This is a genomic window from Pseudohalioglobus lutimaris (assembly GCF_002866825.1).
Lineage (GTDB): Bacteria > Pseudomonadota > Gammaproteobacteria > Pseudomonadales > Halieaceae > Halioglobus > Halioglobus lutimaris.
The window spans coordinates 1-57,671 of the sequence record NZ_PKUS01000018.1; the positions used below are offsets into that span (position 1 = coordinate 1).

A 57,671-nucleotide genomic window follows, 5' to 3' on the forward strand; every position below is an offset into this window, starting at 1 on the left:
TGGCATCAAGGTCTCTACTGCCACGCTGAGCGCCATCACAGACAAGATCATAGCCGAGGTCAGGGAGTGGCAGCAGCGGCCCCTGGAGAGCCTGTATCCCTTCGTCTGGCTCGATGCCATCCACTACAAGGTCAAGGACAACGGGCGCTACAAAAGCAAGGCTGTTTACACGGTTCTGGCCGTCAACCTGGAGGGCAAGAAGGAAATTCTCGGCCTTTACCTGTCCGAGAGCGAAGGCGCCAACTTCTGGCTCTCTGTCCTGACTGATCTAAATAATCGCGGTGTGGAAGATATCTTGATCGCCAGCGTGGATGGTCTGACTGGCTTCCCGGATGCCATCGCCACAATTTATCCAGATACCGAGGTACAGCTTTGCATCGTCCACCAGGTCCGCAATTCGCTGAAGTACGTAGCGTCAAAGAACCAGAAGGAATTCATGGTCGATTTGAAACGCGTCTACCGGGCCACGTCCAAAGGTGCTGCAGAGCAGGCTCTGGATGAATTGGAAGCCCGCTGGGGTGACCTCTACCCCATCGTGATCAAATCCTGGCGAGCAAAATGGGACAACCTGTCAGCCTACTTCAAGTACCCGCCAGACATTCGCCGGGTGATTTACACGACTAATTCCATAGAGGCAGTCCACCGCCAGTTCCGGAAACTGACTAAGACCAAGGGCGGTTTCCCAAACGAGGATAGCTTGATGAAACTGCTTTATCTTGGGGTTCAAAACGCCAGCAAGAAATGGACGATGCCGATCCAGGGGTGGAACATTGCGCTGTCCCAGTTGGCCATCTTCTTCGAAGGCCGGCTTGATGGCGTACTGGATCTGTGATCAGATGATTAACGAGGAATTACTGTGACACAGAATTCTGAACACTCCCAATCCGAATCCAGAAGCGGCTCATCTACAAGATCAGTAATGACCCCATGGACCTCCACCTCGCACCAGGCCTTGAACATCTTCAGATTCCTGTCTTGGGGCCACAGTGACTCATCGACATACCACTGATACAGGACCTCCTCGAAAACCTCGGCGTAGCAATGCTTCAGCCAGCCTTCCAAGTCTTCACATGCGAATTGATGAATGAGGAAGACTGGGCAATCTTCGTTCGCATTGGCAAGGGACGTGGGTATTCGATCGGGATAGGGATCAGCTTCATTGATCCAGTCGACAAAGGGCTGTTTCAGTCTGACAATGAGTAGATCGCGGTTCAGCATGGTGAATGACAGCTTGTAGCCACTTGGCGGTGGGGAGACGATACTACAGTGCAACCGGCTATGTGAAACACCCACCGACTCCGGTCTATGGTTCAGCATCCATAGTCGGAAGGTGTGATTTATAGAAAACCTATAAAAAACAATAAGATGGTGGGCCCAGAAGGACTTGAACCTTCGACCTGCCGATTATGAGTCGCTTAGAGGGGGCCGAGCCCGCTCAGTAAGGCGAAGAAAGATAAGCAGTTTTCCTGCGGGAGTTTCTATCACTACCGAAACCGATCCTATCCCGAACTCAGGGTGGGTCGGTTGATGTGTCTTCCTTCAGTAGGTTGAAGAAAAGTAAGCGTTTTCACGCACCGAACTTTGAACCTATGCCGAAATCTCGCACTTCGCTTACTGCTTGCCTACTAACAGTATCGAATTGCAGTTAAAGCTGCCCCAGGTTTGCAGTGACTCCCAGCGACTGAAACAATTTCTTGGTCCTTGAAACTGGTTTATCGCAAGCAGTGCACGGCCACATTTCCCAAACAAAACTAACCAATTTCAGCATCAATAGAGGTTTATCCATTCCTCTATCGCGCCTGTAGAGCAGCCTTTCTTGATATGTCCTCGGCCCAAATTAAGAGCAACTATAATCTGTTCGCAGGAGCAGCCCTTCGTAGCCGTGGTAGTAAATAGTCCGGCACGCCCTTGCTTCGGAGGAGCTTGAGTAAATTCTCCGGTCGCATCAAGTAGAGCCCAGCGGTTCTTGCCCAACCCCGATGTTTGTGTAGGCACTGTTTCCGGAGCAACGGTATTTGGGCAGACGTCAATGTCGTCTAGCACAAAGTCATTGTCATCGTCTGGGTCGCAAACGTCTCCCGAGGAGTCAAGGTCGAAATCTTGTTGCTCGCTATTTGATATCTCTGGGCAGTTATCCGAATCGTTGAGCACGCCGTCATCATCCCAGTCGTTATCAATGTTTGTGTTGAGAAACTTGATGTTCTTGATCTTAAATTCGGCATTCTTGTCGTTTGTGCCCTTAAGGCTAATATATATTTTTACGTCACCAGAGAGGCCTGTAAGCGGTATTGGGCCGGACTTTCGCCAAACTCCAAGCATTTCGTCGTTCAGGAGCTGTTTCCAGATGTTAGTGCTATTTACGAAAATAGCCGCATAATCTCCATCACCAGCGCTTGAGGTCATGTACTCGAACTCAATCCACTCAGCCTCCAAAGGTATGTGTGTATCGATAACTCCAAACGGGGAAGATTGTTCAGTGCAGGTGATAATTCCGGGGTCGGTAGACGAATCTTTTAAGAGGTCACATCCATAACTACTGAAATACTCAATATCAATCGTATAGTTGGTAGTTTCTACGGATCTGTTTTCCGTTTCTAGCCTTCCTGTTCCACCTATGATCGACTTTGACCAACCCTCATAGCAAGGATCAAGAGAGACATGGTAAAGCAGGGGTTTAACCCAAAAGCCTCCCGGGTAACAAATAGGATATTGGCCGATCTCGGGACTAAGTGTTCCCTGAATAGTTGATCTGTACCATTGATGAACACCAGAATGATTGTTTGCCCTTTTTTCAGGCTCATAGAGATCATTGAGATCATTCGGATTAATTAATGGTACGTGGTTGTAGACATTCATCCCGTTGGTGACATCTCCCACACCGGCACCGTTGTAAGCGGGCGAATAGTAGTTATCTATCAAGACCTCTAGTTTACGGTCAGGGTCTTTCTGGAGTTCATCAAACATTATTGCGTGAAAATCTTCTGGATAATTAATACATCTGAGAAGGCCGCATAAAGGAATGGTGTCCAAATCGTCAGGCCTGTCTAATATTGTAATCTGAGCCTTAGTAACCCTTTGAGCAAATGTTAGGAACTCGCGGGCGGCGTATGCATTAACCGCCGTTCCTAGTGAATGGCCGATAAAGTGAACTTTTCTATCGTAGTCAGAGCCTAGAATTTGAAGAAGAAATGTCGCGAGGCTTGATCCGGCGCTATTTACATTCTGTTGCGCGTCGTTGTATTCGTGTCCTTGCGGTAATCCATCGGCCTTAAATGCCCCCTCCCAGACATACTGGAGTACGTTGAAGGATGCACCATGAATTCGAGAGATCAATTCGGTGCCTTGATTCGTACTGGGGCCGGTCCATATCGAGTCGGGGAGTTCGCCAAGATCACTCTCTTGCGAAAGTCCATGAGTTAGTATCACTGTGTCTAAACTAGGATCGATCAACTCTCTGAATTCTAAATAAGACGGTTCTGGCGGCGAGGTAGGCGGGCTGGTTACCGATGTTGGTGATGACGGGTCACTGCCCCATGCGATTTCGTTATCGTTGCTTATCCCATCGTTGTCACAGTCATTTACATTGATACAATCGCCGTCACATGCATCACCCACGCCGTCATTATCGACATCTGATTGATCGAAATTGTAATCGATCGGACAATTGTCAAAAGTGTCTGCTATCCCATCGTTATCGTGGTCGAGTTCACTATCATCCACAACGTTGATATATCGGTAGGAGGTTGGCCTTGAACAGTCTCCAAATGCATTACAAGCACTCACTCTCCATTCATGCTCGTTAACTGTCAGTGCGAAAAACGGATTAGGCAGCGTATATGATGTATCACGAGGCTGTGTACTGTAGCTCTGCCCTCCGACGACTCCCCCTTCAAGCTTGTAATAGTCTGCACCGGAGACACTATTCCATTTCAATATCATAGAATCCGAAGCGAGGTGCGCTGGCCCAGGCTGAGAAGTGCTGCCCGGTTCAAGTCCTGTTGGCGTCGATGGCGCTCCGGGTGTATGGAAGTACTCATAGGCGGAATAACCAGAGCAACCATGAAAGTTACATGCTTTCACTCTCCAGCGATAAATCGTGTCAGATTCAAATCCATCGACTGAAGTTTGTGAAGATCCCCCCCCCCCTTGCTCGCGAAACAAGGTCCCAGTGTCGTAATTCCAAACCTGAACATGGTAATAGTCCGCACCAGATACTGATCTCCAGTCGAGCTCCACGTCGAAGGGCTGATCAACTTCGGGTCCGGGGCGACTAGTCGACCCTGGTGTTAAACCAGTCGGCCGGTCTGGTGCATCTCCGTTTTCAGCAGTTCGAAAGTACAGGTCGTCTGAGTAGTTTGAGCAACCCGAACTATCACAAGCCCTCACATCCCATTTATATCGAGTTCCTGGTTCCAAGTTGGCCTGATACGAGAAGGAGCCTCTCACAGTTACGTCTAGGTCGAATCGACCAGTGTCACGATTTCGAACCGCTAATTCATACCATTCAGCATTATAGGAGACAAACGTGAAGAGCACTTCCGAACTGATGGTTGGGCCCGGAGACGAGGATGATCCTGGTAGCCGAGAAGTGGGTACAACGGGTACGGCGTTTGCCTGGGACACATAAATCGACGAAAAGAGCGTACTGAGAATTATAATCGGTAGAGCGGGCAAACGTCTTTTAAGAGAGCGTACAGATCGGTTCACGTCCATGTCTCCGGGTCTTGTAAGAAACCTGTTTTTATCCGACTTCGGGGGAGGTCGACCAATTAGAACAATATAATCACCTTAGCATAAGTATGGTCATGAAGAGCATGTCTGCAAGTTTTTGAAAAAGAATAGCTATGGCTACTTCTGTGCTCGTCACCACACGGTTCATACACGCCTGACTAGTAGTCGCGAAAATGAGAGTTGTTGTGTCCCGTGTCTCGGGTATCGTCTCTTCGGTGATTATCCTTGGCTCACAAGCACGTGATCTCATTCCTACTCTTAGCTAATTGAGATATACCATCTCCATGGGTAGTCCGGCTTCATCTAGCTCCGGTGCGGCAGGCAGAGTGGCCCAGCGGTCTGGATAGGACGCCGTGATTGCAGCAACCACTGCGTCGAGTATGTCGTCTTTGGCGACATTTGATCGAGGATAGTGGTCTATGGCGCCGAGGACGGCTCTGCGGGCATTGGGGAGATACTCCTGGATATGCTCTAGTCTTTCGTTGAAGCCTTCCTCAGACTTTTTGCTGTGTTCCATTGCAATACCGCCTGCAAGAGACCAAAAACACACCTCAGGATGTACTTCGCGTAACAGCGCCCTGGCCTTAGCACTGCCTTGCAATAGATCATCCACCTCCCGGATTTTGTCCATGATATTGAAGGACTGCTTGCTGATCCCTTTGTTGATGAGACGTTTGCTGAGCGCGTTGGCCGAGGCGTAATCCTCAGTCGAAAGGAGTTCGCGAATGGGGGCATTGAAGACGCTGGAGTTTCGGCGGGGCTTCAGAATCTGGCGGGCTTCCCGGTCACATAGCCGTGCGTCGGCTGACTTGGATCTGAGGCCGATTGGGATATCGATAAAGATGCGAGATCCTTCAGCTGCTTTTTCAACCAGTACCCCAATGCTTGGGACAGTCCCAAATGAAAGCTCTCCGTCCAGAATTTTTGCGAACAACCAGCCACCCTTGCAGCCATCTACGCCATAGCAAGCCGCTTCGGGATAGGCGGTCAACGGTGTTGACTTTGTAGCGCCAGCTACTTGGCCGAGAAATGTGTGCAGTTCCTGCTCGCTGGAAATCACCTGGGCATTGTCGTAGAGGTGGGGGTGTTCCTGGGCCTTGGTGTACTTGGTTGGTTTGTGTGTATTCTGGTTGACGATCCAGGATGCATGGGGGCGTCTTTCACCTAGCGCGGAAAACAGTTGGGGAAGGCTGATTCCTAAAAAGGATGCCATTGCATTATAGGTACAACGGCGGTGTTTGGACTCCAGGGCCGCGAGGATGGCATTTACGTCACCTTGTAGGGTCATATCAAGGACGCTTCCTGCATCTGAGTGAAATGGAAAGTCTCCTCTCACCAGATTGTAGCGGTCGGAAGTAAGATCGACCATCTGGAAGTATGTGTAGCTGACAGGAGGACACCGCATGGACAAACTGATCAAACGGAAGGAACTCTACGACTTGGTATGGAGTAAGCCGATCACCAAGATTGCAAAGGACTACAAGGTCTCAGACTCGGCGATAATCAAAATCTGCAAGAAGATGGAGATTCCCCGTCCTGGCAAAGGCCACTGGACACGGGTGGAGTGCGGGAAGAATGTCAAGAAGACACCGCTGCCGAAACTGAGAAAGAAGGGCGTCGAGCATCACTACCTGTGGCGCCAGGGTTATTCGGAGGGGCGAACGGATGATGAGGGCATCCTGCATCCGCAGATTGCGAGGGAGGCCAAGGTCGAGCACCAGATACTGGTGGATGACAAGCTCGACGATCCACATGCCTTGGTAGCCACCAATATCAAACGATTCCGCAATGCCAAGGTTGACGACAGGGGTGTAGTACAACCCCGGGCAGCCCAGCATTTTGATCTAGCGATAACCGAGGGTGCGGTAGACAGAACGCTCCGTATCATGGATGCCCTTCTCAAGGGATTCGATAAGCGGGGATGGGTATTCAGAATCCACAAGGGCCCCAAGCCAGGGATGGGTGTAGAGGTTCTCGGTGAGGAGATCGGGTTCTCAATCGAAGAGACGGTAAAGGCAGTGGAGCATGTGCTCACGGAAAAGGAGATAAAGGCGAGGAATAGAGGTAATTGGGTCTGGCCACCGAGGTATGACTACAGTCCGACAGGACAACTGAAGCTGAAGATCCATGCCAATTATTCCTATTCGGGGCGCTGTAGTTGGGGAGACGCCAAGATCCAGCGTGTTGATCAATGTTTGAACAGATTCTGCTCTGGCTCGGTTCAGTATGCCCAGGCGTCTAAGCAAAACGATACAATGACGAAATGGACCGCCGAAAGCGGCGCAGAGAGGCTCTAGCCTGAGAAAGAAACAAGGCTCGGCAAGAGCATGAATTGGGGCTGCGAGCAGCATTGCGCAAAGAGCTGACCTCGTGGCGCTATTCTGAGGAGATTCGCGCATACGTGCCCGCCAGTTCGGAACGGTTCGATATGAGTGATGGCTTAGGTGAGAGCCATGCAGTTTGGCATCAAATGCTCACAGCGCAGAGTTCTGGTAACGATGCGGCCTTTTTTTTTGCGTTTCTACTCGGACCGGACGGGCCTTTAAGGAGGTTCCCTATTTTCTGCGGTCAGACTTTTTGTGATTGTGGTGCACAAAGGGGCCTATGGGGGGTAAGCAACTCCCAACATGTCTCACCTGTCGTACCCGTCGACTGGTCAGCAATCCCGATGCCATGACGGGCAGTCACGTAGTCGAGTTCGTCGAGTGTGTCGAGTTCTGATGGTGAAAGGTGAAAGCAGGCCCCGTTGCAGAGCCCGTTAGTGTGGAGTCAATCGCCCGCTACCTCCAAAGCTTTTTCAACATAGGCATCAACGCTGTTGGCGGCTTCCTGGAGAGTATCTGGGGTGAGGTGAGAATATCGCTGGGTAACGGCTGGGTCGCTGTGCCCCAGCACCTGCTGGACGACATACAAGCTGTGGCCGCTGTTGATTAGCATGCTAGCATTCATGTGGCGGAGATCGTGAAGCCGAATGTGTTCTAGATCGGCCTCTTTCCTCAATACATACCAGACCTTGTTGATGTTTTTCAGCCTGGCCTTTTCCTTGGAGCCGTCCTTGGCATTCCGGGAACTCGTAAACAGCCACTTTGACTTACCTCTGGTGCCAATCTCGTCGAGAATCGCCAGGGCCTTGGCGTTGAGCGGTATAGATCGACGGCGCTTACTCTTTGAGTTCGTGGCCTGGACCATCCAGGTTCTCGACTTTCGGTCGATGTCCTTCCACTCGGCGGTTAGCGCTTCGTTGACCCTGGCGCCAGTAAATAATAAAAGCTTTACTGCAAGAGCGGCAGTTCGTTGCCGATTTGTCGCGTTATCGAGGACAGATAGCAGTCGTTGCAGCTCCTCATCGGTCAAGAGCCGCTCCTGGCGATTATCCACGTTGAACTGTTTGATACCCAGGGCAGGATTTTTGTCCAATAGGCTCCAGTCAACTGCAAGATTGAGTGCATGACGGATCAGCTTGAGATAGTGATCTGCCGTTGCTGGGGAGAGACCCTCATCGGGGAGGCCGTCGTGGAACTGCTGGATTGCTGATTTCTTTATACGGTTGAGCGGACAGTCACCGAACTCATCGTTAATTCTCAATCGGTGCATGTCCTCGTCGTACTTCCAGGACCGTTTGTTTGCTTTGGCATGAGGCAGGTAATGGTCATTGAAAAAGGTGCTCCACGTGATTGATTGGCGCTTTTTTCTGGCCTCCTCTTGCGGATCAGCACCCAGCTGGATTTCAGCCTTCAAATTTTTCGCGGCCTCCCTGGCTTCTTTAAGGGTAATCTCATTCGAGCGGCCTAACTTTTTGTGGGTGGTTTTGCCGGCCTCATTCTTGTAGCGCAGAAAAAACGTCCCCCATTCTGTGCAGGTGGCTCGTACCTCGAAGTACAGGCCAGGGAAGGCGGTATCACAGCATTCGATACGAGTCTTGTTGGCAGGGCATTGCAGGGGGTTATCGATAAGTTTTTGTGTCAGTCTGATTCTCATATTTGTCTCTCATTCAAGTTGTTGATGTCGTTGGGCTTGGTGTCTATCTGGGAAGGCGGCTTTTGCGAGGAGGTGATGGAGGAGGCGGTGGTGAAAGTCGATAACGGCGGTGATTTCTGGAATCTTTACCTGCCGGTTCAAGGGCTGACATGACCAACGCGCGGTTTTTGACCATGCTGGCGAAAAAACAGCTGGCTACGTACCTCTCGGCTGGATTGAAATTCGACCAGGTCGGTTCTCCGACTATTTGCCGGACGGTATACGTCTTTCCGGGCTTCAATTTCTTTCGGCCCTTCTGTGTGGCCTTGTACGTGGTCCTTGCTACCCGCTTGGCCTCCTTCATCGTCAATTTCATGGCAGTTCTCCTGCATTTCCGGGTTTTGTTTTCGGTTAATTACGTGCAGGGATGTGCCTGCTTATATAGTAATTATCACTAGTTAAATATTTTTCCGCTCAATAACTTACCGAACTTTTGTGTTCTGATCGGTAGGTGGTAGAAAAGCGATACACCGCCGAGATGACGGTGTACTGGTGAGCTAGGGGATTCAGAGCAGTTGGTACTGCTGGCAGTGCGTGGGTGTCTCACTCACCCATTGCACTGGTGAGCCGTGCTTTTTGACATACGTCTTGAACTGGATGCCCAGGCCCTTCCGCTGGCCACTGCTTAACGAACCCCAGTACTGGTCACCTGTCAGCTGCTCCAGCGTGTAGGGTGTACCCGGTTTTAAATTGGGCCTGTTATTGGCAATGGCTATCAGCGCCTTTTTGAGCAGATCGTGCGCTCTCTTGCTCATGACGACCTCCCAGTGTGGTGGACAGCGATTTCTCGCTCTTTTCCGCGCTTCCCGACAGTTACTTCTACGCCAGCGCCGCTGAGTTTTGGACGTAGTTTCTTCAGCCGTAGCGACAGGGATATAGCGTTTCTGGGCCAATTTGCCGTATTCAGGACATCTGCGGGTACGGTCCTGGTTAGCCCGTTGAACAGGTCTTGGGGTGTACCACGCCAAATGATTGAGCTATTGCCTTTTGCAAACTGCAGTATGGCCTCTGCGAGCGGATCATCCTCGAGGGAGTCGTGCATGGCTTGGACCAGGTTGTCCCTGTATGCCTTCTGTAGCTCCCCTGCCGGAAGATTTAACACCTCCTCCATCGCAGCCAGCCATTGTGAAAACTCCAGCATGCGCTCCGGGTACTTGACGTTTACCGTTGGCAACCGGGTGAAGATCTCAGCGATCAGGTCGAGCGCACCTCGAAAAATGACAGGCAAATCCCGCTCGAACCGCTCTTGCAGCCGTTGTTCGGTCTCACGGCCCTCCGAATCAAGTGGTTGCAACTTGATCGTGAGGCAGCGCTGAGCGAGGTCATCTTGGTCGATAAAAGGATGGATTCCATTGAGGACTGGGGCAAAGTGCAGCGATTGGGTGAACGCCTCGCCATCTGTATACAGCTTTCTGGTCGAAACCGTCGCCCTCGTGGCAGCCCGGCACAGCTGGTCCTGCTGGCTTGGCGTGAAACTACGGATATTGTCGAACATCCCAACGTGCTGGGTCTGAGCGACAATAGCCAGGGTATGCTCATTGCCGGGAAAGGCCTGGACACCAAGGGTGGTAGGTCCGACCAGTGAGCCGAGTATGACGTTGCACATAGTGCTCTTACCTGAACCCCGGTCACCTCGCAGGACCAGTACCACGTAGTTGGTAGAAGAGACCTTCGAGTGCGCGAGCGTATACGTGACCCAGGCGACGAGAAGCCTTTTTTGTGATTCCTCCACGTTTAAGTAGGGGAGCAACTTTCCAATATCGCCCTTTTCGGCTGGATATGGAAAGGGCAGGTGGCTGGGCTCGCGGTGGAAGAGTGTCTCTGAACCCTGCGTAATCACCTCGACCTCTCCGGCAGTAATGCGGAAACGCGTCAAGTCGGTATCACCGCGGTCAATTTCAATGCCGTTTTCAAGCTGCGCTACCCGTAACCAGACTTGGCTTTCCTGCCCGATGAGTTCAGCCAAGGCCGACAGTTGGCCTTGAATTTCTCGCACGATGTCTGCTGTGAGTATCAAAGCCGGATTTTTCAGATAGACCAGCTTACGGATTGCCGATGCGAATCTCGCGCTATCGACCCGATACACTCGGGGGTGCCCTGAGGAATTGTCCACCGCGTAGGCCGTACCGTCCGCAGTGAAGGTCAGTTCGAACTGTTCCCTGATATAGGCCAACGCTATAGCTGCTATAGAAGGTGGTCCCGAGGTCTTCACCTGGGGAGGAGAAGTGGCTACCGCAGGGGTAGCCTCCTCTGGTTCCTGAGAATTAGCCGGGGAATTGGCGTCCACATTCGGATCATGAATTTCGGTGTCAACCAGGTCCGTCGATGCGGCCCTGTCCATTACAGGCGCGATGGCTGATTCATTGGGATTTTCGACAGTGGATGCCTCCTCCCGCTCATCAGCGGGGTCGGCTGCCGGAGTGGCAGCCTTCCCTCTACTATTGCTGTCGATGGTGGGTGATGCGGGCGTGTATGCTCCAGGAGCCTCATCGGGATCAGGTGTTGACCCCATTTCAGGCTCCGTTGTTTGCCCGGACTCAACGGCAAACGGGTGGTCATCTGAAGCTTCAGTCGACAGCAGCTTCTCCTCGTCCATGTTGGCTACTTCTTCCAGGTGGGGATTAATAGACATCTTCATCCTCCTCTGATGCATTGTCGATGACCTGGGGCTGCTGCACGGCGTCTGACACCGAGTCGCCCAGTAGCTGTCGTAGGATCGGGTGATCAGGCCTATCGATAACGAAATCTGCCAGCAGCCGGTCGACTTCTTCACTCACATCTGGGAAGCTGGGAAGCGGTCGGCCCTCCAGCTTCAGCTGCTCAAACACATAAGTCTGATTTGCATGATCTGATGTGACTCGGCCCCACTTACCCACGAGCCTGTTCATCGCGGCTTCCGCAGAGATCAACCAGGAATTGGAAGAGCGGTTGGGAAAAGGGCAGGTTCGGTAAGCAAGGCCCTTACTTCCGTCCACGGTGGTAGCACAACGAAACTCCATGGTACGCAGGTGCGCACCGATACCTGGGAGATATTGGAGGCTACTAACTATGGGGTATGGGAATTGGCCCGCGAAGCCCCCGTAACTATCCAGCTGCCTATCTAGAAGGCAGGTCATTATGACCGACTGTCCACTGACTGTTCCTGCTCCCATCTGGGCCAAGGACCACACTCGGGATTGATCTTGGCTGGAATTGCTTGTTGTGCGTAATACGGGCGCGCAGGCTTCTGCCAGGCCCCTATTTTTTTCTTCATGTTTCATAGGTTTTCTCCAGTAATCCGTTGTATTCACGACACCAGGTATGTGTACGCTGGGCCGTATGTATGAACATCTACACGCCACTGCATGGTGAAAAAGCCGTTCGTGGTGTGCTCCTGGGAGCTGGAGCAGGAGATCGATGCTGGTGCCGTTGTGCCGGCCATCTCTCCTTGAGATCGTGATCATCGTGTCGCCTACTCTGTGTTCCCATACATATGGCGTTACTGGTAACCGAAAGATGTGATGAAGAGGGGTTGAGAGGGCGGTTTTTTATAGTAAATACAGTGGGTTATGGCAATGCGAAAATTCTAGGCACTTGAGGTTTCTGCTGCGTTACCGGTAATGCATGTGCCAAAATCACCCATGCTCACGGATATATCTTCCTGCTTCATCCTCCTCTTCTTCGAAGGTGTATTCATCGGAAGTGGTCTGGCCGTGAAATCTATCGTCGTAAGAGGTGTGAACAGCCTTCTCCTTGGCCCGTTCATCGGCGGTACGCCGGCGGTCAGATACCGTGAATTTGGGCTTCCAGCCGTCAGCCTGGTTGTACTTGTAAAAGGGGTCGGAGTCGATGCCGGTGATCTCCCGTAACGCCTTGCGCAGATCGCTCGCGACCTTCTTGCTGATCCCTCCTTCTATGCAATTACCCTCCTGTTGGATGCACGTATGTTGGGCGAGCCCAAGCAGCGCTGTGCCTGCCATATTCAGGCGATTGAATCGCCTATCATTGAGCCCTGTGCCGATGAGATCCAGTTTTCGAGGTTTATCCCATACTCCTGACACCAGAATTTTATCGTGGGCGCAGAAAGTGATTTCCACGCTGCCCCAGGTTGCCGACTGGGTAGGGCTGGGGTAGGGTGATGGTGTTGTGGTTCCTGCGCGATCTTGACCAGGACTGTGATCCCAAGGTGAAGCCCACTCAGGGATTTCAAGACCATGGTCAATTTCTGCCCACCGATGGAGGCTCTCGATCGTAAACCGGGGCAATTTGTCGTGGTAGGCGATGGAGCAAAGCACCAGGCTGGGGTGGGAAAGGCCTTGGGCGATGTCGTCAGCGGCCGTGTTGAGTTCATTATTCCAGGCCATGGCCTTGGCACGAGTCTGTTTCAGCTGATTGAGCCTTTCTCGGGCGTCCTGCTGTTCTTCCGGTGAAGCCTGATCATCCACTGCCGCCTGGTATCTTGATTCGGCTTGTTCGATCGCGCAATCTAGTACCTCATCGTAAGTCAGTTCCTGCTGCTTGTAGCCGATCATACGGCCGACAGCCTCGTGGATGGCGAGACCGTGGGTATAGCCGTATGCGGGTTCCTGTTCGGTCATATTTTATGCCTGGGTTATGGTGGTTATCTGGCCAATATGGATACAGCTCTGGGTGTTTCAAGGGGGGCGGGAGAAAAATGTGGATTCAACTCGACGCACTCGTCAACCCGACGCCGGCCTGTAGGTTCGTGGACTGCAGGAGGGTGATGGGCGTCAGGTAGACGGGTTAGACGGGTTTCACTGCCATTTCAGGGGCGCTGATCAGTCTATTGCCCCCAAAATTTCCCCCAACTCAGGGTGCTCGCACATGTATTCCCGCAGCAGGTGATATTGCTCGGCGCATGTTCGGGCAAACGGCTCCGGGCCTCCAAACGACAGATGCGAATAGGCGGTCAGGCAAACGATGATACCAAGGGCATCAGCCGACAGTTCGCCCTGCCAGCCGTTGAGGGATTTGGCCGAGAAGTGCTGCTCCCAGTTCGGGGCCATATAAAAGCCACCATTCTCGAGCAGGTAATACAGCCAATATCCCCCGTGATAGTCCTCAGCCATGCGATCAGTGATGCCGTAAATGACTGGCTCTAGGCGGAGTGGGAAGAATGTGCCAAATAGGTCTGCAGTGGCTGAGAGTCGCTGGTCTTCAGGAATCAGGTGTCTTGTGATGGGTGCGTTTTTGGTCATATAGACCTCCATTGAATTTGAAAGAAAGGAGTTGACAGCCCCCGAAGAGGCTGACCGTATGCGGGATTACTCGTGAAAGTCTGGAACCAGGCCGAGTTCGAGCATTCTGGCTTCGCACAGAACGGCGAGGTAAGTTTCCAAAATGCCCGGGGTGTACTGCTCCCATTCGCTGTCGAGGATGGCAGCCGCTGTCTCCTCAAAACGCGAGTAGGCCTCCTCAGCATTAGCGGGTTCGCCTGGGAGGTCAGCAACCGCTTTTTCAAGACGGCAACGAACCCTGGATAGGTCTCCAGTCATGATGGGTCTCCTGTCATGTAGGTGAAATGGTTGCCCAGATCAGGGCAGGTGTCGGCTCAGAATTGCAGGGGAAGGTAGGGGCTGTTGATGGCCAGGTCGGCCGAGGGCTCCAGTTGGTCACCGGCCATAAGGTGGGCTTGGTCGATGACGGCTTGCCGCCACTCCTCCTCGGGTAACTCCCAAGCATTTACAGCTTCGATAGCGTCCGGAATGTAGTCATTGTGGGTAGTCATGGTGTTATCTCCGTAGATTAATTTTGATGGCCCAGATGATCACAGCGCAGAGGCTGGACAGCGTGGCCATGGGGAAGGCCCGGAAGAGCAGGGCAATGAGGCTGAGCAGCAGCAACCTAAAAGAATCGACGAAAATCGACGCCGCGATTGCCAGCACAAGTAGTAGCCAGAGCACGGAATTCTCCTGTTTTGTTGAGTAAGTGGATGAAAAGAAGGGGAAATTCGCCATTGCACGACAGGGTCGGTATAGGGGCGGATTTTCGAGATACTGAAAACGGTGTGTCTATAAAGCGTTGCGCTTCAACGACTTACGGGTGACAGTCGAGTTGAGACTGCCGACCAATACTCGGCAGGTGGTAGCAGGTTGCTTAGGCCTTCTTCTTGGAAGCAGGGGAACGCTTCCGGGAGGTTTTGGCAGGGGCTTTCGATCGCGGTGCTGACTTCGCCTTGGCCTTTGCAGGGGATTTCCGGGGAGCCTTCTTCTTGGCTGGAGCAGGGGGCTTGCCCAGGCTGTTCAGGAACGGTTTGGGATCGCAGGGCTGGTGAATCCGCTTCCTACCCGGAACAGGCTCGAGCAACCCTACATCCCGGAGGACTGCCATCAGGAAACTGGGCGTGTTTACGGACTTGCCGCGGAACAGCCCACGTAACGCGATGCTTGTGATGGGCTTGTCTTGCGGCCAGTCCTCCTTGATGGCGCGTTCGATAGCCCAGTATTCAACCCACTCGTTGCTGAAGAAACCGCCTCCGGTGTTCTTGCTGATCCGGAAGCAGACTTCGCCAGCCTTGTCCCGGCCGATCTGGTAAGTGAGATGAGCCGAGCCCTCCAGGGATTTGCAGCGAGCTTCCTTGATTATCTCGATGCGTTCCTCGCTGGATTCGGGGTTTGGATTAGATGGTGAAGACTTTTTTGTAGGCATACGGTGCCCTCCTCATGATTCCGGGATTAATTTTGGTTAGTGAAGTCGCTGTTTTGATAGGGGCTAATCGACGGATGCGACGGAACCGTCGAGTTCTTTCCTAGGTTAGATACACCAGCTTTCTCGTTTTCTGGGTCGTCCCTTTATAGAGGGGCAAAAAATTTTCGCGCGGGTATAAGAGTAAGTCGGCGAAACAAGTATGGGAGGTACCCCCACCTACTTTGTGGGGGGCTTAATTGGGAAGTTGTTGACGTTGGTTGTATATACTCCTGCACGACGACAAATCTGCAACGTCATGTACTGCTTGGGTTTCGCCCCATTGGTTGTTCATAGGCGTTTGTCGGAAATCATAGGAAATCGCGGGTGTTTGATGGTTTCTTTTGATTTTCCGAAGGATATCTTTGTTATTGTTTAGCGCAGTATTTCCCAGCCCGGTACCAGCCCGTGGGGCATGGAACGTCATTCTCCCTGGAGATGACTTCCTTGTCTGAACCGCTCATGCGTTTGCAGTAGTCACCAACCGAGTAGAATCCAGTTGGACAGGATTTGCCTTCTTTGACAATGGCTTTGCCACTGCGGCTTGATGGAATTGGCTTGCAGTAGTCGCCTGCTCGGTAGTAACCGGTGGGGCAAGAACTATCGACGCGGGGGATAGGGGATTCGCTAAAAACGGGTACAGATATTAGTGCGATTAGTGCGGTAGTGCTGAGGTGAACCCTTTTCATCGAAACACCTCCTATAATAGTTGGAAATTAGCTCAGTGGGCTTTCCGCTAGTTGGGAAAACGTCTCCTTGAGGCTGTCAAGCCTTACTCTCACGCAGACTTTTGAATGCGAGTGGTAACTGCTTCGAACTCACGCTGTATCTGTAGATTTTCGAAAGGCACCAGTTCCGGCGCTTGAAGAGTCATGACCTCTTGATAAAGGGCTTCATTCTGACGAACCAGATCTGATAGGACTGCTGATACTTGCACTGTCTTTAGCGTATTTTCGGCTGCATCATGTTGTTTGCGAACTAGCTTTCTTGCTTTGGAAACTTTCTTGGTATCAGATTTGAGTGCTTCTTCGTATATACAAGTAACCTCTATTGAAAACTCCAAAGACTGAACGTTTTTTTCGAAATAAGGCCTATGCTTTTGATCGCTGCTTTTTAGTTTCTTTTTGGTCTCTTTCAGTAACTCATTGGCGTCCCGATTAATTTCTTTGACGCCTGGAAGGTATTCGTATTCCAATCTCTCAAGGTAATTACCCTGTATGTAAACCTGAAGTTCTAATAGGGCGAGATAAATGCCGTAGTACTTTTTAGTGACATCAAGATTCTCACCACTCTCGCGCATCGTCGTGGCCAGTTGTTCTGTCATCTTTGCCACCACAGCAAAAACGGTCGTCATGCGCATTATGTCGTCAGCGTCTACTCTTGATAGAAGCACTTGTGCCTGTTCATCAGAAAGTTCCACGCCATAGGCAGCCATTCGTGCTTTGGTCTGCTCTACGCACCAGGAGCGATTGGCCTCCTCCTTTTTAAGTCGCGATTGCGTCTGCGCAAGTAGCTTATGAAACGGACCGTTCTCAGCTTCGCTCTTCATCGAAATATTTGCTTTGATGTCAGCGATTTTTCTTTCGAGATCATTGATGCGTATACAGACGTCCATATACTCTATTCGGATTCTGTTTAGCACATCATCTGTCATTTTCTGTGAGATGAAATCGAAGATCCCTGCATTCGCCGCGATGAACTCTTCGATTCGCGCCTTAAAAAATTTGCTTCTTTCTATCTCTGATCGTTTTTGCACTTTCAGAGATAAGTCCGCAAATTCAACCTCTAACTGGTCCCAGACTTGGGACATTCGATCCTGTACCAGAGTTGATAAGTGCTCAGCTCCAGACTTAATGTCTTCATATATCTGCCGCGGTAAGTCGAAGTTAGCATCTTGCTCTTCATCGGTCGCTGCGGGCCTTGGTTTCGGGGTATATTTTTTTCTGCCGCGTTTTTTCTGATTTTCCTTCCACTGAAAGACTCCCCAAATCGCCAGCGCGATGACGAATATTATTCCGATAGGACCAAAAGCTATCCCCAAAATGAAAATGACGAAAGCCGAGACAAGTGCAAAAAAAGCGGTGACGACTTTTTTCGCTGCATTAAGTATCTTGTCCAAAAATTGATTCCCATATCGGCCTTGCTGACGAGCGAGGCATAGTTATAAAAATTGAAGTTAGCCAGTATCTTATTTCATAAATAGTTTTATCGCACGAGCGCACATACTTTCAAGCGCATACTCAAGTATATCGGGCACAGAGAATCGGTCTTTGGTAGTCTATTTAGGTTGAATGCACGGATTTTTCGAGAATGCTCAAAATTTAGACAAGGATAATGTCGAGTAACTTCTTTTTTTTGGAAAGTCACGATCCTCTTCTGCTACAACTGGCCAGTACCGCAGAACAAGCCTTCGTGCCTGATCCAAATACCACGTTGCTCAAACTTCGTCAGCTTGGCGAGGCGATTGCTCAAGATATAGCCAGCCGTCTCGGGATCGAGGTTGGCGAGCGGACCACGCAACTTGATCTGCTTCGTAAGATTCAGCAGGAAGCAAGCCTTCCGCGAGAGGTCGCGGAATCATTCCATGATATTCGTCGTACCGGGAATGTGGCGACGCATGAGTTCACCACCTCCCATCGTGAAGCGCTTCAGGGGCTGCGCATGGCCCGAAATCTGGCGGTCTGGTATCACAGGACCTTTGGCAATGCCGTAAAGGACTGGAAACCCGGCGCATTCGTCACACCCGAGGACCCTTCAGTACAGGTACGCGATTTGGAGGAGCGGATTGCCCAACTGCTTAGAGCACAGCAAGCCTCACAGCGTGAGCTGAATGTGGCCCAGCAGCTGGCAGAAGCCGAGGCTCAAAAAGCTGCTGAGTTAGAAAAGTATGCCGAACGTGTCAAGGAAGACGCCGAAGTCTGGCAGTCCTTGGCCCATGAACAGGAAGTGGCCTATCTGGAAGCCAAGCAGGCTTTTGAGAAGCACCAGCACGAAATTGTTGAGGCAGCAGCCGAGGAGACTGTTGAAGCGCAGGAGCAGGTGGCTGAGGTCAGGGATGCTATCAAGACTTCTGTCTGGTATGAAACCGAGGCAGAGACGCGTCTGCGGATTGATCAGCAACTGTGTGACGCGGGCTGGGAAGCCGATACCCAGAACTTGCGCTATGCCAGCGGCGCCAGGCCGGAATCTGGTAAGTGCAAGGCAATTGCGGAGTGGCCCACGGCATCAGGACCAGCTGATTACATTTTGTTCGATGGCCTTCTGCCAGTGGCAACCGTGGAGGCTAAGAAAGCTTCGAAGAGCGTGGCGGGGGATATCGACCAGGCTGAACGCTACAGCCGCGATATTAAGGATAGCGATGAGATCTCCTTGTATCAGAACGAGTGGCCGGTAGAGCCAGGGAATCCTGAGAAGGGTAGCTATAGGATACCTTTTGCGTTTTCCACCAACGGCAGGCCGTATCTTGAACAGCATCAAGAGATGTCAGGCATCTGGTTCCGCGACCTGCGCCGCCCGCAGAACAACCGCAAGGTCAATGACGGCTGGTACAGCCCCGAGGGCCTTCAGAGTCTTCTAAAGCAGGATCTGGATGCGGCGGAAGAGCAGCTACAGCAGCAAAGCTTCAACTTTGATTTTCAGCTACGTTACTATCAGATAGATGCCATCAGGGCTGCTGAGCGAGCCATACGTGATGGGCAGGACCATATCCTGCTTGCCATGGCTACCGGTACCGGCAAAACCAAAACCGCCATCGCGATGATCTACCGTTTGCTACAGGCCCAGCGTTTCCGACGTATTCTGTTCCTGGTGGACCGCAGCGCACTGGGTGAGCAGACAGCTGATGCCTTTGCCACGACCAAAATGCTCAACCAGCAGACCTTCGCGGACACCTTCAATATCAAGGGGCTAAAAGAGGCTACCCCGGATACCGCCACCCAGGTGCACGTGGCTACGGTCCAGGGCATGGTCAAGCGCATTCTCTATGCCGAGGACGATCGGCCCACGGTAGACCAGTATGACTGCATTGTGGTGGACGAATGTCACAGGGGCTATCTGCTGGATCGGGAGCTAGACGACACCGAGGTCAAGTTTCGCTCGCAGCACGACTATATCTCCAAGTATCGCCGCGTGGTGGACTTCTTCGATGCCGTGAAGATCGGCTTGACCGCCACCCCCGCGCTGCACACCACTGAGATTTTCGGGGAGCCGGTTTATCTGTACAGCTACCGGGAAGCGGTAATAGACGGCTATTTGATCGACCATGAGCCGCCTTTCCACATCAAGACCCGGCACAATCAGGAGGGTATCGACTACGCGGTGGGCGATAAGATTGCCTACTACGACAGCCTCAAGAATAGTATCGATTACGCGCACGTAGAAGACGAGGTCAATTTCGACATCAGTAAGATCAACCGCGTGATTGAGGATGAGGCCTTCAACCGTATCGTTTGCAACGTGCTGGCCGAGAACATCGATCCTTTTGATCAGGAGAAGACGCTGATCTTCTGCGCCACTGACCGCCACGCCGATATGGTGGTGCGGCTGATGAAAGATGCTATAGCCGAGGCCTACGGCGATTGCGAAGACGGGCTGGTCAAGAAAATCACAGGCAATACCGACAAGCCACTGGAGGCCATCCGCTTCTATAAGAATGACCGCCTGCCCAATATCGCCGTTACTGTTGATTTATTGACCACAGGGGTCGATGTTCCGGAGATCTGCAACCTGGTATTCCTGCGACCGGTAAAAAGCCGCATCCTGTATGAGCAGATGAAGGGCCGGGCAACCCGCCAGTGCCCAGAGATCGGTAAGGAAGTGTTCCGCATCTTCGATGCCGTAAACCTCTATGACAACCTGGAGCCCCTCACCAACATGAAGCCGGTGGTGGTGAGCCCCAATATCAGCTTCCAGCAGCTCGAGCAGGAGATTGTCGGCAAGCAGACCCACGATAGCGAACAGCAGGAACTCGCGCGTGATCAGTTTATCGCCAAGTTGCAGCGCAAGCGACGCAACATGAGCGACGAGGCACGCGAGGCCTTCGAGACCACTGTAGGCCAGGCACCAGAGGACTTTATCAACGATATCAAAACCTTGCCCATCGCAGAAGTGGCTGACTGGTTCATCAATCATCCCGGCCTGGGCGAATTTCTGGACACGAAATCCCAGTCCAGCCCACCGGTTATATTTATCAGCGAGAAAGATGACGAACTGCTGGATGTTGCCGAGAACTATGGCAAGGCAGTCACGCCGGCAGATTACCTGAGCGAGTTCGAATCTTTCATCAAAGATCATGAAAATGACATGATTGCCCTGCAGACGATCATTCACCAGCCCGGTAAGATTACCCGCCAGCAGATCAAGGAATTGATGTTGGAGCTTTCCGAGGCGCAGTTTACCGAGAAGAACCTTAGAAAAGCCTGGGCTTTGGCCAGTAATAAGGACATCGCCGCCAGGATCGTCGGGTACGTCAGGAAGGCTGCGGTTGGAGATGCCCTGGTGCCATGGGAGGAGCGGGTGGACAACGCCATCGGTGTCATTCTTACCCAGAAACCCTGGAAGCCCGCGCAGAAGAACCTGCTGAAAGATATTGGCGAGTTGCTAAAGACCCGGCTTGCGCTGGATGAGCAGTCGATCAACGAGAGTGCCCTGCGCCGCAAAGGCGGCTTTAACCGCGTCAACAAGATGTTTGATGGCGAACTGCCGCAACTGCTGGAAGCCATCAATGAAGCGGTTTGGGATCAAACCGGCTAGAGAATAAGCAGTAGTGAGTTCGCTGTAACCCCATTTGAGAGAAACGTATGTCCACCACGACTGATATCGTTGCCAAGCTCTGGAACCTGTGTAACGTCCTGAAGGACGACGGGGTGACCTACACCGACTATGTCAAAGAGCTGACCTACCTCCTATTCCTGAAGATGTCTCAGGAAACCGGCACCGAGGACCGCATACCCGAGGCCTATCGCTGGGAACAACTGGAAGCCAAGGCCGCGCCCGACAGGCTCACCTTCTACCGCAAGCTGCTGCTGGACCTGGGTGATGCAGAGAAGACCCCGTCCATTCTCACTCGTTCCATCTACGCCAACGCCAACACCATTATCAAGAAACCCGCTACCTTGACCACGCTGGTTACTGAGATAGATAAGCTCGACTGGTATAGCGCCAAGGAAGAGGGCCTTGGTGATCTCTATGAGGGGCTGCTGGAAAAGAACGCTAACGAGAAGAAATCTGGTGCTGGGCAGTACTTCACGCCCCGGGTGCTGATCGATGTGATGGTACAGCTGATGCAGCCCCAACTGGGAGAGGTGATTCAGGACCCCGCAGCAGGTACCGGTGGCTTCCTCATCGCAGCCAACCACTACCTGGAAGAGCACAACGACCTCAACAAGCTGGACGAGAAACAGTGGGAGCAATACCAGCACCACACGTTCTATGGCATGGAGTTCGTGCAGGACACCCACAAGCTGGCCCTGATGAACCTCGCCCTGCACGACATTGAATCCGATGGTGACAGCTACGGCATCATCTACGGCGATACCATGTCAGCGGAGGCCAAGAAGCTGCCCAGTGCTGATCTCATTCTCTCTAATCCACCATTCGGGCAGAAAAAGGGTGGTGGCTTGCCTAGCAGGGATGACTTCACGTTTCCCACATCCAACAAGCAGCTGGCTTTCCTGCAGCACATCTACCGTGGCATCAAGCCCGGAGGTAGGGCGGCTGTGGTGCTTCCTGATAACGTGCTGTTCGAGGCCAACACCGGTGCCGCAATTCGTCGTGACCTGATGGATAAGTGCAACCTGCACACCATCCTGAGATTGCCAACTGGCATCTTCTACGCCCAGGGTGTGAAGACCAATGTGCTGTTCTTCTCCAAGCCGGAGAATGTGGCTCAGGATACGGGCAATACCAGGGAAGTCTGGATCTACGACATGCGCTCGAACATGCCCAGCTTCGGCAAGCGTACGGCATTCACAAAGGACTATTTCGAGGACTTCATCAACTGCTTCGGTACCGACAAGAATGGCGGCTCTAAGCGGGAGGAGCTGGCGGATGATGCCGATAGCCAGAGCCGCTGGAAGTTGTTTTCCAGGGAAGCCATTGCTGAGCGTGGTGACAGCCTGGATATCAGCTGGATCAAGGACAAGGATGTCGTGGATGCGGCGGATTTGCCTGAGCCTGAGCAGTTGGCTGGGGAGGCTATGTCAGAGTTGACGGAAGCGCTGCGGGAGTTGTCTGAACTGATGGATGCCTTGGGTGCTGAGGATGAGGCTGTTGCACAGAAGAATGTCCTTGCAGAAGCTCTTGGAATGGTAGAAGCCTAAATGACTGAGCAGCGGTTGCCTCTACAATGGGAACGCTTTATCGCGAACGAATGCTTTGCCCAGATATCCACGACGCACAAAAAAGTAAAGACGAAGGACTGCCAGCCAGAAGGGCGCTACCCTGTGATCGATCAGGGACAGGAACCTATAGCGGGATATGTGGATGACGAAGAGAAAGTTATCCCGGTTGATCGGCCTCTTTGCATTTTTGGTGACCACACTCGTGCCATAAAGTGGGTTGACCATGACTTCGTTCCAGGAGCGGATGGTACAAAGGTACTCTCACCAAAGGAGTTCCTCGATCCACGTTTTGCCTACTACCAACTTCGGGCCACGAGCCTTCCAGATAAGGGCTACTCGAGGCATTTTAAGTATCTGAAAGAGGCTCCGTTTCTGGTTCCGCCACTCGAAGAACAAACCCGCATCGCCAACAAACTCGATGAGCTCCTCGCCCAGGTCGACACCATCAAGGCCCGCGTAGATGCTATCCCAGATATTCTCAAGCGCTTCCGTCAGTCTGTCCTGGCTGCTGCGGTGAGTGGTGAGCTCGTTGATTGCGCTAATTCGATCAGCTCTGAAATCTCAGATATTTGTAAAGTCATTGGTGGGCTTACGAAAAACGCAAAGCGAAAGGAGTTTCCCAACAAGTTGCCTTATTTGCGAGTTGCCAATGTCTACGAAGATGAGCTGAGATTGGAAGATGTCGTCGAAATTGGGGTTCAAGAAAAAGAGTTGGCACGACTGTTATTACAGGCAGACGATCTCCTGGTAGTAGAGGGGAATGGCAGTTTGGACCAAATTGGCCGCGTGGCTTTATGGGACGGCTCGATATCTCCTTGTGTTCATCAAAATCATTTGATTAAAGTTCGTGCTGATAGCGAAAAAGTTATACCCAAGTACCTGCTGTACTATTTGATGTCTCCTCAAGGAAAGAAGGAAATAGTAGCTAAAGCAACATCTGGTGCTGGCCTCTACACTCTCAGCATTTCCAAGATATCATCAGTATGTGTCCCACTATTTCCTATAAAGGACCAGATCGCGATTGTAGAGCGCGTTGATACACTGTTTTCTTATGCAGGTCAGATTCAGATGGTAGTTGAAAGCGCACAGTCGCGTATCAACACAATCACTCAGTCTATCCTTTCCAAAGCCTTTCGTGGTGAACTCGTAGCGCAGGATACTGATGACGAGTCTGCAAGTACTTTGCTGGAGCGTATCCGGAGTGGGCGGTAAGTGGCTACTCCTGAAATTTTTCCAAGGCCTTCGAATACCGGGCGCGATCAGCAGCCCGGTTTGAAAGCTTTGATTTGAAATCACTGATAGCCTTAGATTCTTGGAGCAGATAAGCACATGAGACGATTGTCATTCCGAGAATTCCCGTTGATATCATTACGACGCCCTGAGCGTAGCCGGGATTGGCTTTGACTATGATAGTTCCGACATAAACCAGGGCTGCCGATACGATGTAGTAAAGCGCAGCGTTGCGGATCATAGCTGCCTTTTTGTCTACGGCATGTTCTATTCTGCGCAATTCGGAGTCAGATACAGATCCAGTCTCGCTCCGGTCCTTCAGGGATAGCACTTTGAAAAAAACCTGCAAGGCCAAGGCCAGCGGAATTACGTAGAGCGTGACATGGAAATAAGGAAGAGTCCCCTGTCCAGCCCCAAGGATAAAGCTATGGGTGATGTTGCCTATTGCACACCCAATGCCGAATGCGGCAACCAATGCCCACACCCACCGGCCCGGTCCGCGTTTTACTTTTTCATCATTCACTTCAGTCCTGAGCTTCCACGTCTCCAACCTGGATCTTGTTGAACAACCAGACATACATCTCATGGTAGAGGTCTGATTCAATAATAGACCCATTTATCGTGTTTACGTTTATGTGCTTCGATAGCCTGAGGTCATCACCTGACAGGAACTCACCGCCGTCTTTCATTTCAATCTTGAAGTCACCATCCTCCATGTTCCTGAGGCTGGTGGCCACATCATCAAGGACTTTCTGCCCGTTCTTGCTGGTCTTGCGACGGTATTTGATCTGTAGGTCCACAGTCAGGTTGGCATCATCCAGGGTGTCGTCGAGATTCAACTGCTCTACCCAATTGTCACCGATGATGGCGCTGAGGATACTGGACCCACGACCGGTGGGTACGTACTGGGTTTGGATTTGCTCCCCTTGCTCTTCCTTCACCATGGCCATAGTTCTGATATCCGAGCCGACTTTGACGCACTTCACATCGCCACGCATCACCTTATCAATAACTTCTTGTGACGGCTTGTCTTGCAGGATCAGTGCGGAGTTGGCGTCCATAACCTCTGTTTTGTAACCAAGCAGCCACCCCAAATGAGATTCGAAGTCCCCCGGCCTCAGAGCTGCAGATGTCATAAGCACAACGTGATTGTCCTTGATTCCGAAGTACATAATTGATTCTACGAACTCTTTACGCTGGTCTTCCGCTGCCGCAAGCTCCTCTTCAGTCTTCATTTCCGATGGGCTCAATTCCTTCATGGAATAGAACTCTGCATCGTCTTCGATAGTAATAAGTTGCTGGGCGCGACCGGCCTCGAATTGCATGAACTGACCGAAGATCATTCCGTTGCCAGGAGTGTGTCGGTTGATCAGCCGGAATACCCCAGTGTTCTCGCCAAGTGGTTCCTGGCGGCCACCGGCACATACACCCTCACCCTGAGCCAGTGCCTGTGTGAGTAGCTGCTGGACTGTGGCATGGTTATTGGTGAGGACGGCCCGCTTGTATACAATCCTCCTCCGCTTCCTTTCTTGTTTCAAGACTCGCTCCTGTGTCTGTTTTGTTGGCATGTTTGAAAACTATGCAGTTGACAGCCAGCTGGCTGGGATTTGTCCGTGATTGGAATGCTGGGCCCGATTTATCCACTGGCTGTTACCAATGACAACACTGCCATAGTCGGCAGGTGGAATCTATAGAAAAGCTATAAAAAACAAAGAGATATGGTGGGCCCAGAAGGACTTGAACCTTCGACCTGCCGATTATGAGTCGGATGCTCTAACCAGCTGAGCTATGGGCCCTGAAAAGGAGAGCGGGGGATTATAGTTAATCATCGGGCCCGCGCCTAGTGTCTTTCGACATCCCTTCCTGGGAGGGTTAGTCTTGTGATGTGGACTTAGTCCAGCGCAGACGACAGAGATGAACCCTGGATTTAGGTTGTGAGGCCAGAATGGAAATAGACATCGACTTCGCAGAAATACTGCGCCACCTGATATTGCTTGGCATAACTTTCTTACTCGCTTTGCCCCTCGCCCTTAATCGGGAGCACAGTTCTGACGGTGCCGGTTTACGCACCTTTCCGCTTGTGGCTATCGCGTCTTGTGCATTTATGCTGGTTGGAATGAGCGTTTACTCCGGCTCGGATGCGGAGGCGAGAGTGATGTACGGCATTATTACTGGCATGGGCTTTATCGGCGGAGGCTCAATTATCAAAACGGACTCGGGAGCCTCTGGTACTGCTACAGCCGCGGGTATTTGGCTGACCGGTGCCATTGGCATCTCAGTGGCCTATAGCCGCTACGAAATCGCCATCGTGCTCTCTCTGGTGGGTTTTCTCATCTTTCAGTTCTCTAACTTACTCAAGCGATCGTAGCTATCGTGGTAGGGACGTTTTCTACCGGGCGCATTATAATCTGTCGCCATTCGATGGAGTGACAGATGAATCCCAGTAAAACTGAACAAAACGGGCGCCTGCGGATCAGGGGAAGGGTCGAACCGGGCTTCGAGTCGGTCAGGCAACTATTTGAGAACCAGATGCGTACTATGGCTGAGCGCAATGTCCAGCTCTGTGCGTTCTATCGCGGTAAGAAGGTAGTGGATCTCTGGGCATCGGCCATTGGCGACGACACGTTCACCGCGGATTCCCTGGTGAATGTCTTCAGTAGTGGCAAGAGCCTGGAAGCAATCGCTATAGCGTCACTGGTGAGCAGGGGACTGGTACGCTACGACGCGAAAATTACCCAGTACTGGCCGGAGTTTGGCGCCAACGGTAAAGACGGCCTGACCATCGCAGACCTGATGCGGCATGAGGCGGGTCTGGCCAACTTCGACACCTCTATCGATATGGAAGATCTGTTCACTGAGAATATCAAACAGAATGCGGTGGGGCGTATCATTGAAGAGCACGCGCCTGCCTACCGCGAGGGCGATGGCGGCAAGCGCGAGTATCACGCACTCACGCGGGGATGGATCGTCAACGAGGTGTTTCGAAGGGTAGACCCTGCCGGGCGCACTATTGGTGAGTTTTTGCGGGAGGAGGTAAGCGGCCCGCTTGATGCTGATGTGGTGGTCGGCGTTAAAGAAACAGAAATGCCGCGCGTTTCCAAAGTGCACGCCCTGGGTTTTGGTTATGTGTTGTTGCAGAGCCTTATACCGCGGTTCCTTGGCAGGCGGATTGTGCACAATATTTTCCAGATACTTGGTCGCCTCATCCGCATTGTCCCGAGCATGATCAAGAGCCGTAGGGCAGGCACTCCTCCACCTTTGACAGGTATGACTGGTATGGGGTTCTTCAATGAGCCCGGTTTCGCCAGGGGAGAGACACCTTCCGCTAACGCCACCTGTTCCGCCGGGGGCCTGGCAAAGATCGCGGCCATGATGTCAGCGGGTGGTAAGTGGGAAGGCAGGGAGTTTATAAGTGATGAGGCCTGGCAGGCGATGCACGAGCATCCGGTAAAGGCGGACATGGGTGCAATGCTGGTCACCCGCTTTACCCAGGGCGGTGTGGACTGTTTTACGCCCTGCACAGCGCAGAGTACCCGTATCGAACGGGATTTTAATGAGGGGCGAGAAGGCTTCTACGGGTGGATGGGGCTGGGTGGCTCGATCTTCCAGTGGCACCCGAAGCGCGATATCGGCTTCGCGTTTGTCCCCACTTCCCTACATGTGCTGGATTTTCTTAATGAGCGTGGGAAGCGCTATCAGGCAGAGATCTTGAAGTGCGTTGAAACTATCGAGCGCTAACCGCTTGTGGCCAGGCTGGTGTGTATGCGTTACTGGTCCAGCGGGCCGGCGCGGGCTAAGGTAGGCAGACTGATGACCCTGGGGAGTATTTTTTGTGATTCGAGTCTGTCTGTTTTTTCTGGGGCTGCTGGCCCCTTCCCTTGCCGTGGCCGCTGATTTGCCGGTGGAGTCGGGCGTTTCGCTGGAGTTGGCCCAGCATCGTGCGCAAAATATCTCCAGGGTTAACTACCGTCTCCACTTCGATATTCCCGCAGAGATTGAGGCGCCAATACGGGCAGAATCACTGATAAGTTTTACGCTGGCCTCGAATGAGCAGCCGCTGCAGCTCGACTTCAGGGAAGACAGCGCTCTGTTGGTCAGCGTGAGCTGTAATGGTAAGCCTGTGAAGGTCGACCATCGCAACGAGCACCTGGTGATACCCGCGGCAGCGTTGAAGGCTGGCAAGAATACAGTGGGAGTTGTGTTTACCGCTGGCGACTCATCGTTGAACCGTAACCCCGACTATCTGCACACCTTGTTCGTTCCTGATCGCGCCAGAACCGCCTTTCCGCTGTTTGATCAACCGGACCTGAAGGCCACCTTCGACCTCACTCTTGATCTGCCCACTAATTGGTCGGCACAGGCCAACGCCCCCCTGGCTTACCGCGAGACTGTGAATGACAAACAGCGTCATGTTTTCGGCACCTCGGATGCCATCAGCTCCTACCTTTTTGCCTTCGTGGCGGGGGAGTTCGAGGAAGTGACGCGTGAGATCAACGGTCGCAAGATGTCCCTGCTGCACCGGGAAACCGATGCAGAAAAAGTCGCCCGCAATATTGATACGATCTTCCAGCAGCATGCCAGCGGCATTGACTGGATGGAGCGTTACTCAGGCATCGATTACCCGTTTGCAAAGTTCGACTTTGCGTTGATACCGGGTTTCCCCTATGGCGGTATGGAACACGTGGGTGCTATTTTCTACCGCGCCGAAAAGCTGTTCCTGGATGAGAATCCAACCGAGCGCCAACTGCTGGACAGGGCGACGCTGATTGCCCACGAGACCGCACACATGTGGTTTGGCAACCTGGTGACCATGGCCTGGTTCAACGATGTGTGGACCAAGGAGGTCTTCGCCAACTTCATGGCCGCCAAGATGGTCAATCCTGAATTTCCGGCAATAGATCACCAGCTGAGCTTTCTTGTGGATCATTACCCCGCTGCCTACGCGGTCGACCGAACGGCGGGGGCCAATCCCATTCGCCAGTCGCTACCAAACCTGGCAGACGCGGGCCAGATGTACGGCAGCATTATTTATCACAAGGCGCCCATTATGATGCGCCAGTTGGAGTTGATACTGGGCGAGCAGACATTCCGCGAGGGTATGCAGGAATACCTGAACCATTATGCCAACGGCAATGTGACCTGGCCGGAGTTAATTGACATTCTGGATGAAAAGACCAAAACCGACCTCAAGGCCTGGAGTGCAGTATGGGTTAACAGCCCCGGGCGCCCGGCGTTTCAGTTGGCAGTTAACAACAAAGGTGTGCTGGAGCTCCGCCAGCATGACCCGGCGGGCGAAGCACGGGTATGGCCTCAGCAGTTTGCGGTAATGCCAGGCCTTGGCGCAGGCGTCCGGCCCGTGAAGCTGAACTCAACAGAAGCGGTCATACCGTGGCCTATTGCAGCGCGACCACAGGACACTGCATTCCTGTTTAATGCTGATGCTGTGGGATATGGCCTGTTCCCCGCGACCCTTGAAACGATACGGGAATGGGAAGGGCTCACCGATCTGCAAAAAGGCGCACTGTTAGTCGATCTCAATGAAAACCTGTTAGCGCAAAATGGCCTCGATGCGGTCGAGTATCTCACCGCACTTTTGGGTGTGCTGGCGGTAGAAGGCAACGCACTTGTACTTGGCCTGGCGCTGGACCAGGCCTCTGCGATTTATCCGGTAATGCTAACGCCTGGGCATCAGCAAGCCGTGCAGGCGCAGCTGGAGAACGTTCTTTGGCAGCGCCTGGAGGAGGAGACGGATTCCGGCCGGGCGCGTCAGTTTTTTGAGGCTTTTACCGCCATGGCCAGCTCGCCTGAGCAGTTGAAACGGATTCACTCGATATGGTCGGGAGAGGAGACGCTGACGCAAGTTACGCTCTCAGAAACAGACTCCATTCGCCTGGCGCGAATACTGGCCGTCAGACTTCCGGCGCAGGCAGACAAGATTGTTGCCACTGAATTAGCGCGGATAAAAAACCCCGACAACCGGCGCCGGCTTGCATTCATAGCGCCGGCGCTGTCGGCGGATCAAAGCGAGCGCGATGCGTTTTTTACATCACTGGCGGATGAGCAGAACCGACGTACCGAGTCCTGGGTGCTGGATGCCCTGGCCAGCCTGCACCATCCCAGTCGCACAGGCCAGTCTGTGAAGTACCTGCCGCGCACCCTTGAACTGCTGCAGGAGGTGCAGCGCACCGGGGAGATTTTCTTTCCCACGGGATGGCTGCAGACCAGTTTCCAGAATCATAATTCTGCTGAGGCGTCCTCCACAGCGCAGCAATTTCTCGATGCCCGTCCGCACTACAGCGAGCAGCTGCGGATGAAAATACTGCAGGCCGCAGACAAGCCTGAGCGCGCTTATCGAATCAGCCGGGGACTGAAGTAGGGCCTCCCCGCGTTGATCCGGCGCCTGTGAGCCCTGGCATGGCATTTGTTGCTCCACCCATGCCCACTCAATAACCTCGCTGAATATCCACCACGGACAATAGAGGCTCTCCCGCAACATAGCGTCGCAGGTTCTCTGTTACCAGGGCCTGTATGCGTCCGAAGGTTTCTGTAGAATTGGCCGCTGTGTGCGGGGTGATGATCACTCTGGGCGTGTTCCACAGTGGGTGGTCTGCCGGCAGTGGTTCCGGGTCGGTCACATCCAGTCCGGCCCCTGCAATCTGGCCATTGTTCAGCGCTTCCAGTAAATCAGCCTGCACGGTGGTCTGCCCTCGTCCCACGGAAATGTAGTAGGCACCGGGTTTCATGGCGGCAAAGAATGCCTTGTTGAACATGCCTCGGGTGGACTCCGTCAGCGGGACCGCATTGACGACCACATCTGCCTCGGTTGCCAGCTTGATGGCCTCATCGCTGAGTCCTACGTATTCAATATAGTCTGGCCCCTCGCGGCGACTGCCCCGCGTTGCCAGTATCCTCATGCCCAGTGCGTTGGCACGTTGGGCTACCTGGCTGCCGATACCCCCCAAACCAACGACCAACATGGTGCGGCCGGACAGTTCACCAAAGTCGCGCAGTGAATTCGACGCAGAGCGATCCCAGTTACCTTGCGCCTGATTACCGTGAAAGATATCAATGCCGCGTAACAGCGCATAGGTCAGCGCGATGGTGTGATCGGCGATGGTGGGGCTACTCAGTCGCTGTCCGTTGGTGAGTATTACGCCTGATTGCATGCCGGGCAGCACTACGCAATCCTCAACACCGGCAAAGAAAACCTGCACCCAGTTCACCGTCTCGGCCAGTACCGCCTGGTCACAGAAACCAATTACCGCCTGGCTACCGGGTGCAGCCGCAGCTGCTGCCTCGGCACTGTCCACGGACACCAGTTCAACACCCGGGGCTACCGCCTGCAGCTGCTCAACCAGTTGCGGGCCAAATGGTGCCCACACAACAATGCGAGTGGGTTTCTCCCATCCTGCCATGTCCCGACTGGCGACCTTGGCCTCGCGCAGCCCCAGGCCCTGTAATGCCTGAGGCAGCTCTGTGGCCTGGAGATGAGTACAGATAGCCAGTGCAAAAAAACACAGCGCTCGTGTGAGATATTTCATGATCGTGACCTCATTAAAAAAGGCCGACCGGTAAAGGCCAGCCTTGAGTTGCCTGGGTGTTGCTAATTCTGCATCTTCACGCCAGCGGCGACCTGTCGACGTTACTGGCCCGAGCCGCTGGTCAGTTCTTCCATGATGCGGTCAAGGTTGAAGCTGCCCGGTTTCTGGCGCGGTGGGTATTCCTTGAAGCTCTGCAGCCAGTTGCCTACATATGCAGCAGCCGGTGCGATCATGTACATGTGTTCCAGATACCAGCGTTGGTAGCCGATAGCGTGCTCCGCTTCGGCCCGTTCAAAGGGGTCCATACGCAAGTTTGCGACGGAGGGTGCACGCAGTGAAATGAAGGGCTTCTGCCACACTTCCAGGCCATGGGCCTCTTGCTTGAGGAAGGTCAGCTTCCAGTCGCCATAGCGCAGGGCGGCGGCGGCACCATCATCAGTCCAGTAAATGAATTCGTTGCGGGGCCATTTCTGCTCGCCGCGCAATGCCGGGCCCAGGTCGTAGCCATCCAGATGCACTTTGTATTTCCGGTCGCCGATTCTCTTTCCCTTCAGCAGATCCGCTTTCACCGAGGTGTTGCCAGCTGCAGCGGCCAGGGTGGCGAACATGTCCTCATGCGCACCGATGTCGTTGATCACCGTGCCGGGTTCGATGACGCCTGGCCATCTGATCATGGTGGGTACGCGGTAGCCGCCTTCCCACTGGGTGTTTTTCTCGCCGCGGAACATGGTGGTGCCGCCATCAGGCCAGGTGAACGTTTCTGCACCGTTGTCCGTGGAGTACATGACGATGGTGTTGTCGCTAAGGCCCAACTCCTCCAGTTTGGCCAGTATTTCACCGACGTGGCCGTCATGTTCCGCCATGCCGTCGGCATAGATGCCCTGGCCGGTTACACCAACGGATTCTTCTTTGAGGTGAGTGAAGATGTGCATGCGCGTCGAGTTCCACCACAGAAAGAAAGGCTTCTCCGCTTTCGCCGCCTTCTCCATAAAGGCAATCGCCTTGGCATTCACCTCGGCGTCAATGGTTTCCATGCGCAGCCTGGTCAGTGGCCCGGTGTCAGACACGCGACCATCGGCGAAACTGTGGATCACTCCGCGAGGTCCGAACTTCTTCTTGAACTCTGGGTCCTTGGGGTAATTGACGTTCTCTGGCTCTTCTTCAGCGTTGAGGTGGTACAGGTTGCCGAAAAACTCATCGAAACCATGTTCTGTCGGCAGCATTTCGTCGCGGTCGCCAAGGTGGTTCTTGCCGAACTGGCCGGTCATGTAGCCCTGCGCCTTGAGTACGGTAGCGATGGTCGGGTCTTCTTTTTTCATGCCTTCCGGTGCGCCGGGAAGACCCACTTTGGTCAGGCCGGTACGAATGGGCGACTGCCCGGTAATGAAGGCGGCGCGGCCCGCGGTGCAGCTCTGCTGGCCGTACCAGTCAGTAAACAGCGCGCCCTCTTTGGCAATGCTGTCGATATTGGGGGTGCGGTAGCCCATCATGCCCATGTTGTAGGCACTGATATTGAACTGGCCAATATCATCGCCCCAAATGACGAGGATGTTGGGCTTGCTATCGGCTGCTTGTGTGAGAGAGCCCGCTGCCAGCAGGGTAATGGCCGTAAACAGCTTTAGCGTGTTACGGAGGGTGAGCATTCGATTCATGGTTTCTATCCCTTGTTGAAAAAGCCCGCATAGAGCATGTGGTCAGTCTCAGGTGCGGGCTGGTGGGGTGAGCAATATTGCTATTGCACTAATCTGGTATGCCTCAAGGGCGTTTTGCTTCCGGATATGTCGGCGGCTGAAAAACGTCAATCCTGGATGACGATTTCAACCCGCCGGTTCCGGAGTCGACCCTCGGCGGTGCTGTTGTCAGCCACTGGCCGCGACATGCCATAGCCGCGGGTGCTGACGCGGTTGGGGCTGACCCCGGCGTCAATTAGCGCTGATCGTACTGACGATGCACGATTCTCAGACAGTACCTGATTGAAAGATTCGCTGCCTACGCTGTCGGTAAAACCTTCAATAAGCACTGACTTGTCGGGATACTCGGCAAGAAAGTCCGCCAGCCTGTCTATGGTGCTCATCGCGCCGGGTTGTAAGTCCGCCTTGCCTGTCGAAAACAGCACGTCACCAAGTGTCATTACCATGCCACGGTCGGTGCTCACAGCTTGCAGAGCGAGCAGCTCGCGGCGCAATGCATCCGCCTGCGCCTGGGAGCTCTGTAGCTCACTTTCCCGGGCAGACAAGATAATCTGGTCCTTGGCTTTACTCAGTTCCGTCATCTTAGCACTGGCCACTTTGCGTTCTGCTACAGCCAGCGCCGTCTCCGTGCGGATCCTGCCGACATATGCCAGTGAGGTCATGTCATCCTCGGATTCTGCGGCTGAGGCCATTGTCAGCGCCTGTTCAGCGCGTTGCAGTTCAGCTGGCGCATACCGCAGAACATCCTCGTTTTGTTTGGTGGAGTTGTAGAAGGCCTCTGCCTCAGACAGAGACTGGTTTTTCTCCAGGCCGCTGCAAGCTGAAATTGCCAGTCCGACTACAGCCAGCGTGCCGACGCGCATCCATTTTGATAGTTTCATGTTATCTCCTGATCGATCCTGTAGCGTGCTCAATTCTGCTGACCACGTAAAATTTCGCTGCGCAGCATCTCGATACTGGTTTCCAGGTCACTCAAGGCCGTTTGCGCCCGGGTCTTGCTGGTAATAGCGTGTGCCAGTTCGGCATCCGCCTGCGCTTCCTCTGAAAGGCGCCTGGCTTCGTCGAAATCTTTCCTTTCTATCGCCTGCTGGGCGCGTCGTAATTTATCTTTGGCTCGGTCCATAGGAACAGGCGCATACAACGTGGCTTCACTGCTCTCCGCGCTCATAAGGGCAGCGCTTGCGCCGGCAACCTCGGCATCGGGTCGGGGGGTGCTGCTGCAGCCTTGCGTCAGGGCCAGCGTGCCACCGACCAGCATTACAGCGGTAACGCTACGCAGGCTGAATCTGCATTTTCTCATCATCTTGGACTACTCCTGAGTAATTCACCGCCAGTTCCAGTTTGTTCAATGGCGAGCGGGACCAGAAGCGGATACTGCGCCGAGAAAACACTTTCTGCAAGCGCCGTGAGCTCAGGGACAGTCCAATATCCCGGTACTATTGAGACATTTGGTGCGACTTCGCTCAAAGTGGCGCGTCCGTTGCGAGCAGGTGGTTCTCGACCTGGCCGGCCCAGTTCAATATCGCGTGTTGTTCGTCCGCAGGTTTGCGCTGCCAGTTGGCCAGCGTCAGGCGCATTCTTGGGTTCTGCTCAAACTTCTCCCGGTGCCGGTCGATGAACTGCCAGTAAAGGCTGTTGTAGGGGCAGGCGTCGTTGCCGGTCAACTTTTCCGGCGTGTAACGGCAGCTATTGCAGTGATTTCCCTGGCGCTTGATGTACTTGCCACTCGCGGCGTAGGGCTTGCTGGCCATCAGACCGCCGTCGGCGTGCAGCGCCATTCCCAGGGTGTTGGGTAGCTCTACCCATTCAAAGGCGTCCACATAGACTGCCAGGTACCAGTCGCAGACTTCCTGCACGTCCAGTCCGGCGAGCAGGGCAAAATTACCGATGATCATCAGGCGCTGGATGTGGTGCGCGTAACCCAGTTCCAGAGACTGCTGTAGTGCCTTATGCAGACACTGCATGTCAGTGTCCGCGGTCCAGAACCAGGTGGGTAGGGGGGTGGTGGCCGCGAGCTCATTCAGTGTGTCGTATCCGGGCATATTCAGCCAGTAGATACCACGCACGTATTCACGCCAGCCCAGCACCTGGCGGATAAACCCCTCCGCGGCGGACAGCCCGCAACAACCCTCGCGAAAGGCGTTCTCCACGCGCTGGCAGATGTCCAGGGGATCGAGCAGGCCGATATTGAGGTACATGGAAATCAGGCTGTGGAAGAGCCAGGGGGATTCCTCTGCCAGGGCATCCTGGTAGTGGCCGAACAGAGGCAGGCATTGGGCGATGAAATAATCCAACTGCATTAGTGCGCCGCTGGCAGTCACCGCGAAGTTGAATTGCGACAGGTCACCGGGGTTGTCCGGAAAGGCGGCCTCAACTTCCTCCAGCACGGCTTTGGTGATGGCGTCCTGCTCCACGACCGGGCGCTGCGGAATGGTGTCCTTGCCACGCCAGCCCGCACGGTTCTCCTGGTCGTAGTTCCACTTGTCGCCCTCCGGGCCGCCGCTGGCATCGAGCAGCAGGCCGTGATCACGTCGCATCTGTCGATAGAAGTGCTCCATGCGCAGTTGCTTGCGGCCGTGAGCCCAGTCCTTGAACGCGTCGATACTGCAAAGAAAGCGATCGTCTTCTATCCAATGAAAGCTGCGGCCGGACTGTTCCGCCCATGCATCGAGGTGTTCTCGTACGCGATATTCTCCAGGCTCGCAGCAGGCGACGCTTGCCGAGGGGTGCTCTGAGCAGGCACGGTTCAGGGCCTCACCAAGCGATGTCAGTCCCTCTCCATACTCGACGTAAACCACGTTCACGCCGGCAGCGCGAAGTTCATCGCGAAAATGGCGCATGGCGGCGAAGATCAGAGCGATTTTGTGGCGGTTGTGAGGAACGTAATTGGCTTCAGCGGCCACCTCGGCCATGACCACACTATCGGTAGCGGGATTGAGGTCGCGCAATGTGGCGAGGTTGTGGCTCAGCTGGTCGCCGAGTACCAGTACAATCTTGGTGTCATTCATGCGGGGTATACGCAGGCGCGGCGCAGGTGGATGAGGCGCGGAGGCAGCACCGTCGTGCTATGGGCGAGCCTTGAGCACCAGCGGCAGGTTGTCGACCGGCTTGGGGAAAGGGAAGTGTTGTATTTTCGTTGGGAAGCCATAGCCCGCAGGCAGTTCCAGGGTGTATTTGCGCAGTAGCGCGCTCATCACGCACTTGAACAGCATGTCGGCGAAATGCAGGCCGATGCATTTGTGTGCACCGCCACCGAAGGGGGCCCACATGAACGCATGTTGTTTGTGTTCGTTGCGGGCAAAGCGGTCCGGGTCGAAGCTATTGGGCTCGTTCCACCAGTCCGGCATGCGATGCACGTAGGTAACGGGAATCTGTACCGGGGTGTGCGCGGCGATGGCAAAACCACCGATTTCCGTCTCGCCGACCGTCCGCCGGCTGAACGCGGGTACCGATGGGTGCAGTCGTTCGATTTCCTTGAAAGTGTGGTCCAGGGTGGGGGCGCTGGAGAGCTGTTCGTAGCTGATAGGGCCGCTGAGCCCTTCGCTGTCATCGCGCAGCCGCTGCTGCCATACCGGGTCATTGGCCAGGTAGTAGCAAGCCATGGTCAGCGCGGCAGTCGTGGTGTCGTGGGCTGCCAGTAACAGGAAAATCAGGTGTTTGGAGACCACGTCATCAGGGAAGTATTCCCCGTCCTCGGTTTTCTCATTGCTGAAGTAGGTGGCCATGTCGCGTCCGCTCTGTCCGCGGCGCAGGGGTACCAGGTCAAGGAAGAACTGGTCCAGGTAGCGGCGACCGTCCATGCCCTTGCGATAGCTCAGCCCCAGGCCGGGCCAGTCCTTGCGCAGAATCGCCAGGGTGCCGTCGCCCATGGCCAGGAACGCGTTGTTGAGTTTATGGGTTTCATCGCCGGCCAGATCGAGCCCCAGGAAAACCTTCGCGCCGATCTCCAGCAGCAGTTCCTTGATGTTGGGATAGAAGTGAAAGTCTTTCTGTTTGCCCCATTGAGCGAGGCGCTCGTCAACGAGCGGGTTGATATCGTCAACGTAACCGCGCAGGGCGTCGGTTTTGAAAGCGCTCTGCATTATCCGCCGGTGAAATTTGTGTTCAGCGAAGTCGCGCATCAGCAGGCCGCCTTCAAAGAAGTGTTTCAGCGGTGCGTGATAGCCCATGCGCGCCGAGAACACCTTGTCGCTGTCGAGCATTAGTTGCTTGAGATAGTCGGGGCCCACCGCCATCACGTACTTCTGGAAAGTGAGGCCGATGCGGAACACGTCGCCGTAGCGTGCGCGGTAATCGGCAACCAGAGCGGAAGGGTCCTGCAGGTAGGGAACGGTGCGGCCCAGCAGTGGCCAGCCGTAATCCCCGGGGATGTGCTGCAGGTTGGTATTATCGGGAAGACTGACGTACTCGGGTTCTTCTTCGTAAAAGCCTGTGCTGCTCATGACTGCCTCGGTTACCGTGTTCTTGTCGCGTCGATTTACTGTATCAGGACAACGCCATCCAGCACAGCACGCCGGCAATGGCGCTGCCGGCGGTCGCTTTCCCCAGTGCGGAGGGTGAGAGTTTGGCCAGTTCCATCAGCGGCTCACCGCTCTTGCGTGTGCGTAGTAGAACTGGCCATTCGATGAGCGCGCCAAGCACGAAGCCGGTGACGGCACCGGCAATCAGCGCCACTCGCCCCGGGTTGTCCGCTGAGATGGCCATGGACAGGGCGGTCACACCCAGTGCACCGCCCACGCTGCCGGCAATGCTCATCACATAAAACTGCTGCAGCGAGTTCTTGTCGAATTGCCAATTGAAGACGAACAGGCCCGGCCGGGCAGCGATCGTGTATTGACCAGAGGACAGTTTAGCACCCAGGTAATGAAACCATTCGTGTACCAGGTTCACGGTGACGAAGCCGGCGGTGACACCGGCGAGGATGCTGATAAATGAGGCCAGTGGCAGCCCGGTGAGCACCGCCCAACTGTCGGTGGCCGCAAACATGCTGAAACTGAGCAGCCAGACACCAAGATGGATAACAGCCTGCTTGCCCAGCATAAAGCCGGGCTGCCCAGCCAGGGCGGCAAATTCTTCCTGGGGGTTACTCATCAGTATTTGCTCCGAGCTGTGCGGCGCCGGTGATACGCGGCAGGTCCAGCACTGTCAGTACGCCCGGCGATGCCTCACACACCGCGGGTATCGCGTTGACCAGCCAGGCCGCCGCAGAAGAATTGCCACCACCCGCCATGCCCGGCTCGACCGGATCGTGCCCGTGAACGGTGACGTCCAGCGTCGGGCTGCCAGAAATAATCACCTGGTGACAGCCCCCGCCCCCGGGCGGGTAGGGCCAGTCGGGTGCGCAGTCGTCGTCGATGCGGGTAATGTGTTCCAGCGCATACAGCGGCTGGTCCTGGTGATATCCGCGCAGCTCAAAGCGAAACGCGCCCTGTGTGCCCTTTTCGAATATACCCATGCCCGGCACCTCTATGGTCTTTTCCAGCGGGCGGCGCTCTACGCTGATCTCGCAGCGCTCCACTGGTTTGCCCAGTGCTCGCCCCACCAGTTTAACCATGGGTGACCACACCATGTCGATAGCGAAGTCATGGAGCATCATGGGCAGTTCATCCATGGGGGTGCCAAAGCCAATTACCTCACGCACAACCTTGGGCTGGTCATACAGCGCGTAGTTAAAAATTTCTCGTGTGCGAATTTCAGTGATGTTGGCGCTGGCGCCACTGAGCACGGCAGGTAGCATGTCCATCACCCAGCCCGGGTCTATGCCGGAGACAAAGAGCGATGCGCCGGAACGTTCGCAGGCCGCCCTGACAGGGGCCAGGGCTTCCTCGGGGGAAGACTGTGGATCAAGGTAGAGATAAAAGCCCGGAGCAACGACGTTGATACCGGCGTCGAGGCAGGCAATTAGTTCGCCAATAGCCTCTTCCATGCGGGTATCGGCGGTAGCACTGTACACAAGCGCATCGGCGCCCGTTTGCAGCGCCGCCTGCCAGTCGGAGACGGCTGCTACCCCACAGGGCTCTATGCCCGCCAATTCGCCTGCGTCCTGTCCTACCTTTCCCGGGTTGGATACGATAACGGCGTGAAGACTGAGCTCAGCATGGCTGAGTACGGCGCGTATCGCGGGACGCCCCACATTACCGGTACCCCAGACGATGACCTTCTTTTGCATGGCGTGTTCTCACTGTTGTTTTGCTTATTGTGTTTTGTCTACTGTGTCTTTAGCAAGGCAAATGACCAGCCCCTTGCTGTCATGGCATTCAGGCAGCCGGTCAGTGGTCTCAACAGAACTGGCAACTGTTGCGGGCTCGCGGGTGTGTCCGCAGTAATAACCTGCGCTTTGGCGGCGTAGGCGCGCCCCCCCCATAAAATACTCCACATCGGGTTTTCGCTGCAGGTTGCGCACCCAGAAAGACCGCTTGCCTCTGCCGGTGCTGATCAAGACATGTGACCCCAGGTGCTGGCAAAACAGCGGCGTGCGCCGGGCCTGGCCACTGACGTAGCCGGTGCTCTCGAGCACGATGAGGGTTGTGGGCAACAGGCGTGACGACAGCACGCCACGGCGCACGGCCGGCTCAACCACGGCGTTGAGGGCACGGAAGAAACGTTGTTCCAGTTTGATTTGCACAGAGGCCATTCTTTCTTCTCTAGAGGATCAGCGTGCCGTCCAGGTCGGCGGCAGCTGGTTGTTCAGCTTTGTCCAACGTCTCCAGTTCGAAGCAATGGAAGTGTCGGGGTTCTTCGCTGCCATAGCTATAGATAACGGCAACGCGGGTATCTGTGCAGGCAGAGACAAATCGTGCTTGTGCGCTGTTTTTGCCACTCAGGTAGCCAATAGCGGCTCCAGCCATCAGCGCCAGCGAGGTCATCAGCAGATAGACTTTCATGGTCTGTTCCGGGGTTGAAGCTCTGGGAGATATACGCAGGACAGCTGGCTTCCGTTCACTTTGCGTCATGCAGCGGTTACCGGCTGGCATCTTCGGTGCCTGCAGCCTGGCGGGTCTGCTGGATATCGCTGTGAACAAAGGTAGACCATCTATACTTACCGCTTTTAGGAGGGTAACCATGCCGGTAACGCGACTCACTGAAGACGAGATTGGGCTGCAGTTGGAGGCCTTCTCCAACTGGGACCTGCGTGACGGCAAACTGTGCCGCTCACTGCAGTTTACGGACTTCAGCGCGGCCTTTGCCTTCATGACCCGTGTCGCGCAGGCAGCGGAGCAACTGAATCATCACCCGGAATGGAGCAATGTCTGGAATCGCGTTGAAATCGCGCTGACCACGCACGATGCAGGCGGGATCAGTGAGCTCGACTTTGCCCTGGCGGGGCGCATCGAGGCCCTGTTGCACTGACTGCTGTGTCGGTGCCTCAGTTGTCGAACAGCTCCATATTCTGGCCTTCGACCAGCAGGCGGTCACCGACGCCGACCTTACCGCTCTCCAGGATGCGGCAGCAGAGGCCACCATGTCCCAACATGGCAGCGACACCGCCTTTCCCCAGCGCCTGCTCCATCCTTGAGCAGGGGTGGCACAGTGCGCCGGCCTCGAAAAGGGCCTCACCGATGCGGAAACGTTGATATCGAAGTGCATTGAGGTTGACGCCGGACACCACCAGGTTGCGGCGCAGGATTGCCGGGTCGATGTGCTTCGCGCCGGTGAAGTGGGCGATCTGCGCGATGAACTCACGTGATATCAGCGTGACCTGGCGGCCTGAGCCGGGCGTTTTCTCGCTGCGATGATCACCGGCCAGCCCCAGACCGGCGAGAGCATTCACGCATGCCAGCTCCCGCATGGGGCTGCGTCGTGCGGGCCTGACGCCTATCCACTCCAGGGTGCCGGCGGGCAGATCCCTGGCGAATCGATCAATCGGATTATTACGTTTACGCATGGGTCACCCGCGATTACGGTGCTTTGTGTTCATTGTTACATGGCTTGCTGCGACTTCGCCTGCGCCCTACACTTGCGCTACCAGCCGCAGTAGACACGACGCGATGGCCGACAATCAAATCAGCGCTTTTCCTGTGCTCGTCACAGAACGGCTCGCCTTTATTGCAGGGGCAGAGCGGGAGTGACACAGCTATCCCTTTATCCTGACGCTGGAGTGGAGGCGCTCTCCCTGCCCGGCGCCGATCTCACCTTACTGCGGCGACCTGACCTGGGGGTGTCCGCTTCCGAGCTGTTGGCCGGCTTGCTGGCTGATACCCCATGGCGCCAGGAAACCATCACCCTGTTTGGTAAAACGCATCTGCAGCCACGCCTGCTGGCCTGGTATGGCGAAGCGGATGCGCAATACCGCTATTCGGGCAAGACTTACCAGCCGTTGCCCTTTACCAAACGCCTGGAAACCCTGCGTAAGCGGATGGCGTCCCTGGCCGGCGCCCCGTTCAACAGTGTGCTGCTGAACTACTACCGCAACCAGCGCGACTCCATGGGCCTGCATGCCGATGATGAGCCCGAATTGGGGCGGGAACCGGTTATTGCATCGCTCAGTCTTGGGGAGGAGCGGGTGCTGTATTTTCGACCCAAGCATGACCGCGAGCTGGGGGCGCTGGACCTCACCTTGCCCAGCGGTAGTGTGCTGCTGATGCGCGGTGCGACACAGGATAATTGGAAGCACGGTGTACGCAAGCTGACCCGCTCCTGTGGGCCGCGACTGAACCTCACCTTTCGCTACGTTCAGGCCAGGCCAGGGCACTAGGCGTTCTGGCAGACCGAGCAGTAGTACAAACCCCTGCTATTGGCCTCACTGCGCCGGATGATCCCCCCACAGTGGTAGCAGGGCTGGTCGGTACGACCATAGGCATAGAATCGGCGCTGTTCCCGCTTCAGCGATGTCCTGGCCAGCCGCTTTGCCAGCCGGGGATTGAGGGTAATGCCGCCGGTGTCGTAACTGCGACGACTGATGGTCAGGGTGCTGCGGGCCAGTCTGCCCAGTTCGCCACGGGTCAACTGTGCGGGTTTGCATCGGGGGTCAATGCGAGCGTCATGCAGAATTTCTGAGCGCAGGTAATTGCCGTTGCCCGCCAGGAAGGCCTGGTCAAGATAGAGAGCGGCGAGTTCGCGGCGACTGAAGCGCGGCGACTGCAGGCGCTCCATTACCTCGCGCCAGATTAGTGCGGTATTCATAATATCGGGGCCGATCTTCGCCAGAAAGGGGTGTTGGGACAACTCGCCAGTGGGCATCACGCTGATGTCGGAGGCGCTGTAGAGAATGGCGCTGTGGCTCGCGGTTTGCAATAACACGCGCATAGAGCGAGTGGTTTTCGGCAGTTTATGGCCGTCTACCACTCGCCACAATCCGTAGAGTTGATTGTGGGAATACATGCTGTAGCCGTGGTCGAAGTGCGTCAGCATGGCCTTGCCCCGCGTCTCTACGTCAACGACCCGGTGGCCGCGCAAAAGTTTGGCATAGCGCCGCAGCCTGGGCAGGCCAAAGCGTACCTGGGTGATATCTTCATCCACCAGTACTTCGGCTATCTGGTCGGCCGCGCGCCTGATTTCTGGTCCTTCCGGCATGGTCTGGATTCCCGCTGTGATTGTGTCTTGATACGTGGCTGCGGGCGGATCCGCTCACTGCCAGCCTGTCTGGCCAGGTTGACCGCGTGTACCGCGCATGGACTACACTGGCGCATTAAGCAACAGGAGTAAACAGACGGTGCGTATAGAAGACTGGGAGGCGCGCGGCAAGCGTGCAACGCTATGCGGTCACGATATTTTCTTCATCGACGAACCCGCCCGGGGGGACTCGTGGGGCACGATATTACTGATTCACGGTTTTCCGTCGGCCAGCTGGGACTGGTGGAAGATCTGGCCCAATCTCAATCGTCACTACCGCCTGGTGGCCATGGATATGTTGGGCTTCGGATTCAGTGCCAAACCCAGCCCTCACGACTATCGCATCATGGAGCAGGCCGATATCTGCGAGGCTCTCGTTGGACATCTTGAGCTTGACGAATTTCACGTGCTGGCCCATGACTACGGCGATACGGTGGCACAGGAAATGCTTGCCCGCCAGAATGCGGGCGCGGGTATAGGCCGCTGGCGCTCCTGCCTGTTTCTCAACGGAGGGCTCTTTCCGGAAACACACCAGGCATTGCTGGTGCAGCGACTGTTGCTCGGGCCGCTGGGCTTTCTCGTCCGTCACGCATTCAGTCGTGCGAGCATGCGCAAGTCTTTCGACCGTGTCTTTGGCCCGGATACGCCGGCCAGCGATGAAGAGATGGATGCCCTGTGGCAGTTGTTCACATTGAATGACGGGCAGCGCAACCTGCACCGACTGATCCATTATATGAGTGACCGGCGCAGCAACAGGCAGCGCTGGCTGGATGCCCTTTGTGAAGCCTGTTGTCCGATTGGCCTGATCAACGGCAGCGTCGACCCGGTGTCAGGCGAACATATGGTCCAACGGTTCGAGCAACTGGTGGGGCGGGAGCATTTCATTAGCCGCCTGCCCAACATCGGCCACTACCCGCAGCTGGAGGCGCCCGACGATGTTCTGGCCGCCTACCGAGGGTTTCTGGTGAGCAGTGGGGAGCCCACCGAGCCAGCGTAAGCATGCAGACCTCTTTTCCGGGTGTTCACCGATTAAAGCAGTCCTTGTGCCTACGAATGGCGGAAAACCAGGTTTTTGCATTGATATTGCCCCCTGGACATGGCCTGACTGGGAATTCGAGCTTTCAGGAAATGTAATAAAAGGCCAGTTTTTGCTGTACCTGACCCCACTCGATCCCCTATTTTTTAATTCATTAGCAATAGTGAGGGATTGGACATGCTTGAATCAGTCAGCGCCACGGGAACCGGCAGCGAGCAGCAAGCCGGGGAACTTCTCCGGGTTGGACTCTTGGTAGAGGTCACCGGGGAGAGCTTCACAGCCAGGCTGGACCCGCGCAAGGATACAGTGGCGGCGATGGAGAGAGGCGCTGATCAGCACATGCCCCCGGGGCAGGTAGGCTCGTATCTCAAGATCGCCAATGGCAATAGCTTTGTATTGGTCATGGTGGAGCGCAGTTATCACGCCGCGGACAAGCAGGGCCGGGCGGTGAACATGGTCCACCTCACGCCGCTGGGAGAACTCGACGCCGAAGGGCAGTTCCAGCGCGGCGTGTCCAGCTACCCGATGTCCGGTGCCCGCATTTACACGGTCAACCCGGAAAGCCTGGAGCGGATCTTTGCCGGTTATGGAGATGCCGATTTCAGGGTCGGTCGCCTGGCATCGTTTGATTCCATTGGCGTACATCTTGATGCGTCGTCATTCTTCGGCCGACACGCGGCTATACTGGGACAATCCGGTGCAGGTAAGTCCTGGACAGTCACCAGCCTGATCCAGTCTACCCTCACGGCCATGCCTGAGGCGCACATCATTCTGCTGGATATGCATGGCGAGTACAGCGACAAGGAAGTGGACGGTATTGTCTCGCGTTCACCTTTCCACGCAGCGGGCAAGGTCCGCAGTTTCAAAGCCGAGGAACTGGAGTTTCCCTATTGGCTACTTTCGTTTTCCGAGTTGTGCGACCTGCTGATCAACCCGGAGGACGACCACGCATCCATACAGATATCCGCCATGCGCACCGCGCTGATCAAGCTCCGTAAGGAGGTGAACGAGCATCTCAACCTGGGTCATATCACGGTAGACTCGCCCTTGTATTACTCCCTTGAGGACCTCAATCACGCCCTCAAGGAGGCTAACAGGGCGACAACGGATTTCGGTAAGGAAAAACTTGCAACATTTGGTAAGTTTGACCAGGTACTGGTGCGGCTGAGCAGTTTGCTCAACGACAACCGTTACGATTTTTTGATGCGTCCCAAGCAGCGCACCTCGTCTGAATCGCTCACCGGGTTGATGAAGGACCTGGTTGGACTGGGCACTCCCCGTGCCAGCGTCAGTGTTATTGACCTCAGCGCTGTGCCCTATGACGTGGTGCCGTTGGTGGCGGCACAGATTGGTCGTCTTACCTATGAGTTCAATTTCTGGAATCCGCGCTGCCGGGACTTCCCGTTGTTCCTGATCTGTGAAGAGGCCCACGAGTACATCCCGCGGGAGGATATCCCCCGCTTCCGTGAGGCACGTCGGACCATGGAGCGAATCTCCAAGAATGGACGAAAGTATGGCGTAGGTCTCTGCGTTGTTAGCCAGCGCCCTCACGACGTCTCGGAAACTGTGCTTGCGCAGTGCAGTTCATTCATCTGCCTGAGAATATCCAACCCCGATGATCAAGAGTACGTGCGCTCCATGGTGCCCGATGCCGCGCGCGGTACATTCTCGGCACTGACGTCGCTGTCCAAGGGCGAAGCAGTTGCCCTGGGTGAGGCTGTGCCCATGCCGGTACGCTTCCGCGTGGATCTCCCTGATCCTCCCCCCAATTCCACCGATATCGACTATTCCGGGAAGTGGCGCTCCGTGGGTGAAGAGATCGACGTCGAAAAGCTGGTGAATAACTGGCACACTCAGGAACGCTAGCCGTTTCACAAACGGGCGCCCCCGGTGCCCGTGGTTTTCGCTGCAGCAACGCTCCCGTGCGGGTGGTTCGCACCCTTGCTGCCATCGGTTGTGCCTATGACCGAGATCAAGCGTTGCGGTCTTTGCGCTTTATCGAGCAGCTATGGCTACTTTATGATGGACCACCTGTCTCCTGGAGGAGCCGCGATGGTTACCGTCAAACGCCTTGTTCTGGATGTACTGAAGCCTCATCAGCCCGGTGCGCTGTATTTCTGTCAGCACATTGCCCGCCTTGGTGATGATTACCAGGTCTGCCTGTCGGTAGAAGAGGTGGATGAAAACACCCAGACACTGCAGTTGGAAATACGCGGTGCGTCCATAGTCCTGGAGTCTATTGAGAAGGCTATCGCCGAAATGGGTGCCTCCCTGCACAGTATCGACCTGGTGGAGGTGCACAATGAGGCCGATAAACCCTGATTGCTGATGAGTCCTCTCAGGCGTATCAATCGCTTACTGAGCGTATCCGATTCCCACGGCATTCTGCGCCGCTACCTGGTGGTCAATGGCTTTGACGGCGCATTGGCCATGCTCGGGCTTATTATTGGTTTTCTGGTCAGCGAGCCCGCGGAGTTGGACATGGTTACCAACGCCTGCCTGGCAACCGCTATAGCCCTCGGTATGAGCGGGGTCAGCAGTGCCTACGTCAGTGAAGTGGCGGAGCGCAAACGTGAGTTAGGCAGGCTGGAGGACTCCATGATCTCCGATCTGGGTGAGTCTGCCCACGGACGGGCGGCGCGCTGGGTACCGGTGCTGGTCGCAGTGGTAAACGGCGGCGCGCCCTTAGTGATTTCCCTGCTGATTATCCTGCCGCTGTGGTTGGTACAGGCCGGTTTTTCCCTGCCTGTTGCGCCACTCTACCTGGCAGGCGCTGTCGCCGGGTTGATGATCTGTGTGTTGGGAATGTTACTTGGGCGCATCGCCGATGTGTCCTGGGTTCGTAGCGGCCTGCAGACCCTGCTGGTCGCCGCGGTCACGGTAGCGTTGATCTACCTGCTCACGGGATAAGTAAATGACGCCTTTTGTCTGGTACAGCAGTGAAGTCGGTGCCGCACTGAAGCAACTGCAGGTGGATGCATCCGGGCTGAGCAGCACTGAGGCAGGCCAGCGTCTGGCACAATATGGCGCCAACGCGCTACCCGAGAAGCGTCGCCGGACGCTGCTGGCGCTGTTCTTATCCCAGTTCCGTGATTTCATGATTATGGTCCTGCTCGCTGCGGCGGTCATCTCGGGCGTGGTTGGTGAGCCCGAAGACACCATTGCCATCCTGGTTATCGTCATACTCAATGCGATTGTCGGCTCGGTGCAGGAGCGTCGTGCAGAGAACGCCATTGCCGCCCTGCATAAAATGACGGCACCCTCGGCACGGGTGCTGCGCGATGGCCAGGTCACTACACTGGAAGCGACCGAACTGGTTCCCGGCGATGTGGTCCTGCTGGAGGCGGGGTCGATAGTGCCTGCAGACCTGCGCCTGCTGGAGGTTGAGGAGCTGCTTACAGATGAATCGGCACTCACCGGCGAGTCGGTAGCATCGCGCAAGCAGGCCGAGGCGGTAGAGGGGGCGGGGCTGCCGCCGGCAGATCAGGCCAGCATGGCTTTCAGGGGTTGCCTGGTGACCAGTGGCAGTGGCACCGGCCTGGTGGTGGCGACTGCCCAGGATACCGAGATGGGTCGTATCGCCGAGTTGTTGAGCAGCGAACCCAAGGTGAAAACACCGCTGCAGCAGCGCTTGGCCCGCTTCGGCCGCTACCTGGCTCTGGCTGTGCTGGGTATTTGCGCCATCGTGTTTACTGCCGGCCTGTTGCAGGGACAACCCACGCTGCTGATGTTTCTCACGGCAGTCAGCCTGGCGGTGGCGGCGATTCCGGAAGCCATGCCGGCGGTGATTACCGTGTCGCTCGCTCTGGGCGCGCGCAAACTGACTCGCCATCGCGCACTGATCCGCAACCTGCCCGCGGTAGAGACGCTGGGCTCAGTCACCTGTATCTGTGCCGACAAAACCGGGACATTGACGCGCAACCGGATGACCGTGGAAGCGTTCTATTGCGATGGGCAGCGACTGGCGGAACTGCAACAGGAAGGTGTTGCGACGGAATTGGGGCAGGCTATAGCGCTGAACAACGACGTGTTGCAGGAGGCGGGTGAGCCGGTCGGTGAGCCGACGGAGCTGGCTCTGTTTATTGCTGCTCAACAGGCGGGCTTTGACAAGGATAGTCTCAGTGTCGGCTGTCCTCGGCTGGGTGCACTCCCGTTCGACAGCGAGCGCAAGCGCATGTCCACTCTGCACGGTCTTGGCGACGCTGTCGTGGCTTATGTCAAGGGCGCGCCGGAGCAAGTGATCCCATTGTGCACAGGCTTTTATGGCGAGGGTGCTGCCCCGGCTATCGATCAACAGGCCTTGCTGGCTGAGGCGGATTCATTGGCGGCAGAAGGTTATCGCGTGTTGGCTTTCGCCCGACGTGAACTGGGGTCGCTGCCGGCTGAGCCGTCGCCGGAAGAAGTGGAACAGCAGCTGGATTTCCTGGGCCTGGTTGCACTGATTGATCCGCCTCGCGACGAGGTACCACAGGCCGTCGCCGACTGCCTCACGGCAGGCATCAAGCCGATGATGATCACTGGCGACCACCCGGGTACCGCCCTGGCGATAGCCCGGCGTTTAGGTATCGTTGAAGATGGTGGCGAGGCCGTTAGCGGTGAGCAGCTGGCAGCGGCAGACGACGAGGCGCTACAGCAGATAGTGGGTACCGCACGCGTGTTTGCCCGGGTGACGCCAGAGCAGAAACTACGAATAGTCAAGGCTCTGCAGCAGCGTGGCGAGTTCGTGGCCATGACCGGGGACGGGGTCAATGATGCGCCCGCCCTGAAACGCGCCAATATCGGTATTGCCATGGGCCAGAAGGGTACCGACGTGGCCCGCGAAGCAGCGGACATGGTGCTACTGGACGATAACTTTGCCACTATCGTCAGTGCGGTGCGCGAGGGTCGTTCTATCTTCGACAACATCCGCAAGTTCATCAAAGACACCATGAGTTCCAACTCGGGTGAGATCTGGACTTTGCTGCTGGCACCCTTCATGGGATTGCCGATCCCCCTGCTGCCTATCCATATATTGTGGATAAACCTGGTCACCGATGGCCTGCCGGGTCTGGCATTCAGTGCCGAACCGGCGGAACCCGGGATTATGCGTCGTCCGCCGCGCCCGCCGCAGGAGAACATTTTTGCCCATGGCATGTGGCAGCATATTATCTGGGTGGGGCTCTACATTGCCGGCATCTCAATCGCCGCCATGGCGTGGGCCATCGATCGCGAGGCGGCGTATTGGCAGACGGTGGTATTCACGGTACTCACTGTGTCCCAGTTGTTTCACTCCATAGCGGTGCGTGCGGAAACGGCCTCGCTGTTGCGTATAGGGCTATTCAGCAATCCTCCGATGCTGCTTGCTGTGAGTATCACCCTGTTGTTGCAGTTGGCGGTTATCTATCTGCCCGCCCTCAATAGTGTGTTTCACACCCAGCCGCTGCCCGTCCTTGACCTGCTCGCTTGCCTGGCGCTGTCTTCCACGGTATTGGTGGTAGTGGAGGTGGAGAAGTATCTGGTGCGCCGCCGCCTGATCTACCAGGGCAACGGCTGATGATATTCACCTGTTTACCTGCAGATCGGTTTAGCGCAGCGCAGGTAGACACCGCTGGCCTGTCCTATACTGTCAGTATGAAGGGCAAACTCTACGACATGTTCATTAAGATCCTTTTTCTCGCTGTGTTTTGCCTGGGCACCAGCGCAAGTTACGCGGATGCCTGGTTGGTAGAGGTGGACGGAGCGGTGGGCCCGGCGACGGCTGACCACATGGTACGTGGCCTGGCGAAGGCGCAGGACGCGGGTGCTGAGCTGGTGGTGCTGCGTATCGACACGCCCGGGGGGCTGGACAGCGCCATGCGTGACATGATCAAGGCCGTGCTGGCGTCCCCCATTCCTGTGCTCGGTTATGTCGCGCCCAGTGGTGCCCATGCAGCCAGCGCCGGCACCTATCTACTGTATGCCACCCATGTCGCCGCCATGGCACCGGGTACCAATCTGGGTGCGGCCACGCCGGTGCAAATCAGTGGGCCAGACCTGGGCCGTGGGCCTTCCCCCGGGGAGGAGGGTGCAGCTCCTCCCGGGCCTTCCGCAATGGAGAAGAAAGTCGTTAACGATGCGGTGGCCTACATCCAGAGCCTGGCGCAATTGCGCGGCCGCAACGCTGAGTGGGCGGAACGCGCCGTGCGAGAAGGCGCCAGCCTGTCAGCTGAGGATGCTCTCGAGTTGGGGGTGGTGGACCTGCTTGCCGAGTCGGCTGACGACTTGCTGGAACTGGCGGACGGGCGGCAAGTGAGCGTCAACGGGGTGGAGCAAACCGTCAACAGTGCCGAGCTGGCGCTTTATCACCACCAGATTGACTGGCGAAGCGAGTTTCTCGCGGTCATTACCGATCCAAACGTGGCCTACATCCTGATGCTTGTAGGTATCTACGGCCTGATCATTGAATTCTACAACCCGGGAATCGGCCTGCCCGGCGTGTTGGGAGCCCTGTGTCTGTTGCTGGCACTCTATGCTTTCCAGGTTCTGCCAGTGAGCTATGCAGGACTGGCACTGATCCTGCTGGGTGTCGGCCTGATGACGGCGGAGGCCTTTGCACCCAGCTTCGGCATACTTGGCCTGGGTGGACTGGCGGCCTTTGTCATCGGCTCGGTGATGCTGATGGACACAGAGTTGCCTGCCTACCGTATTGCGTTTCCTGTTATCGCCGCGTTCGCGGTATTCAGCGCTGCCCTGTGCTCTATCGCGCTGGGCCTGATACTCAAGGCCCGGCGCCAGGTCAGCGTGAGCGGTGTAGAGCACCTGCTCGGTCAACTGGCGGTTGTTGAAAAAGTCACACCCGAGGGCACCTGGGTGCGACTCGACGGTGAGCTGTGGAACGCTGAAAGCGCACAGTCCCTGGCGGAGCAAGATGAGGTAACCGTAGATGCGCTGGATGGACTGGTACTGACGGTGAGCCCGAGCAAAAAGGAGAAGAGCTGATGTTCGAAATGGAGTTTTTCGGCGGTGTATTGCTGCTACTGGCGGTTGGGCTTCTGTTGTCCATGTTCCGGGTGCTGCGGGAGTACGAACGCGGCGTGATTTTTATGCTGGGCAGGTTCTACAAGGTAAAAGGCCCGGGTCTGATCATCATTGTCCCGGTACTGCAGCAGATCGTGAAAGTGGATTTACGCACCATCGTGATGGACGTGCCTACGCAGGATGTAATCTCCCGTGACAACGTCTCGGTGCAGGTCAACGCGGTGATCTACTTTCGTGTGCTGGACCCGGAGAAGGCGATCATCCAGGTGGAAAACTACCTGGAAGCGACCAGCCAGCTCTCCCAGACCACGTTGCGTTCGGTGCTGGGCCAACACGAACTGGACGACATGTTGGCAGAACGTGAACAGCTCAATGTGCACATCCAGAATATTCTCGACAAGCAGACCGCAGCCTGGGGTATCAAAGTCGCGAATGTAGAGCTGAAACATGTCGACCTAAATGAGACCATGGTGCGGGCGATTGCCAAGCAGGCAGAGGCGGAGCGGGAACGTCGCGCCAAGGTCATTCACGCCGTGGGTGAGGCCGAAGCTGCAGAGAAGCTCGCAGAGGCCGCCAAGGTACTGGCACACCAGGACCAGGCCATCCAGCTGCGCTACCTGCAGACGCTGGTGGAAATCGCCGGCGACAAAAGTAACACCATTGTATTCCCCTTGCCTGTAGATCTTGCCGCCAAGCTGAGCAACAACTCAGACTAGCCGCTGCCCGTCCGCAAGAACGGAACTCCGGGCGTTCATTGATTAGTCTGCAGGTGCTTTTGCAGTCGCCAGGCTGGTGTCGGCTTTGCTGTTGGCGTCGCGCTGTTTGAGGTGCGCACGCAGGTCAACCACTGTTTTGAGTAGGATAACCGCCATGATCACCGGTGCTGCCTCGCCCAGCATCATGCTCAGCGCGCCGCCGAAAATGATAACCATGTGCATGAAGATGATGCGGCTGTAGGGCTCTGACATTTGCTGGCGCATCGTGCGCTGCAAGTATTCCCGACGGCCGATGAAATTGTGAAAGAAGGAAAAACCGTGGCTGATAAACAGGGCGAGCAGCGCTGGCCAAAGGCCCAGGAACAGCACAGCGACGTCCTTCACACTGGCGTCCATTGACCCCCCGTTGCCGGTATCCTGCAAAAACAGGGCGTGCAGGAAGAGAAAGTGTATGGCCATGAAACCGCCGAAGTGGCCAAGGAAAAAAATGGCTGCGCCGGGAGCCATCCACCTGCCGATGACCGTGATCTTGCATATGTTGAAAAAGCCGATGACCGCGCTTTCGGCCCAGTACAGCAACATGAGTAAACCCAGGTCCCAGTTCCAGAAAACGGCGCCGAACAGGGGGACGATGTTCGCGGCAATCAGCATCAGGCTGGAGGGCGAGGCGAGGCTCAAGGGCGTGCTTGCATCCGCCGGTGCCACGGGCAATGGCTCCAGAGTTGCAGCTGGATTGACGGTCAGTTCCGCCTGGGAGGCTTCCCCCTGGCGCAGGGTAACGCCGGCGAAAGTTTCAATACGCTCAGCAATGGCAGCCAGGCTTTCTGCCGGAAGGTTAATGCCAAACGCCGCCTGGCTGGGGCCATAGTCAAACACCGCATGATTGCCGCGCCATGAACGGGCCTTTTTGGCTGCCGGCATTTCGGTACGCAGGTTGCGGATGCTGGTGGCACGGTAGCGCATGCGCAACCCCAGCCAGGGCAGGCCCAGTTCTATGGCCAGTTCCCCGGGTCTTGCGCGGAGTGACTCACGTCCAAACAGCAGCATCAGCAGCAGAGCCGTCATCGTCAGCGGTGCCAGTGACCAGCCCAGCAGCCAGAAGGTAAGAAACAAGGCAGTGATCAGGTTGAACAGGCTGTCTGCCTGCTGCCACAGCTCGCTGGCCTGGCGGAACGTAATAACGGCTGGAATGGCAAAGACAAGGTCGAACACTGCCAGCGCAATGATCGCGCCCCAGTGTCGCGGTAGGGCAAAGGTTTCCTCGTAAGGGTAGCTATCCCCCCGCCCGCGCCAGTGGAGAGCGATATCAGGTCGTATCCCTTTGCCGCCATTTTTGCCGAGCATGGGCCTGGCCTCCGCGGTTGAAGTTGCCCTGGCTACCAGTTCAGTTCGATTTCCAGGCTGGTCTCATCGCTCTCGATCTCCAGTTCCACTTCCAGCTCTACCGCGTCGGGGACTTTTACGTGCAGGCCCTTACCCTCCCGGGTGAACTGCAGTTCATTGTGACGTTCCAGCGAGTCAGCTATGCGGTGTAGCACCTTCGCAGCCTCTTCACGGGAAAGTGTGCGTTTCTCTTTTATCTCCAGAATATCCATAATCCTGCGCCTTTAGTTGCTGTGGTTGTGAGAAGGTATCATCGTTGCAAAGGGAATGGCATGGCAAACTATTGAGCCAGCTCACTTGTTGTCAGTATTCTCCTGGCCCGTCTTCGACCAGCAGCCAGCCTGCTTTGTCCGTTTCGAGGTGCCATTGCAGCTGGCATTGGTCGACCGTTGGCCGATGTCATTGGCTGGACCGGTTTTGAGTAACTTCAATGGCTCCTGGTTCCTGTTGCTGGAAATAGCCATCGTAGACCTGCTGGTAGGCTGACTCCAGATGACGGGTGAAGCGCGCGCTGTCAAACAGCGGTGAGTCCAGGCGCGTATCGACAAGGCGGTTGCGCAGCCGGGCCAGTGCTGCGGTGTCGCGGGCCAGCTCCAGCGCCAGTCGCTCATACTCAACTTCGGTGTCAGTGACCAGCTCGGGCAGGCCAGCGGCGTAGAGCAGGCTGGCGGCGACCCGAGCCGGCATGCCTTCACCAGGCTTTGTCAGTACGGGTAAGCCCGCCCACAGCGCATCGCTGGCAGTGGTGTGAGCATTGCAACTGAATGTGTCGAGGAACAGGTCGGCCAGACGGTGCCTTGCCAGGTGGTGCTCCTGGGGACATTTGCCAGCGAACACTATTCGATGCGCATCAACCTGGCGCTTCTGTGCCTCAAGTGCCAGGTTCTGCCTGGCCTGTTCGCCGCAATCGAGTAACCAGAGTACGCTCCCTTCTATCGCCTGCAGTAGTCTCATCCAGATGTCGAACTCGCGGGGTGTTATCTTGTAGCTGCTGTTGAAGCAGCAAAAGACAAAGCCTTCTTCAGGCAGGCCGACATCACTGCGGGACAACGACTCCCCGGCAATTGCCCGCGTGCTGTCGTTAACCTGGTAACTGTTCGGAAGATAGATGATGCGTTCGGTGTAATATTGCTGTTTTTCTGCAGGGATGAGCGTCTTGTCCGCCACCAGGTAGTCCATGGCAGGCATGCCCATCGTACCTGGATAGCCAAGATAACTGATCTGTACAGGCGCGGCACGAAACGCAAAAATGCCCGGCCGTGAGCCCTGTGTGTATCCTTTCAGATCTATGGCAATGTCTATCTCAAGGGATCTGGCAAGCAAGGCGATGGCCTTGTCGCCAAGATGGCGTACCTCGTGGTAATGGGCCACCGCTTCCTGCAGGCGGTGACTCATAGTGTCGTCCCCCGAAGGGCCAAAAGAAAACGCGTGTACGTCGAAGCGGCTGGAATCATGCAGCTCAAAAAGTTCCGCCATCAGGAACATCGTTGCGTGATCGTGAAAATCGGCGGAGAAATAACCGATCTTTAGCCGCGCTGGTTTTGCCGAGGGTCTGGCTATGGGCGGTAACTCGGCGATATGCGCAAAACTCTGTTGGCAATAGCGTAGTGCGCGTTGGTACTGACGTTGCAGGTTGTCATCGCGCACGAGCATTACGAAGGGACCAATGGCCTCGCCGGTCATTCCCAGCTCGTGTGTCGTTGCTTCTGCTGATTCCACCGCGCTCCAGTCGCAAGCCAGCGACATCAGGTGCAGCACTTTTGCCTGCGCATCGCTGAACCCGGGGCGCAGGCGCAGCGCGTTGCGGTAGCTGGTAATTGCCTCCTTGTGGCGCCCCAGATAATTGAATGCGTGGCCCAGGTTGCAGTGTGCCTCGGCATTTTCAGGTGCCAGCCTGGTGGATCTGGCAAAGCACTCGGCTGCCTCGTCGAAGTGCCCGACAATCTGGTAGATGTTTCCCAGGTTGTTATGGATGACCGCATTGTCGGGTTGCAGACCCGCTGCCCGGAGATAACAGTCAATGGCCTGGGCATAGTCGCCAGTTTCCCTGAGTGCACCGGCCAGGCCCGAGAGTGCTGTAGCGTTCGTCGGTTGCAGCTTGAGTACACCGGCGAATTGGTCGCGCGCTTTCTCATGCATACCTAACTGCTGCCAGGCAACGCCCATATTGAGTCGCACTTCGACGTAGTCGGGATTTAATCCAAGAGCCGCGCGATAGCTCGCGATAGCCGCCTCGGGTTGACCCAGTGCAGAGTGCAGTACGCCAACAAAGTTGTGAATCATTGGATCTGTGGGGAATCGGGAGGCCAACTGTGAGCCTGCCGCCAGGGCCTCATTCAGGCTTCCCGCGCGGTAGAGGTTGACCGCATTGGACATGAGGCTGGATGGTACTTGTGCCGATGCAGGTTGCGCCTGCTTGTTTTGTGTCCCCAGTGCCCGCAGGCCGCTGATCGCTTTTCTATTCTGCGGGAAGCGCTCGAGAATCGCCCGGTACAGTTGTGCGGCCGCTTGTGGATCGCCGGCTTTGGCAAGGCCTCTGGCTTTGCGTAAGGTTTTTTCTACATTGAGTGTCATGGGGGAAGTGGGCTGACCGTGACCTGAATCTGCTGCAACCTTACTAAAATTGATGTATTTCGCAAAGCGGCCGGACACCGGCAGGCCCCGGCAGCGGTTTTAGCTTTCACCAAAAACTGGTATACCGGTGACTTTCCCAGTCGGAGTACTTGATCATGGACAAAAAACCTGACCTGATGCGTCGTCGCATCGTACAGGGAGTAACGGCCGCGACGCTGCTGCCCCTGCTCGGCGCCAATCTTATTGGTTGCTCAGACAGCTCCGATCGTACGCGGCAGCCCTCCGTCCCGGCTGACTTCCTGCACGGCGTGGCTTCAGGAGACCCGCTGCAGGACCGGGTTATTCTCTGGACGCGCCTGTCGCCTGAGCGTGATGGCACAGTGCAGGTGGACTGGGAAATTGCCAGCGATCGCGAATTCACCGATGTGGTTAATCAGGGCAGTGGGACCACTGCTGCTGAGGTTGACTACACCGTAAAGGTAGATGCGTCAGGCCTTGCTCCCGGGACGCGTTATTACTATCGTTTTACCTGCGGGGAGAACGTTTCGCCCATAGGCAGCGCGCGTACGGCTCCCTCAGGTCTACTGGCAGCGGCCAGCTTCGCTGTGGTGTCCTGCTCCAACTATCCCGCCGGCTATTTTCACGCCTACCGTGAAATTGCCAATCGGGATTACGACGCAGTGCTGCACCTGGGTGACTACATTTATGAGTATCCCGCTGATGGTTATGCCAGTGAGGATGCCGAGGCGCTGGGCAGGGTTTCAGAACCTGCCAACGAGTTGCTCGCACTCGATGACTACAGGCGTCGCTATGCGCAGTACCATACTGACGCAGACCTTCAGGCCTGTCATGCGGCGCATCCTTTCATTGTCGTATGGGATGATCATGAAGTTGCCAACAATACCTGGAAGGATGGCGCGGAAAATCACGATCCTGAAACCGAGGGTGATTTTCTCCAGCGCCGAGCACAGGCGATACAGGCGTGGTATGAATGGTTGCCGGTGCGCCCGCCAGCGTCTGAGCAGGATATTACCTACCGTCGTTTTGCCTATGGCAGCCTGGTCGACCTTATCATGCTCGATACAAGGGTGATCGGGCGGGACAAGCAGCTCGAATACACCGAGTTTACCAATGGCGGGCTGATCGACGTGGACGCGGTACGCGCTGCGACGGCAGATCCCGGGCGCTCTATTCTGGGGGAGACGCAGCGTGACTGGTTGAAACAAGCGCTTACGGACAGCACAGCGCGCTGGCAGGTGCTGGGCCAGCAGGTGCTGATGGCCAGGCTGGTGATGCCGGAGCCGCTGGTACGCCCGTTAACAGGCGGCGGTGATGGCGGCCTTGAAGAGGCTACCGCTGCACTGCTTGCCTCCCTTGGCGCCAAAGCAAAACCACCGGAGGAGCGCTCACCCGCGGAGCAGGCCCTGCTTGATTCTGTCATTCCCCTCAATCTGGACGCCTGGGATGGTTACGAATTTGAACGCGAGGACTTGTTGGTGCACGCCAGCCAACTAAGCGCTCGCATGGTCGTTCTGGCCGGGGACAGTCATAACAGTTGGGCCTCACAACTGACACTGGCAGACGGAACCCCGGTTGGGGTTGAGTTTGCTGGCACCAGTGTCACCTCGCCGGGGGCGGAGGGGCAGTTAGGGGCGGAGAACGCCCGGCTGTTTGCGCCGCTGGCGCCGCAGCTGGTGGATGACCTGAAGTACGCCAACCTGGCAGACAGGGGCTTTCTCGAAGTGCGTTTTGGCGAGGATGATGTGAGTGCGCAGTGGCACTATGTCTCGGATATCAAGCAGGCGGAGTTTGTGTTGCTGGCAGAAAGATCGCGCAAGGTGACGGTAAGCAGGGCTGATATGTTGCTTGCGTGAGCCCTGCTACCGGGTTCACAGGCACCCGCGAAGCGAGTGCCGTTTGCTGTAAAGCTTACAGGTTAGGCAGCAGTACGCTGTCGATCACCCATACGATACCGTTGGAAGCGCGCACGCCCTCACAGGTAACAACCGCGTTGTTAACGCGTGCTTCACCACCGGAGCGGGTGAAGTAGACGTTTTGGCCCTGCAGGGTATCGCGAGCAACCGCTACGGAACCGGCGAACTTGCGCGGGTCCTGGTGGCCGGTAGAGACGTGGTAAGTAAGGATACCAGTCAGCAGCTCAGTGTCAGCCAGTGCTGCGT

51 protein-coding genes, 1 tRNA gene and 1 pseudogene (1 of these 53 running past the window's edge) are annotated in these 57,671 nt (G+C 55.6%); 19 read left to right on the top strand and 34 right to left on the bottom strand.

The features are described 5' to 3' along the window. Nucleotides 1-832: IS256 family transposase (locus C0039_RS13185; RefSeq protein WP_101518312.1), on the top strand; the 832-nt coding region annotated here is incomplete at its 5' end. Between the two features lie 8 nt (nt 833-840). On the opposite strand, the gene C0039_RS13190 is transcribed toward C0039_RS13185, so the two are convergent. The 3 genes from C0039_RS13190 to C0039_RS13205 all read right to left on the bottom strand — a co-directional run bounded on the left by C0039_RS13190 (nt 841) and on the right by C0039_RS13205 (nt 6,100). Continuing rightward, entirely contained in the window at nt 841-1,218 is a 378-nt protein-coding gene (locus tag C0039_RS13190; RefSeq protein ID WP_101518313.1) for a hypothetical protein, read from the bottom strand. 549 nt (nt 1,219-1,767) lie between these two features. Continuing rightward, the gene (locus C0039_RS21220) at nt 1,768-3,939 is read right to left on the bottom strand and encodes a thrombospondin type 3 repeat-containing protein (protein ID WP_207796447.1); all 2,172 of its coding nucleotides are present in this window, start codon (nt 3,937-3,939) and stop codon (nt 1,768-1,770) included. Between the two features lie 1,054 nt (nt 3,940-4,993). After that, nucleotides 4,994-6,100 carry a DUF429 domain-containing protein gene (locus C0039_RS13205; RefSeq protein WP_165787131.1) on the bottom strand — a complete coding sequence of 369 codons (1,107 nt, stop codon included), beginning with the start codon at nt 6,098-6,100 and terminating at the stop codon, nt 4,994-4,996. A gap of 34 nt (nt 6,101-6,134) precedes the next feature. Here C0039_RS13205 and C0039_RS13210 point away from each other — a divergent pair, with 34 nt between their 5' ends. After that, nucleotides 6,135-7,028: a hypothetical protein gene (locus C0039_RS13210; protein ID WP_101518316.1), complete on the top strand. Its 894-nt coding sequence runs from the start codon at nt 6,135-6,137 to the stop codon at nt 7,026-7,028. A gap of 472 nt (nt 7,029-7,500) precedes the next feature. Here the strand turns inward: C0039_RS13210 and C0039_RS13215 are convergent, their stop codons facing one another. Next, the gene (locus C0039_RS13215; protein WP_101518317.1) at nt 7,501-8,709 is read right to left on the bottom strand and encodes a site-specific integrase; all 1,209 of its coding nucleotides are present in this window, start codon (nt 8,707-8,709) and stop codon (nt 7,501-7,503) included. A gap of 24 nt (nt 8,710-8,733) precedes the next feature. Here C0039_RS13215 and C0039_RS21420 point away from each other — a divergent pair, with 24 nt between their 5' ends. Next, on the top strand, nt 8,734-8,862 hold the full coding sequence (locus C0039_RS21420; protein WP_279304937.1) for a hypothetical protein: 129 nt from the start codon (nt 8,734-8,736) through the stop codon (nt 8,860-8,862). A 7-nt stretch (nt 8,863-8,869) separates the two neighbouring features. On the opposite strand, the pseudogene C0039_RS21505 reads toward C0039_RS21420, so the two are convergent. From C0039_RS21505 to C0039_RS13260, 11 genes and pseudogenes are all read right to left on the bottom strand, one after another. Beyond that, nucleotides 8,870-9,064 (bottom strand): annotated as a pseudogene (locus C0039_RS21505) (early set domain-containing protein); the annotation flags it as partial. Between the two features lie 190 nt (nt 9,065-9,254). After that, nucleotides 9,255-9,503, bottom strand: a complete 249-nt coding sequence (locus C0039_RS13225; RefSeq protein WP_101518319.1) for a DUF1413 domain-containing protein — start codon at nt 9,501-9,503, stop codon at nt 9,255-9,257. After that, a complete protein-coding gene (locus C0039_RS13230) occupies nt 9,500-11,380 on the bottom strand; it encodes a RodZ family helix-turn-helix domain-containing protein (RefSeq protein WP_101518320.1) in 1,881 nt (626 codons plus the stop codon). The genes C0039_RS13225 and C0039_RS13230 overlap by 4 nt, the downstream gene beginning before the upstream one ends. Then, nucleotides 11,370-11,636, bottom strand: a complete 267-nt coding sequence (locus C0039_RS13235; protein WP_133126001.1) for a hypothetical protein — start codon at nt 11,634-11,636, stop codon at nt 11,370-11,372. The genes C0039_RS13230 and C0039_RS13235 overlap by 11 nt, the downstream gene beginning before the upstream one ends. A gap of 726 nt (nt 11,637-12,362) precedes the next feature. After that, nucleotides 12,363-13,325: a hypothetical protein gene (locus C0039_RS13240; protein ID WP_101518322.1), complete on the bottom strand. Its 963-nt coding sequence runs from the start codon at nt 13,323-13,325 to the stop codon at nt 12,363-12,365. A gap of 201 nt (nt 13,326-13,526) precedes the next feature. Continuing rightward, nucleotides 13,527-13,946, bottom strand: coding sequence for an antirestriction protein (locus C0039_RS13245; protein ID WP_243391614.1), 420 nt, complete (start codon nt 13,944-13,946; stop codon nt 13,527-13,529). 66 nt (nt 13,947-14,012) lie between these two features. Continuing rightward, nucleotides 14,013-14,243 carry a hypothetical protein gene (locus C0039_RS13250; protein WP_101518324.1) on the bottom strand — a complete coding sequence of 77 codons (231 nt, stop codon included), beginning with the start codon at nt 14,241-14,243 and terminating at the stop codon, nt 14,013-14,015. A 56-nt stretch (nt 14,244-14,299) separates the two neighbouring features. Next, nucleotides 14,300-14,476, bottom strand: a complete 177-nt coding sequence (locus C0039_RS21095) for a hypothetical protein (protein ID WP_165787132.1) — start codon at nt 14,474-14,476, stop codon at nt 14,300-14,302. Between the two features lie 4 nt (nt 14,477-14,480). Then, nucleotides 14,481-14,651, bottom strand: coding sequence for a hypothetical protein (locus C0039_RS21100; RefSeq protein WP_165787133.1), 171 nt, complete (start codon nt 14,649-14,651; stop codon nt 14,481-14,483). A 193-nt stretch (nt 14,652-14,844) separates the two neighbouring features. Then, a complete protein-coding gene (locus C0039_RS13255; RefSeq protein ID WP_101518325.1) occupies nt 14,845-15,396 on the bottom strand; it encodes a hypothetical protein in 552 nt (183 codons plus the stop codon). Nucleotides 15,397-16,210: 814 nt separating this feature from the next. Beyond that, the gene (locus C0039_RS13260; RefSeq protein WP_101518326.1) at nt 16,211-17,551 is read right to left on the bottom strand and encodes a hypothetical protein; all 1,341 of its coding nucleotides are present in this window, start codon (nt 17,549-17,551) and stop codon (nt 16,211-16,213) included. A 215-nt stretch (nt 17,552-17,766) separates the two neighbouring features. Between C0039_RS13260 and hsdR the strand changes: the two genes are divergently transcribed. From hsdR to C0039_RS21105, 3 genes are read left to right on the top strand one after another with little or no spacing between them, the layout of a single operon-like run. Next, nucleotides 17,767-21,183: a type I restriction-modification system endonuclease gene (hsdR, locus tag C0039_RS13265; RefSeq protein WP_101518327.1), complete on the top strand. Its 3,417-nt coding sequence runs from the start codon at nt 17,767-17,769 to the stop codon at nt 21,181-21,183. Between the two features lie 47 nt (nt 21,184-21,230). Further along, nucleotides 21,231-22,751: a class I SAM-dependent DNA methyltransferase gene (locus C0039_RS13270; protein WP_101518328.1), complete on the top strand. Its 1,521-nt coding sequence runs from the start codon at nt 21,231-21,233 to the stop codon at nt 22,749-22,751. Beyond that, entirely contained in the window at nt 22,752-23,984 is a 1,233-nt protein-coding gene (locus C0039_RS21105) for a restriction endonuclease subunit S (protein WP_101518329.1), read from the top strand. Between the two features lie 4 nt (nt 23,985-23,988). Here the strand turns inward: C0039_RS21105 and C0039_RS13280 are convergent, their stop codons facing one another. From C0039_RS13280 to C0039_RS13290, 3 genes are all read right to left on the bottom strand, one after another. Continuing rightward, nucleotides 23,989-24,525, bottom strand: a complete 537-nt coding sequence (locus C0039_RS13280; protein ID WP_101518330.1) for a hypothetical protein — start codon at nt 24,523-24,525, stop codon at nt 23,989-23,991. A gap of 1 nt (nt 24,526) precedes the next feature. Continuing rightward, a complete protein-coding gene (locus C0039_RS13285; protein ID WP_101518331.1) occupies nt 24,527-25,540 on the bottom strand; it encodes a hypothetical protein in 1,014 nt (337 codons plus the stop codon). A gap of 181 nt (nt 25,541-25,721) precedes the next feature. Next, a tRNA-Ile gene (locus C0039_RS13290) sits at nt 25,722-25,798 on the bottom strand. 149 nt (nt 25,799-25,947) lie between these two features. On the opposite strand from C0039_RS13290, the gene C0039_RS13295 reads away from it, so the two are divergent. The 3 genes from C0039_RS13295 (at nt 25,948) to C0039_RS13305 (ending at nt 30,378) form a co-directional block, all read left to right on the top strand. After that, on the top strand, nt 25,948-26,370 hold the full coding sequence (locus tag C0039_RS13295) for an MgtC/SapB family protein (protein WP_101518332.1): 423 nt from the start codon (nt 25,948-25,950) through the stop codon (nt 26,368-26,370). Between the two features lie 65 nt (nt 26,371-26,435). Continuing rightward, nucleotides 26,436-27,740, top strand: a complete 1,305-nt coding sequence (locus tag C0039_RS13300; protein WP_075999415.1) for a serine hydrolase domain-containing protein — start codon at nt 26,436-26,438, stop codon at nt 27,738-27,740. 94 nt (nt 27,741-27,834) lie between these two features. After that, the gene (locus C0039_RS13305; protein WP_101518333.1) at nt 27,835-30,378 is read left to right on the top strand and encodes a M1 family metallopeptidase; all 2,544 of its coding nucleotides are present in this window, start codon (nt 27,835-27,837) and stop codon (nt 30,376-30,378) included. A 67-nt stretch (nt 30,379-30,445) separates the two neighbouring features. Here C0039_RS13305 and C0039_RS13310 read toward each other — a convergent pair whose 3' ends face one another. From C0039_RS13310 to C0039_RS13355, 10 genes are all read right to left on the bottom strand, one after another. Further along, on the bottom strand, nt 30,446-31,543 hold the full coding sequence (locus tag C0039_RS13310) for a D-2-hydroxyacid dehydrogenase (protein ID WP_101518334.1): 1,098 nt from the start codon (nt 31,541-31,543) through the stop codon (nt 30,446-30,448). A gap of 101 nt (nt 31,544-31,644) precedes the next feature. Further along, a complete protein-coding gene (locus tag C0039_RS13315; RefSeq protein WP_243391615.1) occupies nt 31,645-33,195 on the bottom strand; it encodes an arylsulfatase in 1,551 nt (516 codons plus the stop codon). Between the two features lie 146 nt (nt 33,196-33,341). Next, nucleotides 33,342-34,115: an OmpA family protein gene (locus C0039_RS13320; protein ID WP_075999412.1), complete on the bottom strand. Its 774-nt coding sequence runs from the start codon at nt 34,113-34,115 to the stop codon at nt 33,342-33,344. A 29-nt stretch (nt 34,116-34,144) separates the two neighbouring features. After that, entirely contained in the window at nt 34,145-34,537 is a 393-nt protein-coding gene (locus C0039_RS13325) for a DUF4398 domain-containing protein (protein WP_084179360.1), read from the bottom strand. A 160-nt stretch (nt 34,538-34,697) separates the two neighbouring features. Then, nucleotides 34,698-36,242, bottom strand: coding sequence for a cryptochrome/photolyase family protein (locus tag C0039_RS13330; RefSeq protein WP_075999411.1), 1,545 nt, complete (start codon nt 36,240-36,242; stop codon nt 34,698-34,700). Between the two features lie 57 nt (nt 36,243-36,299). Continuing rightward, entirely contained in the window at nt 36,300-37,676 is a 1,377-nt protein-coding gene (locus C0039_RS13335) for a cytochrome P450 (RefSeq protein ID WP_101518335.1), read from the bottom strand. 43 nt (nt 37,677-37,719) lie between these two features. Then, the gene (locus C0039_RS13340; RefSeq protein ID WP_101518336.1) at nt 37,720-38,325 is read right to left on the bottom strand and encodes a hypothetical protein; all 606 of its coding nucleotides are present in this window, start codon (nt 38,323-38,325) and stop codon (nt 37,720-37,722) included. Continuing rightward, complete coding sequence (locus tag C0039_RS13345) at nt 38,318-39,403, bottom strand: NAD(P)H-dependent amine dehydrogenase family protein (RefSeq protein WP_075999409.1); 1,086 nt, start codon at nt 39,401-39,403, stop codon at nt 38,318-38,320. Before C0039_RS13345 ends, C0039_RS13340 begins: the two co-directional genes overlap by 8 nt. Nucleotides 39,404-39,427: 24 nt before the next feature. After that, nucleotides 39,428-39,868: a nitroreductase/quinone reductase family protein gene (locus C0039_RS13350; protein ID WP_101518337.1), complete on the bottom strand. Its 441-nt coding sequence runs from the start codon at nt 39,866-39,868 to the stop codon at nt 39,428-39,430. Between the two features lie 10 nt (nt 39,869-39,878). After that, nucleotides 39,879-40,118, bottom strand: a complete 240-nt coding sequence (locus C0039_RS13355) for a hypothetical protein (protein WP_101518338.1) — start codon at nt 40,116-40,118, stop codon at nt 39,879-39,881. A 178-nt stretch (nt 40,119-40,296) separates the two neighbouring features. On the opposite strand from C0039_RS13355, the gene C0039_RS13360 reads away from it, so the two are divergent. Then, nucleotides 40,297-40,584 carry a 4a-hydroxytetrahydrobiopterin dehydratase gene (locus tag C0039_RS13360; protein ID WP_076002154.1) on the top strand — a complete coding sequence of 96 codons (288 nt, stop codon included), beginning with the start codon at nt 40,297-40,299 and terminating at the stop codon, nt 40,582-40,584. Nucleotides 40,585-40,600: 16 nt separating this feature from the next. On the opposite strand, the gene C0039_RS13365 is transcribed toward C0039_RS13360, so the two are convergent. Next, nucleotides 40,601-41,119 (bottom strand): MOSC domain-containing protein, encoded by a 519-nt coding sequence (locus C0039_RS13365; RefSeq protein ID WP_075999406.1) that lies wholly within the window; start codon nt 41,117-41,119, stop codon nt 40,601-40,603. Between the two features lie 180 nt (nt 41,120-41,299). On the opposite strand from C0039_RS13365, the gene C0039_RS13370 reads away from it, so the two are divergent. Then, nucleotides 41,300-41,929, top strand: coding sequence for an alpha-ketoglutarate-dependent dioxygenase AlkB family protein (locus C0039_RS13370; RefSeq protein WP_075999405.1), 630 nt, complete (start codon nt 41,300-41,302; stop codon nt 41,927-41,929). Here the strand turns inward: C0039_RS13370 and nei are convergent. Then, entirely contained in the window at nt 41,926-42,747 is an 822-nt protein-coding gene (gene nei, locus C0039_RS13375; protein ID WP_101518339.1) for an endonuclease VIII, read from the bottom strand. The genes C0039_RS13370 and nei overlap by 4 nt on opposite strands. Nucleotides 42,748-42,886: 139 nt before the next feature. On the opposite strand from nei, the gene C0039_RS13380 reads away from it, so the two are divergent. From C0039_RS13380 to C0039_RS13410, 7 genes are all read left to right on the top strand, one after another. Further along, a complete protein-coding gene (locus tag C0039_RS13380) occupies nt 42,887-43,783 on the top strand; it encodes an alpha/beta fold hydrolase (RefSeq protein ID WP_243391616.1) in 897 nt (298 codons plus the stop codon). A 216-nt stretch (nt 43,784-43,999) separates the two neighbouring features. Further along, nucleotides 44,000-45,688, top strand: a complete 1,689-nt coding sequence (locus C0039_RS13385; protein ID WP_101518341.1) for an ATP-binding protein — start codon at nt 44,000-44,002, stop codon at nt 45,686-45,688. Nucleotides 45,689-45,784: 96 nt separating this feature from the next. Then, nucleotides 45,785-46,144 (top strand): DUF211 domain-containing protein, encoded by a 360-nt coding sequence (locus tag C0039_RS13390; RefSeq protein WP_207796448.1) that lies wholly within the window; start codon nt 45,785-45,787, stop codon nt 46,142-46,144. A gap of 6 nt (nt 46,145-46,150) precedes the next feature. Next, on the top strand, nt 46,151-46,732 hold the full coding sequence (locus C0039_RS13395; protein ID WP_101518342.1) for a hypothetical protein: 582 nt from the start codon (nt 46,151-46,153) through the stop codon (nt 46,730-46,732). A 4-nt stretch (nt 46,733-46,736) separates the two neighbouring features. Then, nucleotides 46,737-49,355: a cation-translocating P-type ATPase gene (locus C0039_RS13400; RefSeq protein ID WP_101518343.1), complete on the top strand. Its 2,619-nt coding sequence runs from the start codon at nt 46,737-46,739 to the stop codon at nt 49,353-49,355. Beyond that, nucleotides 49,355-50,779: an NfeD family protein gene (locus C0039_RS13405; protein WP_243391617.1), complete on the top strand. Its 1,425-nt coding sequence runs from the start codon at nt 49,355-49,357 to the stop codon at nt 50,777-50,779. The genes C0039_RS13400 and C0039_RS13405 overlap by 1 nt, the downstream gene beginning before the upstream one ends. Then, nucleotides 50,779-51,534 carry a slipin family protein gene (locus tag C0039_RS13410; RefSeq protein ID WP_101518344.1) on the top strand — a complete coding sequence of 252 codons (756 nt, stop codon included), beginning with the start codon at nt 50,779-50,781 and terminating at the stop codon, nt 51,532-51,534. The genes C0039_RS13405 and C0039_RS13410 overlap by 1 nt, the downstream gene beginning before the upstream one ends. Before the next feature lie 42 nt (nt 51,535-51,576). Here the strand turns inward: C0039_RS13410 and C0039_RS13415 are convergent, their stop codons facing one another. From C0039_RS13415 to C0039_RS13425, 3 genes are all read right to left on the bottom strand, one after another. Further along, complete coding sequence (locus C0039_RS13415) at nt 51,577-52,878, bottom strand: DUF6498-containing protein (protein ID WP_101518345.1); 1,302 nt, start codon at nt 52,876-52,878, stop codon at nt 51,577-51,579. Between the two features lie 32 nt (nt 52,879-52,910). Beyond that, nucleotides 52,911-53,129 carry an amphi-Trp domain-containing protein gene (locus C0039_RS13420; RefSeq protein WP_075999400.1) on the bottom strand — a complete coding sequence of 73 codons (219 nt, stop codon included), beginning with the start codon at nt 53,127-53,129 and terminating at the stop codon, nt 52,911-52,913. Nucleotides 53,130-53,316: 187 nt separating this feature from the next. Next, on the bottom strand, nt 53,317-55,491 hold the full coding sequence (locus C0039_RS13425; protein ID WP_101518346.1) for an O-linked N-acetylglucosamine transferase, SPINDLY family protein: 2,175 nt from the start codon (nt 55,489-55,491) through the stop codon (nt 53,317-53,319). 155 nt (nt 55,492-55,646) lie between these two features. Here C0039_RS13425 and C0039_RS13430 point away from each other — a divergent pair, with 155 nt between their 5' ends. Then, entirely contained in the window at nt 55,647-57,365 is a 1,719-nt protein-coding gene (locus C0039_RS13430) for an alkaline phosphatase D family protein (protein WP_101518347.1), read from the top strand. A 55-nt stretch (nt 57,366-57,420) separates the two neighbouring features. Here C0039_RS13430 and C0039_RS13435 read toward each other — a convergent pair whose 3' ends face one another. Continuing rightward, nucleotides 57,421-57,671: the 3' end of a fasciclin domain-containing protein gene (locus tag C0039_RS13435; RefSeq protein WP_075999397.1), read on the bottom strand. It continues 277 nt past the right edge of the window; the window shows 251 of its 528 coding nt (coding positions 278-528); the start codon falls outside the window, past its right edge; its stop codon occupies nt 57,421-57,423.

Excerpts from the sequence above, each read along its gene's own strand:
- C0039_RS13270 (WP_101518328.1), top strand. The coding sequence starts at position 21,231 with ATGTCCACCACGACTGATATCGTTGCCAAGCTCTGGAACCTGTGTAAC.
- C0039_RS13360 (WP_076002154.1), top strand. The coding sequence starts at position 40,297 with ATGCCGGTAACGCGACTCACTGAAGACGAGATTGGGCTGCAGTTGGAG.
- C0039_RS13255 (WP_101518325.1), bottom strand. The coding sequence starts at position 15,396 with ATGCCTACAAAAAAGTCTTCACCATCTAATCCAAACCCCGAATCCAGC.
- C0039_RS13420 (WP_075999400.1), bottom strand. The coding sequence starts at position 53,129 with ATGGATATTCTGGAGATAAAAGAGAAACGCACACTTTCCCGTGAAGAG.
- C0039_RS13295 (WP_101518332.1), top strand. The coding sequence starts at position 25,948 with ATGGAAATAGACATCGACTTCGCAGAAATACTGCGCCACCTGATATTG.
- C0039_RS13405 (WP_243391617.1), top strand. The coding sequence starts at position 49,355 with ATGATATTCACCTGTTTACCTGCAGATCGGTTTAGCGCAGCGCAGGTA.
- C0039_RS21105 (WP_101518329.1), top strand. The coding sequence starts at position 22,752 with ATGACTGAGCAGCGGTTGCCTCTACAATGGGAACGCTTTATCGCGAAC.
- C0039_RS13425 (WP_101518346.1), bottom strand. The coding sequence starts at position 55,491 with ATGACACTCAATGTAGAAAAAACCTTACGCAAAGCCAGAGGCCTTGCC.
- C0039_RS21420 (WP_279304937.1), top strand. The coding sequence starts at position 8,734 with ATGTCGTTGGGCTTGGTGTCTATCTGGGAAGGCGGCTTTTGCGAGGAG.
- C0039_RS21095 (WP_165787132.1), bottom strand. The coding sequence starts at position 14,476 with ATGACTACCCACAATGACTACATTCCGGACGCTATCGAAGCTGTAAAT.
- C0039_RS13335 (WP_101518335.1), bottom strand. The coding sequence starts at position 37,676 with ATGAGCAGCACAGGCTTTTACGAAGAAGAACCCGAGTACGTCAGTCTT.
- C0039_RS13210 (WP_101518316.1), top strand. The coding sequence starts at position 6,135 with ATGGACAAACTGATCAAACGGAAGGAACTCTACGACTTGGTATGGAGT.
- C0039_RS13310 (WP_101518334.1), bottom strand. The coding sequence starts at position 31,543 with ATGAAATATCTCACACGAGCGCTGTGTTTTTTTGCACTGGCTATCTGT.
- C0039_RS13240 (WP_101518322.1), bottom strand. The coding sequence starts at position 13,325 with ATGACCGAACAGGAACCCGCATACGGCTATACCCACGGTCTCGCCATC.
- C0039_RS13235 (WP_133126001.1), bottom strand. The coding sequence starts at position 11,636 with ATGAACAGGCTCGTGGGTAAGTGGGGCCGAGTCACATCAGATCATGCA.
- C0039_RS13430 (WP_101518347.1), top strand. The coding sequence starts at position 55,647 with ATGGACAAAAAACCTGACCTGATGCGTCGTCGCATCGTACAGGGAGTA.
- C0039_RS13245 (WP_243391614.1), bottom strand. The coding sequence starts at position 13,946 with ATGACCAAAAACGCACCCATCACAAGACACCTGATTCCTGAAGACCAG.
- C0039_RS13325 (WP_084179360.1), bottom strand. The coding sequence starts at position 34,537 with ATGATGAGAAAATGCAGATTCAGCCTGCGTAGCGTTACCGCTGTAATG.
- C0039_RS13395 (WP_101518342.1), top strand. The coding sequence starts at position 46,151 with ATGAGTCCTCTCAGGCGTATCAATCGCTTACTGAGCGTATCCGATTCC.
- C0039_RS13205 (WP_165787131.1), bottom strand. The coding sequence starts at position 6,100 with ATGGTCGATCTTACTTCCGACCGCTACAATCTGGTGAGAGGAGACTTT.
- C0039_RS13345 (WP_075999409.1), bottom strand. The coding sequence starts at position 39,403 with ATGCAAAAGAAGGTCATCGTCTGGGGTACCGGTAATGTGGGGCGTCCC.
- C0039_RS13355 (WP_101518338.1), bottom strand. The coding sequence starts at position 40,118 with ATGAAAGTCTATCTGCTGATGACCTCGCTGGCGCTGATGGCTGGAGCC.
- C0039_RS13385 (WP_101518341.1), top strand. The coding sequence starts at position 44,000 with ATGCTTGAATCAGTCAGCGCCACGGGAACCGGCAGCGAGCAGCAAGCC.
- C0039_RS13190 (WP_101518313.1), bottom strand. The coding sequence starts at position 1,218 with ATGCTGAACCGCGATCTACTCATTGTCAGACTGAAACAGCCCTTTGTC.
- C0039_RS13330 (WP_075999411.1), bottom strand. The coding sequence starts at position 36,242 with ATGAATGACACCAAGATTGTACTGGTACTCGGCGACCAGCTGAGCCAC.
- C0039_RS13320 (WP_075999412.1), bottom strand. The coding sequence starts at position 34,115 with ATGAAACTATCAAAATGGATGCGCGTCGGCACGCTGGCTGTAGTCGGA.
- C0039_RS13350 (WP_101518337.1), bottom strand. The coding sequence starts at position 39,868 with ATGGCCTCTGTGCAAATCAAACTGGAACAACGTTTCTTCCGTGCCCTC.
- C0039_RS13230 (WP_101518320.1), bottom strand. The coding sequence starts at position 11,380 with ATGTCTATTAATCCCCACCTGGAAGAAGTAGCCAACATGGACGAGGAG.
- C0039_RS13225 (WP_101518319.1), bottom strand. The coding sequence starts at position 9,503 with ATGAGCAAGAGAGCGCACGATCTGCTCAAAAAGGCGCTGATAGCCATT.
- C0039_RS13415 (WP_101518345.1), bottom strand. The coding sequence starts at position 52,878 with ATGCTCGGCAAAAATGGCGGCAAAGGGATACGACCTGATATCGCTCTC.
- C0039_RS13300 (WP_075999415.1), top strand. The coding sequence starts at position 26,436 with ATGAATCCCAGTAAAACTGAACAAAACGGGCGCCTGCGGATCAGGGGA.
- C0039_RS13250 (WP_101518324.1), bottom strand. The coding sequence starts at position 14,243 with ATGACTGGAGACCTATCCAGGGTTCGTTGCCGTCTTGAAAAAGCGGTT.
- C0039_RS13215 (WP_101518317.1), bottom strand. The coding sequence starts at position 8,709 with ATGAGAATCAGACTGACACAAAAACTTATCGATAACCCCCTGCAATGC.
- C0039_RS13365 (WP_075999406.1), bottom strand. The coding sequence starts at position 41,119 with ATGCGTAAACGTAATAATCCGATTGATCGATTCGCCAGGGATCTGCCC.
- C0039_RS13390 (WP_207796448.1), top strand. The coding sequence starts at position 45,785 with ATGACCGAGATCAAGCGTTGCGGTCTTTGCGCTTTATCGAGCAGCTAT.
- C0039_RS13400 (WP_101518343.1), top strand. The coding sequence starts at position 46,737 with ATGACGCCTTTTGTCTGGTACAGCAGTGAAGTCGGTGCCGCACTGAAG.
- C0039_RS13410 (WP_101518344.1), top strand. The coding sequence starts at position 50,779 with ATGTTCGAAATGGAGTTTTTCGGCGGTGTATTGCTGCTACTGGCGGTT.
- C0039_RS13315 (WP_243391615.1), bottom strand. The coding sequence starts at position 33,195 with ATGAATCGAATGCTCACCCTCCGTAACACGCTAAAGCTGTTTACGGCC.
- nei (WP_101518339.1), bottom strand. The coding sequence starts at position 42,747 with ATGCCGGAAGGACCAGAAATCAGGCGCGCGGCCGACCAGATAGCCGAA.
- hsdR (WP_101518327.1), top strand. The coding sequence starts at position 17,767 with ATGTCGAGTAACTTCTTTTTTTTGGAAAGTCACGATCCTCTTCTGCTA.
- C0039_RS13340 (WP_101518336.1), bottom strand. The coding sequence starts at position 38,325 with ATGAGTAACCCCCAGGAAGAATTTGCCGCCCTGGCTGGGCAGCCCGGC.
- C0039_RS21220 (WP_207796447.1), bottom strand. The coding sequence starts at position 3,939 with ATGATATTGAAATGGAATAGTGTCTCCGGTGCAGACTATTACAAGCTT.